This window comes from Meridianimaribacter sp. CL38 (assembly GCF_004328055.1).
Classification (GTDB): domain Bacteria; phylum Bacteroidota; class Bacteroidia; order Flavobacteriales; family Flavobacteriaceae; genus Gaetbulibacter_B; species Gaetbulibacter_B jejuensis.
In genome coordinates, this window is the sequence record NZ_QKWS01000003.1 from 403,701 (window position 1) to 461,371 (window position 57,671).

Annotated in this window: 57 protein-coding genes (2 of these 57 cut by a window edge); 26 read left to right on the forward strand and 31 right to left on the reverse strand. The window is 32.9% G+C overall.

Annotated elements, in window-relative coordinates; translation table 11 throughout:
• Together dnaJ and DMZ43_RS09695 are read right to left on the reverse strand one after the other, a co-directional pair.
• Nucleotides 1-1,028 carry the 5' portion of a molecular chaperone DnaJ gene (gene dnaJ, locus DMZ43_RS09690; RefSeq protein WP_129761610.1) on the reverse strand. The gene continues 97 nt to the left of window position 1, outside the view, so 1,028 of the gene's 1,125 nt are visible here — the first part of the coding sequence; the start codon lies at nt 1,026-1,028; its stop codon lies beyond the left edge, outside the window.
• A gap of 5 nt (nt 1,029-1,033) precedes the next feature.
• Nucleotides 1,034-1,573 (reverse strand): nucleotide exchange factor GrpE, encoded by a 540-nt coding sequence (locus DMZ43_RS09695; protein ID WP_131507814.1) that lies wholly within the window; start codon nt 1,571-1,573, stop codon nt 1,034-1,036.
• Between the two features lie 158 nt (nt 1,574-1,731).
• Here DMZ43_RS09695 and DMZ43_RS09700 point away from each other — a divergent pair, with 158 nt between their 5' ends.
• A complete protein-coding gene (locus tag DMZ43_RS09700) occupies nt 1,732-2,376 on the forward strand; it encodes a YceI family protein (protein ID WP_129761608.1) in 645 nt (214 codons plus the stop codon).
• A gap of 58 nt (nt 2,377-2,434) precedes the next feature.
• On the opposite strand, the gene DMZ43_RS09705 is transcribed toward DMZ43_RS09700, so the two are convergent.
• The 4 genes from DMZ43_RS09705 to DMZ43_RS09720 form a co-directional block, all read right to left on the reverse strand.
• Complete coding sequence (locus tag DMZ43_RS09705) at nt 2,435-3,340, reverse strand: TIGR01777 family oxidoreductase (protein ID WP_131507816.1); 906 nt, start codon at nt 3,338-3,340, stop codon at nt 2,435-2,437.
• A gap of 80 nt (nt 3,341-3,420) precedes the next feature.
• Entirely contained in the window at nt 3,421-4,089 is a 669-nt protein-coding gene (gene mnmD / locus DMZ43_RS09710) for a tRNA (5-methylaminomethyl-2-thiouridine)(34)-methyltransferase MnmD (RefSeq protein ID WP_131507818.1), read from the reverse strand.
• Nucleotides 4,090-4,091: 2 nt separating this feature from the next.
• Nucleotides 4,092-4,529 carry a hypothetical protein gene (locus tag DMZ43_RS09715; protein ID WP_129761605.1) on the reverse strand — a complete coding sequence of 146 codons (438 nt, stop codon included), beginning with the start codon at nt 4,527-4,529 and terminating at the stop codon, nt 4,092-4,094.
• Complete coding sequence (locus DMZ43_RS09720) at nt 4,530-5,033, reverse strand: DUF4920 domain-containing protein (protein ID WP_129761604.1); 504 nt, start codon at nt 5,031-5,033, stop codon at nt 4,530-4,532. It abuts the gene before it with no gap.
• A 269-nt stretch (nt 5,034-5,302) separates the two neighbouring features.
• Here DMZ43_RS09720 and DMZ43_RS09725 point away from each other — a divergent pair, with 269 nt between their 5' ends.
• Nucleotides 5,303-6,367, forward strand: coding sequence for a branched-chain amino acid aminotransferase (locus DMZ43_RS09725; protein WP_187347856.1), 1,065 nt, complete (start codon nt 5,303-5,305; stop codon nt 6,365-6,367).
• A 31-nt stretch (nt 6,368-6,398) separates the two neighbouring features.
• Here the strand turns inward: DMZ43_RS09725 and DMZ43_RS09730 are convergent, their stop codons facing one another.
• Entirely contained in the window at nt 6,399-6,785 is a 387-nt protein-coding gene (locus DMZ43_RS09730) for a nucleoside triphosphate pyrophosphohydrolase family protein (protein WP_131507820.1), read from the reverse strand.
• Between the two features lie 339 nt (nt 6,786-7,124).
• On the opposite strand from DMZ43_RS09730, the gene DMZ43_RS09740 reads away from it, so the two are divergent.
• The 4 genes from DMZ43_RS09740 (at nt 7,125) to DMZ43_RS09755 (ending at nt 11,196) form a co-directional block, all read left to right on the forward strand.
• A complete protein-coding gene (locus tag DMZ43_RS09740) occupies nt 7,125-8,150 on the forward strand; it encodes an SRPBCC family protein (RefSeq protein WP_131507823.1) in 1,026 nt (341 codons plus the stop codon).
• Nucleotides 8,151-8,516, forward strand: a complete 366-nt coding sequence (crcB, locus tag DMZ43_RS09745) for a fluoride efflux transporter CrcB (protein WP_131507825.1) — start codon at nt 8,151-8,153, stop codon at nt 8,514-8,516.
• 100 nt (nt 8,517-8,616) lie between these two features.
• The gene (locus tag DMZ43_RS09750; protein ID WP_131507827.1) at nt 8,617-9,717 is read left to right on the forward strand and encodes a hypothetical protein; all 1,101 of its coding nucleotides are present in this window, start codon (nt 8,617-8,619) and stop codon (nt 9,715-9,717) included.
• 21 nt (nt 9,718-9,738) lie between these two features.
• Nucleotides 9,739-11,196, forward strand: a complete 1,458-nt coding sequence (locus tag DMZ43_RS09755) for a T9SS type A sorting domain-containing protein (RefSeq protein WP_131507829.1) — start codon at nt 9,739-9,741, stop codon at nt 11,194-11,196.
• Between the two features lie 33 nt (nt 11,197-11,229).
• Here the strand turns inward: DMZ43_RS09755 and DMZ43_RS09760 are convergent, their stop codons facing one another.
• Nucleotides 11,230-11,829, reverse strand: coding sequence for a DUF1684 domain-containing protein (locus DMZ43_RS09760; RefSeq protein ID WP_131507831.1), 600 nt, complete (start codon nt 11,827-11,829; stop codon nt 11,230-11,232).
• Between the two features lie 233 nt (nt 11,830-12,062).
• On the opposite strand from DMZ43_RS09760, the gene DMZ43_RS09765 reads away from it, so the two are divergent.
• Complete coding sequence (locus DMZ43_RS09765; protein WP_131507833.1) at nt 12,063-13,295, forward strand: MFS transporter; 1,233 nt, start codon at nt 12,063-12,065, stop codon at nt 13,293-13,295.
• Nucleotides 13,296-13,322: 27 nt separating this feature from the next.
• On the forward strand, nt 13,323-14,288 hold the full coding sequence (locus tag DMZ43_RS09770; RefSeq protein WP_131507834.1) for a YpdA family putative bacillithiol disulfide reductase: 966 nt from the start codon (nt 13,323-13,325) through the stop codon (nt 14,286-14,288).
• Between the two features lie 11 nt (nt 14,289-14,299).
• Here the strand turns inward: DMZ43_RS09770 and DMZ43_RS09775 are convergent, their stop codons facing one another.
• Nucleotides 14,300-14,743, reverse strand: a complete 444-nt coding sequence (locus DMZ43_RS09775) for an Lrp/AsnC family transcriptional regulator (protein ID WP_129761596.1) — start codon at nt 14,741-14,743, stop codon at nt 14,300-14,302.
• A 118-nt stretch (nt 14,744-14,861) separates the two neighbouring features.
• Between DMZ43_RS09775 and DMZ43_RS09780 the strand changes: the two genes are divergently transcribed.
• A complete protein-coding gene (locus DMZ43_RS09780; protein WP_131507836.1) occupies nt 14,862-15,257 on the forward strand; it encodes a hypothetical protein in 396 nt (131 codons plus the stop codon).
• Nucleotides 15,258-15,310: 53 nt separating this feature from the next.
• Here DMZ43_RS09780 and DMZ43_RS09785 read toward each other — a convergent pair whose 3' ends face one another.
• The 3 genes from DMZ43_RS09785 to DMZ43_RS09795 all read right to left on the reverse strand — a co-directional run bounded on the left by DMZ43_RS09785 (nt 15,311) and on the right by DMZ43_RS09795 (nt 20,194).
• Entirely contained in the window at nt 15,311-15,721 is a 411-nt protein-coding gene (locus DMZ43_RS09785) for a hypothetical protein (RefSeq protein WP_131507838.1), read from the reverse strand.
• Between the two features lie 244 nt (nt 15,722-15,965).
• A complete protein-coding gene (locus DMZ43_RS09790) occupies nt 15,966-16,658 on the reverse strand; it encodes a type I restriction enzyme HsdR N-terminal domain-containing protein (RefSeq protein WP_131507840.1) in 693 nt (230 codons plus the stop codon).
• A gap of 92 nt (nt 16,659-16,750) precedes the next feature.
• Nucleotides 16,751-20,194 (reverse strand): methylmalonyl-CoA mutase family protein, encoded by a 3,444-nt coding sequence (locus DMZ43_RS09795; protein ID WP_131507842.1) that lies wholly within the window; start codon nt 20,192-20,194, stop codon nt 16,751-16,753.
• 541 nt (nt 20,195-20,735) lie between these two features.
• On the opposite strand from DMZ43_RS09795, the gene DMZ43_RS09800 reads away from it, so the two are divergent.
• Entirely contained in the window at nt 20,736-21,836 is a 1,101-nt protein-coding gene (locus tag DMZ43_RS09800) for an OmpA family protein (protein WP_131507844.1), read from the forward strand.
• A gap of 31 nt (nt 21,837-21,867) precedes the next feature.
• Here DMZ43_RS09800 and DMZ43_RS09805 read toward each other — a convergent pair whose 3' ends face one another.
• Complete coding sequence (locus DMZ43_RS09805) at nt 21,868-22,998, reverse strand: TlpA disulfide reductase family protein (RefSeq protein ID WP_131507846.1); 1,131 nt, start codon at nt 22,996-22,998, stop codon at nt 21,868-21,870.
• A gap of 172 nt (nt 22,999-23,170) precedes the next feature.
• Between DMZ43_RS09805 and DMZ43_RS09810 the strand changes: the two genes are divergently transcribed.
• A complete protein-coding gene (locus DMZ43_RS09810) occupies nt 23,171-23,878 on the forward strand; it encodes a DUF4197 domain-containing protein (RefSeq protein WP_131507848.1) in 708 nt (235 codons plus the stop codon).
• Between the two features lie 16 nt (nt 23,879-23,894).
• Here DMZ43_RS09810 and DMZ43_RS09815 read toward each other — a convergent pair whose 3' ends face one another.
• Nucleotides 23,895-24,401 (reverse strand): hypothetical protein, encoded by a 507-nt coding sequence (locus tag DMZ43_RS09815; protein ID WP_131507850.1) that lies wholly within the window; start codon nt 24,399-24,401, stop codon nt 23,895-23,897.
• Nucleotides 24,402-24,657: 256 nt separating this feature from the next.
• Here DMZ43_RS09815 and DMZ43_RS09820 point away from each other — a divergent pair, with 256 nt between their 5' ends.
• The 4 genes from DMZ43_RS09820 to DMZ43_RS09835 all read left to right on the forward strand — a co-directional run bounded on the left by DMZ43_RS09820 (nt 24,658) and on the right by DMZ43_RS09835 (nt 29,191).
• Nucleotides 24,658-24,834, forward strand: coding sequence for a Lacal_2735 family protein (locus DMZ43_RS09820; RefSeq protein ID WP_129761583.1), 177 nt, complete (start codon nt 24,658-24,660; stop codon nt 24,832-24,834).
• 202 nt (nt 24,835-25,036) lie between these two features.
• Nucleotides 25,037-27,436, forward strand: coding sequence for a TonB-dependent receptor domain-containing protein (locus DMZ43_RS09825; protein ID WP_131507852.1), 2,400 nt, complete (start codon nt 25,037-25,039; stop codon nt 27,434-27,436).
• 10 nt (nt 27,437-27,446) lie between these two features.
• On the forward strand, nt 27,447-28,805 hold the full coding sequence (locus tag DMZ43_RS09830; protein WP_131507854.1) for a hypothetical protein: 1,359 nt from the start codon (nt 27,447-27,449) through the stop codon (nt 28,803-28,805).
• A 158-nt stretch (nt 28,806-28,963) separates the two neighbouring features.
• The gene (locus DMZ43_RS09835) at nt 28,964-29,191 is read left to right on the forward strand and encodes a Lacal_2735 family protein (RefSeq protein WP_131507856.1); all 228 of its coding nucleotides are present in this window, start codon (nt 28,964-28,966) and stop codon (nt 29,189-29,191) included.
• Here the strand turns inward: DMZ43_RS09835 and DMZ43_RS09840 are convergent.
• The 5 genes from DMZ43_RS09840 to DMZ43_RS09860 form a co-directional block, all read right to left on the reverse strand.
• Nucleotides 29,160-29,951: an ABC transporter substrate-binding protein gene (locus tag DMZ43_RS09840; RefSeq protein ID WP_131508014.1), complete on the reverse strand. Its 792-nt coding sequence runs from the start codon at nt 29,949-29,951 to the stop codon at nt 29,160-29,162. The two genes, DMZ43_RS09835 and DMZ43_RS09840, sit on opposite strands and share 32 nt — an antisense overlap.
• Complete coding sequence (pyrF, locus tag DMZ43_RS09845; RefSeq protein ID WP_131507858.1) at nt 29,951-30,763, reverse strand: orotidine-5'-phosphate decarboxylase; 813 nt, start codon at nt 30,761-30,763, stop codon at nt 29,951-29,953. Before pyrF ends, DMZ43_RS09840 begins: the two co-directional genes overlap by 1 nt.
• A 7-nt stretch (nt 30,764-30,770) precedes the next feature.
• Nucleotides 30,771-31,442 carry a signal peptidase I gene (gene lepB, locus DMZ43_RS09850; protein WP_131507860.1) on the reverse strand — a complete coding sequence of 224 codons (672 nt, stop codon included), beginning with the start codon at nt 31,440-31,442 and terminating at the stop codon, nt 30,771-30,773.
• A gap of 30 nt (nt 31,443-31,472) precedes the next feature.
• Nucleotides 31,473-32,549, reverse strand: coding sequence for a peptide chain release factor 1 (gene prfA, locus DMZ43_RS09855; RefSeq protein WP_131507862.1), 1,077 nt, complete (start codon nt 32,547-32,549; stop codon nt 31,473-31,475).
• A gap of 77 nt (nt 32,550-32,626) precedes the next feature.
• Complete coding sequence (locus DMZ43_RS09860) at nt 32,627-33,325, reverse strand: hypothetical protein (RefSeq protein ID WP_131507864.1); 699 nt, start codon at nt 33,323-33,325, stop codon at nt 32,627-32,629.
• Between the two features lie 498 nt (nt 33,326-33,823).
• On the opposite strand from DMZ43_RS09860, the gene DMZ43_RS09870 reads away from it, so the two are divergent.
• Nucleotides 33,824-34,486, forward strand: coding sequence for an ABC transporter ATP-binding protein (locus tag DMZ43_RS09870; protein ID WP_131507868.1), 663 nt, complete (start codon nt 33,824-33,826; stop codon nt 34,484-34,486).
• Here the strand turns inward: DMZ43_RS09870 and DMZ43_RS09875 are convergent.
• From DMZ43_RS09875 to DMZ43_RS09890, 5 genes are all read right to left on the reverse strand, one after another.
• Nucleotides 34,483-35,439, reverse strand: a complete 957-nt coding sequence (locus DMZ43_RS09875; RefSeq protein ID WP_129761573.1) for a DUF3078 domain-containing protein — start codon at nt 35,437-35,439, stop codon at nt 34,483-34,485. The genes DMZ43_RS09870 and DMZ43_RS09875 overlap by 4 nt on opposite strands.
• Nucleotides 35,440-35,471: 32 nt before the next feature.
• Nucleotides 35,472-36,650 (reverse strand): AIR synthase related protein, encoded by a 1,179-nt coding sequence (locus tag DMZ43_RS09880; protein ID WP_131507870.1) that lies wholly within the window; start codon nt 36,648-36,650, stop codon nt 35,472-35,474.
• A gap of 36 nt (nt 36,651-36,686) precedes the next feature.
• Nucleotides 36,687-37,325 (reverse strand): Curli production assembly/transport component CsgG, encoded by a 639-nt coding sequence (locus tag DMZ43_RS09885; protein WP_238155807.1) that lies wholly within the window; start codon nt 37,323-37,325, stop codon nt 36,687-36,689.
• 283 nt (nt 37,326-37,608) lie between these two features.
• Nucleotides 37,609-37,752 (reverse strand): hypothetical protein, encoded by a 144-nt coding sequence (locus tag DMZ43_RS14860; RefSeq protein ID WP_161566749.1) that lies wholly within the window; start codon nt 37,750-37,752, stop codon nt 37,609-37,611.
• A gap of 180 nt (nt 37,753-37,932) precedes the next feature.
• The gene (locus tag DMZ43_RS09890; RefSeq protein ID WP_131507872.1) at nt 37,933-40,119 is read right to left on the reverse strand and encodes a glutamine synthetase III; all 2,187 of its coding nucleotides are present in this window, start codon (nt 40,117-40,119) and stop codon (nt 37,933-37,935) included.
• 250 nt (nt 40,120-40,369) lie between these two features.
• Between DMZ43_RS09890 and DMZ43_RS09895 the strand changes: the two genes are divergently transcribed.
• On the forward strand, nt 40,370-41,386 hold the full coding sequence (locus tag DMZ43_RS09895) for a glutamine synthetase beta-grasp domain-containing protein (RefSeq protein WP_131507874.1): 1,017 nt from the start codon (nt 40,370-40,372) through the stop codon (nt 41,384-41,386).
• Between the two features lie 70 nt (nt 41,387-41,456).
• Here the strand turns inward: DMZ43_RS09895 and DMZ43_RS09900 are convergent, their stop codons facing one another.
• The gene (locus DMZ43_RS09900) at nt 41,457-42,407 is read right to left on the reverse strand and encodes a calcium/sodium antiporter (protein ID WP_131507876.1); all 951 of its coding nucleotides are present in this window, start codon (nt 42,405-42,407) and stop codon (nt 41,457-41,459) included.
• Between the two features lie 140 nt (nt 42,408-42,547).
• On the opposite strand from DMZ43_RS09900, the gene DMZ43_RS09905 reads away from it, so the two are divergent.
• Together DMZ43_RS09905 and DMZ43_RS09910 are read left to right on the forward strand one after the other, a co-directional pair.
• Nucleotides 42,548-42,907 (forward strand): BlaI/MecI/CopY family transcriptional regulator, encoded by a 360-nt coding sequence (locus tag DMZ43_RS09905; protein ID WP_129761568.1) that lies wholly within the window; start codon nt 42,548-42,550, stop codon nt 42,905-42,907.
• A gap of 2 nt (nt 42,908-42,909) precedes the next feature.
• On the forward strand, nt 42,910-44,766 hold the full coding sequence (locus DMZ43_RS09910) for a M56 family metallopeptidase (protein WP_131507878.1): 1,857 nt from the start codon (nt 42,910-42,912) through the stop codon (nt 44,764-44,766).
• 49 nt (nt 44,767-44,815) lie between these two features.
• Here the strand turns inward: DMZ43_RS09910 and DMZ43_RS09915 are convergent, their stop codons facing one another.
• Nucleotides 44,816-46,771, reverse strand: a complete 1,956-nt coding sequence (locus tag DMZ43_RS09915; protein WP_131507880.1) for an endonuclease — start codon at nt 46,769-46,771, stop codon at nt 44,816-44,818.
• Between the two features lie 550 nt (nt 46,772-47,321).
• Between DMZ43_RS09915 and DMZ43_RS09920 the strand changes: the two genes are divergently transcribed.
• Entirely contained in the window at nt 47,322-47,474 is a 153-nt protein-coding gene (locus tag DMZ43_RS09920; RefSeq protein ID WP_131507882.1) for an SsrA-binding protein, read from the forward strand.
• Here the strand turns inward: DMZ43_RS09920 and DMZ43_RS09925 are convergent, their stop codons facing one another.
• From DMZ43_RS09925 to DMZ43_RS09935, 3 genes are read right to left on the reverse strand one after another with little or no spacing between them, the layout of a single operon-like run.
• A complete protein-coding gene (locus DMZ43_RS09925) occupies nt 47,475-49,988 on the reverse strand; it encodes a CS1-pili formation C-terminal domain-containing protein (RefSeq protein WP_131507884.1) in 2,514 nt (837 codons plus the stop codon). It abuts the gene before it with no gap.
• Entirely contained in the window at nt 49,972-50,889 is a 918-nt protein-coding gene (locus DMZ43_RS09930) for a FecR family protein (RefSeq protein ID WP_131507885.1), read from the reverse strand. Before DMZ43_RS09930 ends, DMZ43_RS09925 begins: the two co-directional genes overlap by 17 nt.
• Before the next feature lie 45 nt (nt 50,890-50,934).
• Nucleotides 50,935-51,459, reverse strand: coding sequence for an RNA polymerase sigma factor (locus DMZ43_RS09935; protein ID WP_131507887.1), 525 nt, complete (start codon nt 51,457-51,459; stop codon nt 50,935-50,937).
• A gap of 97 nt (nt 51,460-51,556) precedes the next feature.
• Between DMZ43_RS09935 and DMZ43_RS09940 the strand changes: the two genes are divergently transcribed.
• The 6 genes from DMZ43_RS09940 to DMZ43_RS09965 all read left to right on the forward strand — a co-directional run bounded on the left by DMZ43_RS09940 (nt 51,557) and on the right by DMZ43_RS09965 (nt 55,732).
• Nucleotides 51,557-52,633 (forward strand): hypothetical protein, encoded by a 1,077-nt coding sequence (locus DMZ43_RS09940; protein WP_131507889.1) that lies wholly within the window; start codon nt 51,557-51,559, stop codon nt 52,631-52,633.
• A 179-nt stretch (nt 52,634-52,812) separates the two neighbouring features.
• Nucleotides 52,813-53,187, forward strand: a complete 375-nt coding sequence (locus DMZ43_RS09945) for a hypothetical protein (protein WP_131507891.1) — start codon at nt 52,813-52,815, stop codon at nt 53,185-53,187.
• 16 nt (nt 53,188-53,203) lie between these two features.
• Nucleotides 53,204-53,959: a T9SS type A sorting domain-containing protein gene (locus tag DMZ43_RS09950; protein ID WP_131507893.1), complete on the forward strand. Its 756-nt coding sequence runs from the start codon at nt 53,204-53,206 to the stop codon at nt 53,957-53,959.
• Between the two features lie 4 nt (nt 53,960-53,963).
• Nucleotides 53,964-54,812 carry a DUF5777 family beta-barrel protein gene (locus DMZ43_RS09955; protein ID WP_131507895.1) on the forward strand — a complete coding sequence of 283 codons (849 nt, stop codon included), beginning with the start codon at nt 53,964-53,966 and terminating at the stop codon, nt 54,810-54,812.
• Nucleotides 54,813-54,821: 9 nt separating this feature from the next.
• Nucleotides 54,822-55,184: a hypothetical protein gene (locus DMZ43_RS09960; RefSeq protein WP_131507897.1), complete on the forward strand. Its 363-nt coding sequence runs from the start codon at nt 54,822-54,824 to the stop codon at nt 55,182-55,184.
• Nucleotides 55,185-55,189: 5 nt separating this feature from the next.
• Entirely contained in the window at nt 55,190-55,732 is a 543-nt protein-coding gene (locus tag DMZ43_RS09965) for a YceI family protein (RefSeq protein ID WP_131507899.1), read from the forward strand.
• Here DMZ43_RS09965 and DMZ43_RS09970 read toward each other — a convergent pair.
• Together DMZ43_RS09970 and DMZ43_RS09975 are read right to left on the reverse strand one after the other, a co-directional pair.
• The gene (locus DMZ43_RS09970) at nt 55,729-56,553 is read right to left on the reverse strand and encodes an endonuclease/exonuclease/phosphatase family protein (protein ID WP_187347858.1); all 825 of its coding nucleotides are present in this window, start codon (nt 56,551-56,553) and stop codon (nt 55,729-55,731) included. The genes DMZ43_RS09965 and DMZ43_RS09970 overlap by 4 nt on opposite strands.
• 126 nt (nt 56,554-56,679) lie before the next feature.
• On the reverse strand, nt 56,680-57,671 hold the 3' portion of the coding sequence (locus DMZ43_RS09975) for a DUF4886 domain-containing protein (protein WP_131507901.1). 760 nt of this gene lie beyond the right edge of the window; the window shows 992 of its 1,752 coding nt (coding positions 761-1,752); its start codon lies off the right edge, out of view; it ends in the stop codon at nt 56,680-56,682.

Genomic DNA, 57,671 nt, shown 5'->3' on the forward strand with positions numbered 1-57,671 from the left:
TCTTTTTGCTGTTTATTAAGCGTTTTTGGAGTCCATACATTCACATGAACTAGCAAATCCCCTTTACCATAACCGTTAATACTTGGTATTCCTTTTCCGCGTAAGCGAAGGATTTTACCTGATTGTACACCAGCTTCTATTTTTATTCTTACTTTACCAGTAACGGTATCAATCTCAGTAGAGGTTCCTAAAACCGCATCAGGAAGACTTACATATAAATCGTAATGCAAATTGTCACCTTCACGTTTTAAGGTTGGGTGCTCTTCTTCTTGTATAGCAACCAACAAATCACCAGAGATACCATTACCTGGAGCATCGTTACCTTTTCCTGTAACTTTAAGTTGCATACCATCTACCACACCAGCAGGAATTTTTACTGAAACGGTTTCTTCTGCAACTTTTAAACCTTGTGCATCAGCATCAGCAGGTTTTTTATCAATAGTTTGACCAGCTCCTCCACAGGTTTGACATGGTGCAGAGGTTTGCATTCTACCTAAAATGGTATTGGTTATTCTGGTAACCTGACCTGTTCCATTACAAGTACCACAAGTTTTATAGGTTGTTCCTGGTGCTTGAATTTTACGCTTTACTTTGATTTTTTTCTCAACACCATTAGCAATCTCTTCTAGTGTTAAAGTCACTCTAATTCTTAAGTTACTTCCTTTTACACGTCTTTGGCCTCCACCAAATCCGCCTCCAAAACCAGAGAAACCACCTCCACCAAAAGCACCTCCAAAAATATCACCAAACTGACTGAATATGTCATCCATATTCATGCCTCCACCACCAAAGCCTCCAGCGCCTTCAAATGCTTGGTGACCAAATTGGTCATAACGTGCTTTCTTGTCAGCGTTACTTAAAACCTCATAAGCTTCGGCTGCTTCTTTAAATTTAGCTTCAGCATCTTTATCATCCGGATTTTTATCAGGATGGTATTTTAATGCCATTTTACGGTAAGCTTTTTTTATTTCTGCTGCAGTAGCCTGTTTACTGACTCCTAATACTTCGTAATAATCTCTTTTTGCCATATCTTTTATTGTCCAATAACCACTTTAGGAAAACGTATTACCTTATCTCCTAGCTTATATCCTTTTTCAACAACGTCTATAATTTTTCCTTTTAAATCGTCGCTTGGAGCAGGAATTTGGGTAATAGCTTCATGGTCATCTGCATTAAACATATCTCCTTGTTCTACTACAATAGCGCTCAACCCTTTTTGCTCTAGAGTTTTTAATAATTTTTGGTAGATGAGCAATACGCCTTTTCTTAAATCTTCTGCTTCCTTATCTTCTTCAATATGCGTTAAAGCTCTTTCAAAATCGTCTAAAACAGGCAACATTGCCAACATTACATCCTGACTTGCAGTTTTAAATAAATCTAGACGCTCTTTGGCAGTACGCTTTTTGTAGTTTTCAAATTCAGCAAAAAGACGCATAAACTTATCTTTTTCTTTTGCTAAATCTTCATTTAGTTTTTCTTCTATGCTAAGTTCTTCTACCTGAGCTGTATCAGTAGTTACTTCTTCTTGTATTTGTTCTTTTTCAGCTTGTTCGCTTTTATCTTTTTTACTCATTGTTAAGTGCGCTTTATTCTTCGAATAATAGTTGGCAAAAGTACTGCCATTATTATTAAAATGTCAAAATGTCACTAAATATTTTTTTACGCTTTTTTAACAAAAGTGTCTTTTTAAATATTTAAATTTGTTCTTTAACACAAAAACTTAAACTTTATATGAAAACTAATTTTTTAAATATTTTATTTGTAGCGTTTTTAGGACTTGCAGTTGTTGGTTGTAAAGATAAGGCTAAAGAAGCTGAAACTACAGATGCTGAAACAGTAGCTGAAACTACTGCAGAAGCCACTAAATACTCAGTGGATGCTGCTGCTTCAACTATAACTTGGAAAGGTTACAAACCTACAGGAAGCCATGACGGAACTATTGCTGTTGAAAGCGGTGTAGTTACTGTAAAAGATGGAGCTATTGAAAGTGGTACGTTTTTAATTGACATGAATTCTATTACTGTTACTGATATTCCTGCTGAGGAAGAAATGAACGGTAAATTAGTTGGTCATTTAAAAAATGCTGATTTCTTTGACGTAGAAAAATACCCTTCTGCTGGTTTTGAAGTAACTGGTTTTGAAAATGGAAACTTATCTGGAAACTTAAAGTTAAAAGAGAAAACAAATAATATTACTATTCCTGTAACGGTTACTGAAAGTGGAGATTCTGTTACTATCACTAGTGAAACATTTACTATTGACCGTTCTAAATGGGACGTAAAATACGGTTCAAAATCGTTCTTTGATAATTTAGGTGATAAGTTCATCAACGATGATATTGAATTAAAAATTACTGTTAAGGCTAACAAGTCTTAATTAAATTTCAAGATAAAATTTGAAGCCACTCTTTTTGGAGTGGCTTTTTTTATATGTTTTATTTTAATAAATCTTCAAGTGTTGGTTGTAAATGATGATGCTTAAAATGGAATCCTTCACCTTCTATTTTCTTACTACTCACTCTTTGACTTTCAAAAAGCAGTATATGCATCTCTCCTAATAAAAGTTTCATAATGGATTTTGGAATATTAGGTAATAACAAAGGTCTCTTTTTTTGTTTTGCAATAGCTTTAATCAACTCATTATTGGTAACAGGGTTTGGAGCTACGCCATTATAAACACCTTCAAGTTTTTCGGTAAATGTATACACAAAAAGTCTAGCCAAATCCTTTACATGAATCCAAGATTGCCATTGTGTGCCTTCGCCAAAAGCTGCTCCAGCTCCAAACTTTACAGGTTTAACCATTTCTGGTAACGCACCTTCCTTAGCATCTAAAACCAAGCCTATTCTAACTTTGGTTACTTTTATGTTTAACGCTTTAAAAGTATCAACTTTATCTTCCCAAGCATTGACCACCTTTCCTAAGAATGTTGGTGAAACTTCATCAAAAGTTTCTTCATAATAATTGGTTAAAGAATCAGGATAAACACCAATAGCACTTGCCGAAATAATTTGTTTTACACTAATATTTTCATTTGCAAGGGTTGATTTCAACAACTCTAAGGACTGAATTCTACTGTCTAAAATTTGTTGTTTGTAGCTTGGTGTCCAACGTTTAGAAATTGAGGCTCCTGCTAAATTAATTATAGCATCTACACCCACAAAACACTCACTATCAATTTCATTGTTTTTAGGATTCCAATAAAATCCTTTATAGTTACTTGCTGTACTTATTTTATTTTTAGAAGTTGTTAAATAATGAACTTCAATACCTTTTTTATGGCATTGCTTCACTATTGCTTTTCCTATCAAACCTGTTGCGCCTGTAATTAAGACTCTCATTTACAATTTTTAATAAAATTACGAAATAGTTTACCCTTAGACTTGGTATTTAATTAAGGTTTAACAGATTTAACTAAACTTTAAACTTCTAACTTAGTAGCTCTAAGCATTTCTCGTTTTCCTGGTGGTCCAGGAAGTTTTTCAACACTAAACCCTACAGCTTGCATTGCGCGTCTTACACTTCCTTTTGCGGAATAGGTAACTAATACACCTTTGGGTTTTAATGCCTTATACATTAATTCAAAAATAACTTCTGTCCAAAGTTCTGGTTGCACTCTTGCTCCAAAAGCATCAAAGTATATGAGATCATATTCTGCTACAGCATCAATTTCTTTAAAAAACTTCTGTTGTTTGGTTAATGAGAATTTAGGCGTAATATGGTGTAATATTTCCCAATCGCATTGGTGTAGTTTAGAGAATAAAGTGTTGTTAGTTTTTAACTGTTCGGTATAATTTAGAGCATCAACTTCTTCTTGTGTTACAGGATAAGCCTCTACTCCTGTGTAATTGATATGAAGGTTGCTTTTTTCACTTTCTAAAAGTGTAATAAATGCATTTAGTCCTGTACCAAAACCTATTTCAAGGATAGAAATTGGTTTATGGCTATCTAAAAAACAAAAAAGACCATGCAGTATAAAAACATGCATAGCCTCTTGTATAGCACCATGAACAGAATGGTATTGTTCGTTCCAATCTTCAATTTGAATGGTTTTAGAACCGTCTGCTGTGGTAATAATTTTTCGCTTCAAAACTAGTTGATAAGCAACTTTTTTATTCTAGGTATTGGACCTGTACAACTGGTTTGGTGACATGCCACACACAAATTTACAGCGTTGTTAAACCTTTCTTTGATATCTACTGTAGATTCGTCATTGAATATTTCCTTTTCTGTTGCTATAAACAACTTTGAAAAGCTTTCAAAAGTTTCATTTCTATCAGATGCTTTGGTCATTTCAGCAGAATGGATTTTAAGAAAATCCATTGGAAATTGTGTTGGTGTTTTACCCTCCAAAATATCTTGCTTTACCTTCATGTTATGTTCATACATTTGATTCATGAGGATAGCCATTTCAGACGGTTCGTACATATCATACACAATCTCCTCTTTTTGCTCAGTGGTTTCTTTTTTATCAGACTCACCACACCCAAAAAGCACAAAAGTCAAAGCTATGCAAGCAAATAGTCTCATTTACTCTTCTTTTAACAATACACCATCAGCTAAAAAAGCATATTCTTTTTTAGGCTCAGTTATTGCTTCAATTTCTTCAGTTGTTTTTCCTCCATCTTCAGCAATATGGCGTAATTGATCTACTGAAGTTTCAGTAACAAAAGCTTGTCCGTTTATGATTACTTCTTTACCTGCAATATTTTTAGGCACAAAAAAAGCATAGTCTTTAAACTTCACCATAACTTGGCTATCGTCTTCTAGTTTTAATTTCATCCAACAACCTTTAGCTTGACATACTTCTTCAACAGTAGCAATCATTTTAGAAGGAATACTATCTCCTACACTCATGTCTTTATAATGCTTTGCCATAGATTTAGCAGCAACGGCATCATCAGCAACTATTTCTTTTCCAAAAGAAGCATAAGTCACTTCTTCTTTTACAGTATCATTTGCAGGTTCTTTCTTTTCACTTTTACACGCTGCAAAAGCAACTAACACAACCAAAAGGGCAGCTATTTTTCTCATAATTTTAATAAATTTTAATAACGCCACTAAGATACTTGTTTTTTTTGTTAGAATGTTTCTAAACTTTTTAATTTAAAGTATAATACAGAGAGCATTACGTAATAATCACTTATAAAAGTTAAAAACACAATCACTTTTATAAAATCAAAAGTGTATAAAAATCAATACTTTTTAGCCAATTGAAAAAGTTTAAACGAGTTCTTAATCCAATACTAAATTAAATACCATTATATTTTCATAATTTTGCAAAATATACTCAAAACATATCCATGGAAAATATAATCAACAATATCCCTGTAACTAAGTGTGAAAAAAGCAAGATAAGTGATGTAGATTTTAACAATTTAGCATTTGGTAGTGTGTTTTCAGATCATATGTTGGTTTGCGATTATAAAAATGGCGCTTGGGAAACTCCTACAATTGTGCCTTACCAACCTATTACTTTGGACCCTTCTGCTAAAATATTTCATTACGGACAGTCTATTTTTGAAGGCATGAAAGCCTATAAAGACACTAATGAAGACGTGTGGTTATTTCGTCCAATGGACAATTGTAAGCGTTTAAATATTTCAGCAAAACGCTTGGCAATCCCTGAATTACCAGAAGCGTATTTTATGGAAGGCTTAAAAGCACTTTTAAAACTGGATAGCAATTGGATTCCTACAAACTCTGGCGGTTCTTTGTACATAAGACCTTTTATTTTTGCTTCTGGAAATGGTTTTCATGCGTCGCCTGCCAATGCTTATAAGTTTATTATCGCAACTGCACCTTCTGGCGCTTATTTTTCTGGTAAAGTTAAAGTGGCTATTGAAGAAAAATACTCGCGCTCAGCTAATGGTGGTGTAGGATATGCTAAAGCTGGTGGTAACTATGCAGGTCAATTTTACCCAACACAGTTAGCAATTCAAAAAGGATATAATCAAGTTATTTGGACTGACGATAACACTCACGAATATATTGAAGAAGCTGGCGCAATGAATATTTTTGTTAGAATTAACGACACGTTAATGACTGCACCTACTAGCGATAGAATTTTAGATGGGATTACTCGTAAGAGTATTATTGAAATTGCAAAAGCCGAAGGTATAAATGTTGAAGTCAAAAAAATATCGGTGAACGAAGTTGTTGAAGCTGCCAAAAATGGATCACTTAAAGAAATGTTTGGCTCTGGTACTGCTGCTGTTGTATCTCCAATAGCTGCTTTTGGATATAAAGGAACTGATTACGACCTGCCAGAACTAGAAAACAGCTACGCTTCATTATTGAAAAAACGAATTACAGACATACAATATAACAGAACTGACGACCCTTTTGGTTGGAGAGTTAAGGTTTAAAAAAAAGAGAAGCAACATTGCTTCTCTTTTTTTATTTATCTAAAATAGATGCGATATCAGGTTTAAAATAATTAGGGCCTTTCAATACTTTACCATCTTCTCTATAAATAGGCTCTCCATCTTCACCAAGCTTACTCATATTACTGCGTTGTATTTCTTCAAAAACTTCTTCTATTTTATATTGCAAACCGTGTTCAATAATGGTTCCGCATAAAATATAAAGTAAATCACCAAGCGCATCTGCAACCTCAACTAAATCATTGTTATTTGCTGCTTCTAGATACTCTTCATTTTCTTCTCTCATCAGTTTATAACGCAACATATTTTTTTCTAAACCTAAATCGGCTTTTGGGGTTTCTCTATGTCCTATTTTAAATGCTGAGTGAAAAGCTTTTACAGCTTCAATTTTATCTTTCATTAGTATATTAGTATTATTTTATGCTTTTTTTAAAAATTTTTGAAATATAAATATTTAATTTTACATAAATTTAATTTTATGTTTACTAAAGGGCAATGGGTTTTTGGAATTTTATTTGCAATAGCATTTATTATTGTATTAATTTTTACCTACAAAAAAGACCTTAAGCTACATAAACGTTATTACAAAGGTGTTATTTGGGTGCTAATAGCTTTTATTTCTTTCATCTTTTTTATCTCCACAATTAAATTTGTATTCATGTAGTTTCTTGATGCTATATCGATTAATAATAGTATCGCTTTTTTAATTATCTTTGGTAAAACAACTTTAAAACCAAAGATGAAAGCTTTAAAATATATATTCTTTTTACTTCTTATACTCATTATAGGTATTGCTATTTACATTGCTGTACAGCCTAATTCTTTTGAAGTTAAAAGAGAACGTACAATCAATGCGCCTGCTGCTGTTATTTACAATAATGTTATTGATTTTAAAAACTGGGAAGCATGGTCGTCTTGGGTTGAAAAAGATCCAGAAACAGTAATTACTCTTAGCGAACAAACCAAAGGTGTTGGAGGTGCGTACTCGTGGGTAGATTCTCATGGAGAAGGTAACATGAAAACCTTAGCAACTAAACCTAATGTTTCTATTGATCAAGAACTACAGTTTGGGGATTTTGACCCTTCAAAGATACAATGGGAATTTACTCCTACCGAAGACGGTAAAACCAACGTAGTATGGAAAATGAACAGCGAAAATGTTCCGTTTATCTTTAAAGCTTCTGCATTAGCTTCTGGTGGTTTTGACAACATGATTGGTCCAGACTTTGAGCGTGGTTTAGAAAAACTAGATAGCTTAGTTGTTGAGTCTATGAAAGTCTATTCAATTAAAGTAAATGGAGTAACACAGCACAGTGGCGGATTTTACCTATATAATACCACGTCTTGTAAAATTAGCGAGCTAGATACTAAAATGCAGGATATGTTACCTAAAGTTGGTGCTTATGCTATTACACACAATATTACTATGGCTGGACCTCCTTTTGTATATTATCACAAATGGGACGAAGCCAATAATGCTGTAATGTTTTCGTGCTGCATACCTACAACATCTCAAGTAATTACTGCTGATGATAGTGATATTTTAACAGGACAGTTACAACCATTTAAAGCAGTTGAAACAACTCTTACTGGCGATTATGCTAACTTAAAAGAGGCTTGGGACACTACTATGAAATATATCACCGAAAATAATCTTGAATTCACCGATGAAAACGGACCAATGCTTGAAACGTACTTAACCGATCCTACAAGCACACCTAATCCTGCTGATTGGATAACTAAAATATACATTGCTGTAAAATAGATGAAAAACCTACTTCTTGTTTTTGTTGGTGGTGGTTTTGGAAGTGTTTTAAGATACATCCTAAGCAAATACCTTAACAGCACCGAAACTGGAATTCCTTATGGTACATTTGCAGCAAATATTTTAGGGAGTTTACTCATTGGCATTATTTTAGGATTAGCAGTTAAAAACAATACACTGTCTTCAAATCAAACACTGCTTTTAGCCACTGGTTTTTGTGGTGGATTCACCACATTTTCAACCTTTGCTTACGAAAACCATGTTTTTTTAAAATCAGGTGATTTTACAAGTTTTGCACTATATACAATTGCTAGTTTTATAGTTGGATTTTTAGCAGTTTTTGCAGGCATATACCTAACTAAATAATTAACATCCAATCATATAATTAAATATACGACATATATCGTATGTTTTTTCTTACTGACAATTAGGACTTTTGAAATGTTATTAATCAAACCTAATTATCATGAAAAAACTATTTACTGTATTATCAATTTTTGTACTTAGCTACACCCAAGCTCAAAACATTCTTATTGTTGACAACGACCCTGTTATTGACACATCTCCTGCTCATATGTTTAATAACATTACTGATGCTATTTCAGCAGCTAATAATGGAGACATTATTTACGTACAACCGTCTTTAACAAGTTATGGAGCTGTTACTATCAACAAAGAAATTACTCTTTTTGGTTCTGGTTATGCACCGGAACTAAATGATGGTAGAAGAACCGAATTATCAAGTGTAAGAATTGATGCTGATAACATTAAAATTAGTGGGTTTTACATCAGTACTTACATCACTTACAACTCAAGCACATCTACATCTGATAATATTATTATTGAAGATAACTTTGTTAACCAAACTATTTTTGTGGGCTCTACAAATGCTGGCCATACCACTACCAACAACAACTGGATTATAAGAGGTAATGTCATTAATTTTGGTATCACACTTCATGCAGACCCAACAAAATGTATAAACACCGTAATTACCAATAACCACATTACATTATTAAACGGTAATGCAACTGCTAGTTACGCCTTACGATACTTTAACGACACAACCATTTTTAACAATAACGTTGTTAGAATAAACCATACGTGGGGAAACACAAATATTTTCCCAAACATGACTGGTGATGTAACTGCTTTCAATAATATATTTATCTCAAACGGAATAAACACTTTATTTACACCAACTACAGGTAGAACACTAACTCTTAACAACTCTATTAGCTACATGTCAACTGGTGGTACACTTTCACTAGCAATGCCTGGAACAGGTAATTTTGACAACCAAAATCCATTTTTTACCAGTGTAGCATCATCGGCTTTTGATATTGCTCCTGAAGATGATTTCACACTGTCTCCAAGTTCAGTTGGGCTTAACGCTGGTTCTGACGGAAACGACATAGGTATTTTCAATGGCGATTACGATTTTGATATGCGTGGTTACCCAACCGAATTACCATACTTAACAAGCTTTACTATCAGTAACAACTTAATTGAAGCTGGTGAAAACATCAACGTAAACGTAAAGGCAAATGCTAATAAGTCTAATTAATAATCAAAAAATAAACTGATTATGAAACGACTTATTCACATAACTTTTTTGCTTACCGCTTACCTATCGTTTGCTCAAGGTGATATTTCTGAAATAGAATATTACTTTGACACCGATCCAGGTATTGGCAATGGCACAAGTATAGATATTGACCCAGATGCTGAAGTACTTAATCAAAACTTCAGTATTCCTACAACAGGATTATCTGCTGGCAACCACAAGCTATTTGTACGCGCTGTAAAAGATGATGGCAGCACTAGCTATTACTATTCTCAAAGCTTTAGTGTTAAAGCAGCTAATGCAACCTTTAATACAGCAAACATTGATGGTTTTGAATATTATGTTGATACAGATCCTGGTATTGGCAACGGCACACAATTATCTGTAGCTGCTATGGAGACTATTGACCAATCGTTCAATATTTCAACAGCTGCTTTAAGTTCTGGTAGTCATAAATTATTCATTAGAGCAAAAAATAGCGATGGAACTTATGGTGCATATGACAATGTAGCTTTTAGCGTTAACCATAGTCCTGCTGTATTAAACAATTATGATATTACAGCTGCTGAATACTATTTTGGTACTGACCCTGGAACTGGAAATGCAACAGTAATTACAATACCTACAGACGAAACCTTGGATGAGAATTTAGCATTTCTTACAAATACATTACCGCAAGGTAGTCATAGAGCCTTTGTAAGAGTAAAAAATGCAAACGATGTATGGTCTTTATATGACAACATAGTGTTTTCAGTTGTACCACTAGCAGAGATTAATATAGCTGATATTAACAGCATAGAATATTATTTTGACGCTGATCCTGGCATAGGTTTAGGCAATCAAGTAACAATCACAGATACTGAAACCGTAGACCAAAATCTTGCTATTCCTACAACAGGTTTACCTACAGGAAGCCACAGATTATTTATACGTGTTGGTAACACTGCTGGCAACTACAGTGTTTACACACATACAGTATTTTCTGTAAGAACACCTACGTTTTTCAATAACGCATCTATTGTAGCTGCTGAATATTTTATTGACATAGATCCTGGAGAAGGCAACGGAAACCCAATCACAACATCTGGTGATAGTATTGACGAAAATGTTATTGTTGCAACATCTGGTAGTATGGCTCAAGGCGATCATTACGTATATGTGAGAGTACAAAACACAGATGGTACTTGGTCTCTTTACGACAAACAATATTTTGAAGTAAGTGGCACATTGGGTATCGAAACTGAAGAATTATCCAAAATAAGTATCTATCCTAATCCAACTTCCAATGTAGTAAATATAAAACTACCTATTCATATTACTATAGAAAGTATTGAAGTAATTGACATAAACGGAAGACTTATATTTCACTCTCAAGAATCGCTCTCTAAAATCGATTGCAGCTCGTTTTCCAATGGAGTATATCTGTTACAATTAAAAACCAGTAGTGGAGCACTCTCCAAACGAATAATAAAACAATGATCTTAAATAAAAGCGTCGTTTAAAATGGCGCTTTTATTTTTTATATGCCTTCACACCTGCTTGTATGTTGGTATCTAAGTAATTTACTCTAGGCACAATTGGGCAAGAGTAGTTCTCATTGTAAGCACAATAAGGGTTATAAGCTTTGTTAAAATCAACCACAATTGTGTCGCCTTCAGGAATTTTTAAATCAATATAACGTCCGCCTCCATAGGTCGTCTCTCCATTTGTGTTGTCTAAAAAAGGTAAAAACAAATAATCTTGCTGATCTTCGCTAGTAATAGAATCTTCGCCTTGGTATACATTCAACTGATAAGTTTGCCCTTGTAACTCAAACGTCAAAACACCATAAACACGCTCTCTAGATAAACGGTCAGTATTCGTTTTCATATTAAACCACTTAGAGTCTGGTGTACGTTTTAATTGAGCAGTAACTACATAAGCCGAGTCAAACTTAAAAAAATCAAGTCCCTTAAAATTCTTTTTAGCTCTTCCTTTAAGTGGCGAACTTGTTGCATCTCTAAAATCAGCATTCATCTTCTTTTGAAACTCGGTCTCACCAACAATCGGTTCTTTTCCTTGATGACAACCTAAGACTAATACCAACACTAAAAATGTAATAACTTTTCTCATCGGGTTAATTTTTTCAATTCAAAAATACAACTTAAACTTTTTTTACCTAGCTTTGAAGAGCAATAAAGAAAAAATCATGTTCAACTGTAATACAATTGTAAAGCAAAAATATACCTCTTCTCAACGAAGTCGGGCTTGCTATATATTGTAGTGATAGTTGAATACAATTAATCAATATAGAAAAGTCCGACGCTAGCGTCGGACTTTTTACTTTTATAACAATCAATCAAGCAATGAAATTTATTTATTTTTTAAACAACAAGTTATTACAACCCTACCTAAACACATTTAGTGGGTTGTCTAAAGAAGTATGGTGGTTATCGCTCATTACACTCATTAACAGAGCTGGCACCATGGTTATTCCGTTTTTATCATTATATCTCAATAAAAGCTTAGACTTTAGTCTTTCTGATGTTGGTATGATTATGAGTGCTTTTGGTGCAGGTTCGGTAGTTGGGTCTTGGCTTGGTGGCAAACTCACCGACAAAATTGGGTATTACAAAGTAATGGTAATTAGTTTAGTATTGTCAGGGCTTCTATTCATTGGCTTACAATTTATAAGCACCTACTATGGTATCATGCTAGGCATATTTTTACTCCTTGCAGTAGCCGATATGTTTCGTCCTGCAATGTTTGTAGCATTAAGTGCTTACAGTAAACCTGAAAACAAAACACGCTCAGTAACACTTATTCGTTTGGCTATTAACCTTGGATTTTCTGCTGGTCCTGCCATTGGCGGATTAATTATTGCTACATTGGGTTATGGTGGTTTGTTTTGGGTAGATGGTATTACTTGTATAGCTGCAGGCTTCCTATTACTCAAGGTACTCAACCCTAAAACTGCCAGAGTTCAGGATAACATCGTTTCTCAAAACCCTAAATCGGCTTATAAAGACGGAAAGTACATTATCTTTTTAGTAGCTATGGTATTATTTAGTATTGCCTTTCTCCAGTACTTCTCAACAATGCCACTGTACTACAAAGACGTACATGTATTATCAGAGTTTAAAATAGGATTACTCATGGGAATGAACGGTTTATTAATTGCTGTATTTGAAATGCCTCTAGTAAAATGGCTCGAATCTCCTAAATACACCAAAACAGGTTTAGTAGCCTTTGGAGCTGTATTAACACTTATAAGCTTTATTGTGCTTAATGTTACTGCTTGGGTTGGTGTATTGGTTATTGGGATGTTGTTTATGACCATTGGCGAAATGATTGCCTTCCCATTCTCTAATGCTTTTGCCTTAAAACGCGCAAAACAAGGCAACCAAGGCGAATACATGGCTTTATACAGTATGGCGTTTGCTATAGCACATATCTTTGGGCACAATTCAGGAATGCACATGGTGGAATTGGTAGGCTTTACCAACACATGGTACATTGTGTCTTTAGTGATGGTAGTATGTATTGCCATACTTTTAATGTTAAAGCGTAAAATGAGATTTCAAAAAATAGAAGAATAACCTTAATTTAGTAGCAACACAATATTAATGACACAAACAGATATACTAATTATTGGAGCAGGTCCTATTGGAATTGCCTGCGCTTTGGAATGTGAGAAAAGAGGTTGGAACTATATCGTGCTCGAAAAAGGCGCACTCACCAACTCTTTGTTTAACTACCCTTTAAACATGACCTTTTTCTCCACTTCCGAGCGTTTGGAAATCGATAACATTCCATTTATAAGCAATAACCCAAAACCAAATAGAGACGAGGCCTTGGAATATTACCGTCGTGTAGCAACATCTAACACGCTCAACATAAACCTGTATGAAGAAGTAACAGCCATACAAAAGCAAAACAACCAATTTCAGGTTACCTCTAACAAAACCAGCTACAGTGCAAAAAAAGTAGTGATTGCCACAGGGTTTTACGACATCCCAAAACTTTTAAATGTTCCTGGTGAATCCTTACCTAAGGTATCGCATTACTACAAAGAAGCGCATCCTTTTAGTATGCAAGATGTTATTGTGGTTGGTGCTAGCAATTCTGCAGTTGATGCTGCGCTTGAAATTTGGCGTAAAGGTGGAAGCGTTACTATGGTAGTGCGTAAAGGAGCTATTGGTGAACGTGTAAAATATTGGGTAAGACCTGATATCATTAACAGAATTGAAGAAGGTAGCATTAAAGCCTATTTTAATTCCGAAATCAAAGAAATTACACCAAATCAGGTAATCATTTCCACACCTAAAGGCACTGAAACCATTGCTAACGACTATGTAGTGGCACTCACAGGCTACCAACCTAACTTTCAGTTTTTGGAACAAGCAGGAGTTGTCTTGTCTAATGATGGAAATTTCTTTCCGCAGTACAATCCTGATACCATGGAAAGCAATGTACAAGGACTCTACCTTGCAGGTGTAATTTGTGGCGGAACCGAAACCCACAAATGGTTTATTGAAAACTCAAGAGTACATGCTAAACTAATTGCTGAGCATATGGAAACCAATCTATAACGATAAGGCCATTACTTCAATGGCTTTATCGCTCCATTCTTTACCACTTGCGAAAGCACTATTTGCGTTTTGGTTTCTCCATATATAATCAACTGGTCAATAAAGGTTTCTAAATGCTTTTGGTTTTTAAGCACCACTTCCATTACAATATTTTCGTTTCCTGTAATACGATAGCAGTTCAACACCTCATCATAGGTTTTTACCTTCTCAAAAAAAGGCTTTAGCTTTCCCATAAAAGCGCGTAAGGTAATAATAGCCTTTAATTGATAACCTGCTTCAAAATAAGAAACTGATGTGTAATAGTCTTCAATAATACCTGCATCTTCCATCTTTTTTATACGCTCCGAAACTGCTGGCGAAGTAATACCAACTTGCCTACCAATTTCAGCGTTAGACTGTCTTGCATTGTCCTGCAAACACTTTAAAATCTTCCAGTTTAATCTATCTATACTCATTTAAAGAGAAATTAAAAAATAACTTAATATTTAAAGCAAATATAACATATTGCTTTAATATCAAAAGTAGAATCTCAATTCTTGTGCTTAATTTTGATATAAATTGCTATTATATACTATGTTACCTCATTTACCATCTCATCTATCAGAATTGCCTATATATCAAAAGGCTATGGATATTTTTGTTCTATCTAGAAGCATCTCTACCTACTTAAACCATGATTTGTCGTATTTGCATAAAGATGGTTCAGAAAACGAACACATCTACTTCTCTGGAGACATTGTACAGCAGTCTATTTCTTTAGCACCTGAAATCGCTAAAGCCGAACAAGAACGTCACACAGATAAAAAACACAAACACATGGCATCGGTAAGACAGCTTACCAACCGTTTGTACAGCAACTGTCGTCGTTTAGAAAAATGTAACAGTAACGGTAAAGACTACATCCCATTATTAAGACGCGAACTTAAAACCTTTAAAAAGCTTCAACATACTTGGATGCTGACGTTGTAATATGTAGGTTTAATAAACAATAATAGCTTACTAACTCTATTATATAAAGTAATTTAGTGTCGTATCAACGAGTCTTCAATACCCTCATCATACTTAAGGATAAACTTATCTATTTTACTTTCATCAATAGCACAGTTCTTTAGCACTTCGGCTGCTAAAAGTTTTTTAACTAATAATTTTCTAGAAAAAATATAAGACTTTGAAGTAAACGACTTTTCCTGCTCAACAAAAATAACTTTGGTATACAATCCACCATTATGCCCTACACCTGTCCTTATAAACTTCAAGAAAATAGTTTGCTCACCATCAGTTGTTATAAGCTCTACATTGTTGGCATCTCCATCATAATCCAAGCATTCAACAGTATCAACAAGTACTTTTCCTTTTTTAAATTTGATATTTTGTGCGTTCATAGCACTTACAAAACACATAGAAGTTAGGGCAATTAATAAAATGGTTTTCATAAAAATGTAATAATTTAAATTAATATGGGTTTCACACGCAACAAGTGCTATTGCATGCTTAAGCGACTAATATAATAAATCTTTTTATTTAGGTTCATATTCCTTTTTAAAAACAAACTCAATAGACGAACCTGCTTTAGTTGCTCCAGTGTAGTCAAACAACATCTCATTGTTAGATATGGGCTTAAGGCCTTTGAAAAGATAAAATAGAATGGGTATTGAAACTGTGGTTATTAATCAATTTTTATCTTTTTTTGAATTTAGGTTTTTTAGAATCTATTGGAGTTATAATTATTTCATGTATAGAGTCTAATATTTCTTCTTCAGAAAAATTTAAACCTGCATCTTTCTTTAAAGATCTTTTCAAAAATTTTAAAATATTAATGTCATATAGATATTTACATAAATTTTGAGGTTCGGTGGCTTGATTCATTTTCCAAAACTTTTCTAAATCACCACTCAACATGCACTTTCTTGTTAAATATTCAAAACTTGCTAATGATTTTTTAAAAACATTTAAGTCTCTTATATCATAATAAAACACTTGCTTATACTCTATAGGTTTCCCAAAAATCACTCTATATAATGAAAACTCTCTTCCATTAGTCAATAAAACCCAATCAATACCCTCGTCAGCACCATAGTGCACAGCTTGTCTTATGTGTTTATCAGACAAATCCAATTGCATAGCCTTTACTTCAATTATCATCCTTTGTTTTTTTTCTAATTGAATGACATAATCAGCATAAGTTCCTCTAATTCTAAATTCTGTTTTAATTTCTTCTAATTCAGCATATCCTAAAACTTCAGTTAAAAAGTAATTAATCATTAATCTTGTTCCAGACTCATCTAATTGAGCATATTTCTTTGAAATATATTTTCTTCTGTATGATTTAAAACTGTCCTCAAATTTTTTTCTTTGAATAGCTGTTAACATTTTAGTAAGTAATTAAAATTAGTTAGGTATTAAATATAAAAAAATCCCAAATAAAATTGGGATTTAATTTATATTAATCTATTGTTATTGAGTTACATATTCCGTCTATACTGTCCGCCTACTTCAAATAAGGCTTCAGTAATTTGTCCTAAAGAACACACTTTACAAACATCCATTAAGGCTTCAAAAATGTTTTCGTTATTAATCGCTTTATGCTGAAGCGCTTTTAGCAACGCCTTGGTATCATTACTCTTATGTAAATTCTCAAGGGTTTGTATTTGGTATTGCTTCTCCTCTTCTGTAGCTCTTATAACTTCAGCAGGTTGTACCGTTGGCGACCCTTTACTACTCAAAAAGGTGTTTACTCCAATAATTGGAAAATCACCATTGTGCTTTAAAGTCTCATAATACAAGCTTTCCTCCTGAATTTTACTACGTTGATACATGGTTTCCATAGCGCCAAGTACACCACCACGCTCTGTAATTCTATCAAACTCTAATAATACTGCTTCTTCTACCAAATCAGTAAGCTCTTCTATAATAAACGACCCTTGTATTGGGTTTTCGTTTTTAGCAAGTCCTAACTCCTTATTAATAATCAACTGAATAGCCATTGCTCTACGCACACTCTCTTCGGTTGGCGTAGTAATTGCTTCGTCATAAGCATTTGTATGCAACGAGTTACAGTTATCATAAATAGCATACAATGCTTGAAGTGTCGTACGAATATCGTTAAAGTCAATTTCTTGGGCATGCAAACTACGACCCGAAGTTTGTATATGGTATTTCAACATCTGTGCTCTTGGGTTGGCACCATACTTATGCTTTAAGGCTTTTGCCCAAATTTTACGTGCCACACGACCAATAACAGCATATTCAGGATCGATACCATTAGAGAAAAAGAACGATAAGTTTGGTCCAAACTTATTAATATCCATACCTCTACTTAAGTAATATTCCACGTAAGTGAAACCATTGGATAATGTCAATGCCAATTGCGTAATAGGGTTGGCTCCTGCTTCTGCAATATGATACCCAGAAATAGACACCGAATAGAAGTTACGCACATTATTTTCAATAAAATACTCTTGTACATCTCCCATTAAACGCAGTGCAAATTCCGTAGAGAAAATACACGTATTTTGCGCTTGATCTTCTTTTAAAATATCAGCTTGTACAGTACCACGAACTTGTGCAATGGTACGTGTTTTTATATCATGGTAAACATCCTGTGGCAATACTTGATCACCAGTAACGCCTAATAAAAACAAGCCTAAACCATCATTTCCTTCTGGTAGCTCACCATTATATTTAGGACGCTCTACACCTTTTTCCTTGTATATTTTGGCAATCTTTGCTTCAACCTCTTTTTCTAGACCGTTTTCTTTGATGTAAAGCTCACATTGTTGGTCTATGGCAGCATTCATAAAGAACCCTAACAACATTGGCGCAGGACCATTAATAGTCATACTTACCGAAGTCATCACATCTGCTAGGTTAAAACCAGAATAGAGTTTTTTAGCATCGTCTAAACAGCATATAGATACACCAGCGTTTCCTATTTTACCATAAATATCAGGACGTAAGTCTGGATCGTTACCGTAAAGCGTTACACTATCAAAAGCTGTTGATAGTCGTTTTGCTGGCATACCTTGACTCACATAATGAAAACGTTTGTTGGTACGCTCTGGACCGCCTTCTCCTGCAAACATACGCGCAGGATCTTCTCCTGTTCGTTTAAAAGGATACAATCCTGATGTATACGGAAACTCTCCAGGTACATTCTCTTGAAGTGACCATCGTAAAATATCGCCCCAAGCTTGATACTTTGGCAAAGCGACTTTTGGAATTTGTGTATGTGATAAAGACTCGGTATGCGTGTCTATTTTAATTTCTTTGTCTCTTACTTTAAATGTGTAAACAGGATTCTTGTATTTGTTGACCTTCTCATTCCAACCTATTACAACTTCCCAGTTGTAAGGATCTAAATTCATTTTCACACGGTCAAACTCTTTGATTAATAGATCTAAAAATTCTTTATCGTTATCACTCTTAACCAATTCAAGAATCTCATCCTGATTAATACCTTTGTTATCTAAAAACGCGTATTCCTTTTCGTTTGAAATTCCTGCTACCGAACCAATAGTTTTATAAATACCATATAGTTTTTGAGCTACCTCAACTTGCTCGTTAGCAGTTTTATCATACGCACGATTGTTTTCTGCAATCTCTGATAAGTAACGTGTTCTGTTTGGTGGAATCACAAAGATTTTCTCACTCATTTCTTTTGAAATTTCAAAAGTAGAGTTCAGGTCAGCATCAGTTTTTTCAACGACCTTATCCATTATTGCTTTGTAAAGCGTGTTCATTCCTGGATCGTTAAACTGCGAAGCAATCGTTCCAAAAACAGGTAAATCATCTTGATTGGTATCCCACAATTGATGGTTACGCATGTACTGTTTTTTTACATCGCGAAGCGCATCCAATGCACCACGCTTATCAAATTTGTTAATCGCTACCAAGTCTGCAAAGTCTAACATATCAATTTTTTCCAGCTGTGTTGCTGCACCAAACTCTGGCGTCATCACATACAAGGATACATCGCTATGCTCTAAAATTTCGGTATCACTTTGCCCAATACCAGACGTTTCTAAAATAATGATATCGTAGTGCGCTGCTTTTAATACTTCAACAGCTTCGTTTACATATTTTGACAAGGCTAAATTAGATTGACGCGTTGCCAAACTACGCATGTATACGCGTGGTGAATTAATAGCATTCATACGAATTCTATCACCTAAAAGCGCACCACCTGTTTTACGTTTTGATGGGTCTACCGAAACAATACCAATAGTTTTTTCCGGGAAGTCGATTAAAAAACGACGCACCAACTCATCTACCAAACTAGATTTTCCGGCGCCACCAGTTCCTGTAATTCCTAATACAGGCGTTTTAGACGTTTTATTTTTCTCATGAATTTCGTCTAAAGCTTCTTTAGCAACTTCTGGGAAGTTTTCAGCAGACGAAATAACACGTGCAATAGCTTTTGGGTTTTTCTCTTCTAAAGTCGCTACTTCACCATTTAGTTGGTCACCAATAGCAAAATCTGATTGCTGTACCAAATCGTTAATCATCCCTTGAAGTCCCATTTCACGACCATCATCAGGCGAGTAGATTCTGGAAATACCGTAATCCATTAACTCTTTAATCTCTAAAGGAAGGATTACTCCTCCTCCACCTCCAAAGATTTTAATATGTCCTGCTCCTCGCTCTTTAAGCAAGTCATACATGTATTTAAAATACTCATTATGACCACCTTGATATGATGTTAAACAGATGGCATTGGCATCTTCTTGAATGGCTGTATTTACAACTTCTTCAACACTTCTGTCATGCCCAAGATGAATAACCTCAACACCTGTAGATTGGATAATACGACGCATGATGTTTATTGAGGCATCATGTCCATCAAATAAAGAGGCTGCTGTAACAATACGTACTTTATACTTTGGTTTATATGGCGGAATTTGTTTCATTGACAAAAAATCTAATTATAAGAGGCACAAATTTACGGAATATTCAAAAAAATACTCGATTTATACCAAAATATCTAATACAAAAATTGAGAGTAGGTATATAATCATCAATAGCATCTAGAAAATGAATTAAGAGGCCTTATTAAAGTCTTCGTTCTAAAAAATCATCAAATCACTTATCACATCAAAGCAACAAACCCCTAACTCTATAAATTATAACCTTTTACAATTACACTCCACTTAAAGCTAGAGTCTAGTGCGAATTTTAATACAAAAGCAACCAATTGATTTACAATTGCATAAAAAACATTCTTTAACACTTCCGACTATTTTTTTAATTAAAAACCATAAAAAGCAAACATTTATTAAATTTTATCAAACAATTTAACACTAAATGTGAACAATAATTAATTCAATAGTTATAAAAATAGATAATTAGTGATTTAAAAAAGTGACGCATCAGTTATTTATGGGTCTAATGAATGCGGTCATTAAAAAAACCGTAAAAATTAAACTATAACCATTAACTAATTTTTATTCTATGAAACAAAAATTATTATTAGGCTTATTCCTTTTAGCAGGTATAAGTTTTTCTCAGGCTCAAGGCCTACCGGAAAATCCTGAACCAGGTAAATGCTACGTTAAGTGTATCACTAAGGACGAATTTAAAGAAGTAGAAGAAACACTACAAGTTTATCCTGCTTACACTACATTACAAGTTGTTCCAGCTGTTTACAAAACTGTTGAAGAAACTGTATTGGTTAAAGAAGCATCAAAAAAGTATGTTTACACACCAGCAGTTTATGAAACCGTTGAAGTTCCTTATGTAAAAAAGGAAGGAAGAACTGACTTAAGAGTTGTACCAGCAAGCTTTGGAAAAGACTCTAACACATATGAGGTTTACCCAAAAACTTCAGGATGGGAATACAAAATACTAGAGGATTGCCCTTCAGTTAACAAAGAAGACTGTGTTGCTACTTGTTTTGTGGAGTATCCTGCACAATTTAGAGATGTGCCTTTTACTACTTTAGCTAGTGACGCAACTACTAACGGAATTCCTGTTGATGAGCAATCAACAACTTACAAAAAGCGTGTGATTAAGACTCCTGCAAGAATGGACGAAATTGAAATTCCAGCGGAATACACAACTATTACACGTCAAGTAGTTGAAACTCCAGCTACAACAACTAGCGTAACTGTGCCTGCTAAATACGAAACAGTAACCAGAACAGTTTTAGCTAAAAAAGGTGGTATTACAACTTGGGAAGAAGTTGAATGTGAATTATTAAATCCAACTGTTTTACCAATATTTTATGAACTTGCAAGTGCTCGTTTAACACCTGCATCTAAAAAAGTAATAGACGAAACATTATTACCATTACTAAACGACTCTAACGTAAGCATAGAAATTATGTCTCACACTGACTCTAGAGGTAACGATGACTACAACAGATCTTTATCACAGCAACGTGCAAACTCTGTAGTAAACTATTTAGTATCTAAAGGTGTTTCTAGAAGCCGATTAACAGCAAGAGGTTTTGGAGAGTCTAGACTTACTAACCGTTGTTCTAATGGTGTTGATTGTTCAGAAGCTGAACACCAAAGAAACAGACGTACTGAGTTTAGAGTAATTAACAACTAATTTCTTTTTTATAGAAATAAAAAAAGCTCCTTTAAGGGGCTTTTTTTGTTAACGTATATAACTTATAACTAGTTGTTTTTGCTTCAGCTTTAATCCCATAATTATCTAACAAATCAGATTGCATCAAATCATAAAACTTGTAATGAATGGACCAATCGTGCTCAGCAGTATCAGTAATATCTTGAACCGTTACAACTGGCTTCTCTAAAACCTGTGATAGTTGGTACAACACCTCCTTAAAAGTTACATTATCTGCTTGTATTTGATACTCATCGATTAAATATTTAGCTGTATCTCTTCCCCAATCTATCTGATTAACATCCCAAAACCTGATAGCTTCTATATCAAACACCATAGCCTCACCTTTCACTTCGGAATAGCTTATCTCTAAGTCTAAAGCATCTATAATTTCAGTTATATGATTGCCATAAGGACTATTACTTTTTGATACGTACACTTGAAATTGACCACCTAAATCATCAGGCAATTTCAGTTGACTTTCATGAACTTTTAAATTGTAAGCTATGATAGCTCTGATACTTCCCTTAAACTCAACATACTCTGCGTGTTCTTGTATTTGTAAAAAATAGAAAGATTCATTTTTTAATCTTTCTATTTCAAAGTCTGCATTAGGCTGATATTCAGCGTCTACTTTTTCAACTTTTATATCTTTCTCCTTAAAAAACTTGTCTACATGCTTTTTCTTTGTGTTACTACGTAAAAACCTTGTTAAATCAGATGCTTTAAAATCGGTTGGACTACCTTCCCACAACACACCTCCATCTGCATTCATAAGAATTCCGTGAGGCAATAGCTTTATATTATGAGTTTTAAATGTTTCTCCTTCATAATCCACAAAAACTGCTAAATCAGTTGGACGTTTTTTTAGATATTTTCTAACCAATTCAGGGTTTTCTTGCGAAATAGAAACCACATAAAAATCATTAGGATATTGCTTTTGAAGCACGCCCAAATACTCTTTAGCATACACACATGGTCCACACCAAGTTGCCCAAAAATCAATAAAATACAGTGTATTTTCAGAACTCTTTGCCGATTTTGAGAGTTGAACTCTTTCTGAAACATTTATTTGCCCAAAACAAAAAAATGGTAAGAAAACAAAAGCGAGTAAAAAAGGTTTAAATAAATAATCAATTTTCATAGTAAGTAACAATATAACACTAATGTCATAACAACTATTGTGCTAAAATAGTGTTTTAATTATATTTTTTCATTTTAATTAAATGACTACTAAATATTTGGTGTGTTAATATTTTCAATAATACTTGTATTATAAAAAACTGCTTTTGTAAATTTGACCAAAAATCACACCTATGAAAAAGTCACTTTTTGTTTTACTTGCAATTTTTACTCTTAACTCTTGTGCCGAATTACAAAACGTAATTGACCAACTCCCTCAAGATGGCAGTGTACTTAGTAATGCTGATATCGCATCTGGATTACGCGAAGCGCTAGACCAAGGTATCGACAAACAAGTAAGTAAATTGACTCAAAAAGACGGTTTTTTCAAAAATGAGTTGGTAAAAATTGTATTACCTGAAGAACTTCAAAAAGTAGATAAAGCCCTACGTGATATTGGTTTAGATAATCTTGCTGATGAAGGCTTAAAAGTATTAAACAGAGCTGCTGAAGATGCAGTTAGCGAAGCAACTCCTATTTTTGTGAGTGCAGTTAAAGACATTACCTTTAATGACGCTAAAAACATTTTACTTGGTAATGACGATGCTGCTACTCAATATCTAACAGGTAAAACCCAAACTGCATTGTACGACAAGTTTCACCCTGTAATTAATAATTCGTTTACTAAAGTTGGTGCTGACCAAATTTGGGCAAATCTTATTAATAAATACAACAGTATTCCTTTTACTAATAACGTAAACCCTGATTTAACCGATTATGTTACAGGCGAAGCACTAAAAGGTGTTTACACAATGATTGCTGTTGAGGAAAAAGAAATCAGAAATAAAGTGTCATCACGTACTACTGATTTGCTTAAAAAAGTATTCGCTTTACAAGACTAAGCAATTCTTAAAGCACTTATTTTACCTTTTTATACAAACCATCAAAAGCAACGGTTACTGAATTGTCATTGGTAATAGTTTCCCATAATTGCCTAACAGTTCCGTCGTCATTAGCAGTCCAAGTCACACGATGGTAATAAGGTTGACCAGCTTTGTTTGTAGCAACATCCGATTTTAAAATCATTTGATTTCCTATCCTATTTCCTTTTAAGTGCAAACTCTGTCCTTGGTTATCAATCCAAAGTTGTTCCCATTGTTTGGTTGTAGTGTTATAAAAGTTATTACTAGTACCTGTATACCCTTTTGTTGCACTTGTCCAGTTTTCTCGTAAAATACAATTGTCTTGTATTTTATCTATAACATTTGTACCTGCAGGTGTTCCATCAGGTTTTGTCACTTCCCAATTACCAATCCAAAAATCAAACTCTGTATGCTTTTCGGTACAGCAATTACACGCATTGTTTTGTGCGTTTATATAAACCGGAGAAAAGACAAGTATTAAAAAAAGCAGTAGTTGTTTCATAGTGAGAGTTTTAGTTCTTTTAAATTTATTAAATGATTCTTAATCCAAACCTAATATTAACATAACATTAGTCTTTAGATTAAGCCGCATCTTTGCAGTGTTAGCAAAAGAGAATATCCTTCACTAAAATTAAATTAGAAAAGTTAGTTTGAAAAATCGACCTGCTCCTAGGGTCGATTTTTTTATTAACAATTTTAAACTTTAAGTTGCCGATTAACTTTTTTTTGAATATATTTAATACTCTAAAGCTGTAGGAATGAAAGATTTATCCAAAATAAAAAAGCACCAGCTAAAGTTGCAAATTCGCTACAAGCAACTTATTGAACAAGCCTACAATTTACGTCAAACAGATTCTGCAACCAGTGACATTTCTGAATATAGAGCTATAAAATTACTTGATAAGCTCAATAAGTTGAAATATTTAAACAGATAATTCACTCCCACTTTTTACTACATTTATAAAAACATTAATTTTATAAGAACTCCCTATTTCATACTATCTATAATTAACAAATCAACTAATAAATAGTTAAAAAAATTACAGATCCAAAATTCAATTATTATGTTTAGTTTTTATTTGGATTAATTCTAAATAGACTTAACTTTGCAGCGTTTTAACGCCTCAAACATAATAAATGATTCGTTTTTTTAGCTTTGTTTTCTTTTTATTTTCTGCTCTAGTATACTCACAAACCAGCACTATTACAGGTACAATAACTTTAAAAAATGGCGCTCCAGTAATTAATGCACATGTATATATAAAACAACTCAATAAGTTTAGCACCACAAATGATAATGGAGCTTTTGAATTTAGAAAAGTTCCTTATGGAGTTCATAAAATAGAAGTAACATCAATAGAGATTACTGACACAACATTTACAATTGAAGTAAACACCGAAAATAAAATTGTAAATTATACTGTAGAGTCAAGTAAAGACGTAGAACTTTCAGAAGTTCTAGTTGTTGGTAAATCAAAAGAAAAAATTGTTGAGACGCAAGGATTTGCTGTTGACGTTATTAAAACTAAAGAAGCTGGTATTAGAAACATACAAACAAACGAGCTTCTTAATCAAACCGTAGGTGTTAGAATACGACAAAATGGAGGTTTAGGTTCTGCTGTTAACTACAATATAAATGGATTGTCAGGTAATGCTGTACGCATATTTATTGATGGCATCCCAATTTCCACTTATGGCTCTTCTTTCAATTTAAACAGCATCCCTCCTTCAATGATTGAGAGAATTGAAGTTTACAAAGGTGTTGTTCCTGGGCATTTATCAAATGATGCTCTAGGAGGCGCTATTAATGTTGTACTAAAAGAGGATGCCAAAAACAGCTTTACGGCATCCGCTTCTTACGGTTCATTTAATACCTCTCAATTGAATTTTAATGGGCTTTACCGTTTTAAAAATTCAGGCTTTACTATCAAAGCTTCTGGTTTTTTTAATTATTCAGATAATGATTATGAAGTTTGGGGATCAAATGTATACAACATACAACCCAATGGACAATTACAGTATGTTCGTGCCAAACGTTTTAATGATGCCTTTAGATCTTATGGCGGAATTATTGAAGCAGGTTTTACTGATGTTAAATGGGCTGATAAATTCTTAATTGGTTTTACAGGTTCAGACTCTTACAACGAAATACAACATGGTGCTTTTATGACCATTCCTTACAAAGGTCGTTTTACTGAAGCTGATGCAAGCATCGTAAGCTTAACATATTCTAAAAAAGACATCTTAACTAAAGGCTTAGACTTCAACTTACATGGACTTTATGGAGAACGAAATCGAGTTATCAATGATACCGTAAAATGGAACTATAATTGGTATGGCGAAAAAAGCTTAGACCTGAATGGTCAACCTATTTTAAGACCTCAAGGCGCTCAACAAGGCGAGCCAACTATTGCAAACATTAATCGAAAGGTTTCCTCAATACGAACTGGTCTTTCCTATAGTTTAAATAAAAACCATAAGTTTTTATTAAACCACCTATTCTCAGCTGTAGATAGAAAGGATGATGATGAAATACGCTCTGTTCTAGAAAGAAGGTTTATGGGTACTCGTTATTTACACAAAAATATAACCTCATTGAGTTATGAACTTAATACATTCAACAACAAGCTAAAAGCTTCTGTTTTTGGAAAAAACTATCAACAACATATTGAAAGAACAAACCCAACGGTTGAAACTATTGATGACGAACCAACTTATGTTGAAGATGTTGTAAGTAACAACACTAGCATTCAAGGTTATGGTGTCGCTACATCCTACCAGATATCACCTTTAATTACAGTTTTAGCTTCAGCAGAAAAGGCTGTACGACTCCCAACCGAAAACGAAGTATTTGGTGATGCTGGAGATAACATTATTGAAAACCCAAACATAAGACCTGAAACAAGCAATAATATTAACTTAGGCTTAAAACTTGGGACATTCACCATAAAAAAACACGACTTATCATTAGCTACCAATGTATTTTACAGAAACATTAAAGATAGAATTGGCACACAAGTACAAACATCATTAAATAGCAATGTTCAAGTTTTACCTTTTGAAAATCAAGGTGATGTTATTTCAAAAGGAATAGATGCCGAGTTAAACTATACATACAACAACAATTTAAGAATAGTACTAAACGCTTCAAAATTAGATCTTACTTATAAGAATCAATTTAACGAACGAAAATTACCCAACGAGCCAACATTTACAATTAACACAAACGCTCAGTACCAATTTAAAAACATTCTTCAAGAAAAAGCTGAGCTAAATGTATTTTACAATTTCATGTTTGTTGACACCTTTAATTACTTGCTAGAACCTTACGGAAACAACGCTGGAACAGATTTTTTTGATGTTCCTCAACAATTTATTCATGACGCAGGAGTAAGCTACATGTTTCCAAGTAAAAAGGTAGTATTAAGCTTAGATATGAAAAACATATTCAACAAAAGAGCTTTTGACAATTTTGCAGTTCAAAAACCTGGAAGAGCCTTTTACATAAAATTAAATTATACAATCAATAACCTTTAATATATATACAATGAAAAGAAATAGCTTTAAACTTTTAACTTTTGCAGTAGCATTAAGTACGTTATTTTTCACGACTAGCTGTAGTAGTGACGATGATAATGGTGGCACTCCAGATGGTTCAGGTCAAACTGAAGACAGATGGATTACTGTTGCTGGAGCCATAATGGGAACAGATGATGGAACTCCAGGAGATGGTAATGGAGGTACTTTGGTATACTCTATAAGCAAACAAGATGCACAAGACCCAAATAAAACATTTGATGTTTTTGAAAATGGATATTTAGTTCAATCTGCTAGAACTGCACGTTTACAATCTTCAGTTGATGGTTCTACTTTTTTCAATATTGCTTATGGTGGTAGCAATGGTGGTGAGTTCCAAAAATATGTTGTTGGTGGCGGACAAGACTTTAGCCCTATTGGTGGTACTGTAAATATTTCACAATATGCAGGGACAAACCCAAGATGGGCAAAACTTTTTGATGGAGATCAAACAGGTGTTGCTGTTAATGTTACTTCACCACAAGTAAATTCAGACAATGATGGTAACTACCTATACACAAGAGGTACTGCAACTGTATTATCTTTAGATCTAGTTAATGCTTTAATCTCAGAAACTAAATCGTATGAAATTCCTCTTGCTGCGGAAGAAGAAGCTTTAGGTCATTACATTTTTAGATTAGATTCACCAGTATTAAATGCAGCAGGCGACAAATTGATTATTGGTACTTGGATGCGTAAAACTAATCCTGAAACAGGAAATAGCGAATCAGATTATGAACGTTTAGGCTCTAAGTCAATTGTTGTTGATTATCCTTCTTTAGACAACCCAACAATTATTACTTCTACTGTAGGTTATGGAGATACTAGTGGATACAGAAGTTTTAATGCTTTTGTTGCTGAAGATGGAAACGTTTACCAAGCGACTCAAAGAGATTCTGGAGGTTCTCACATTTTAAAAATAAACCAAAACAATGAGTATGATAACACATTTGTATTCAGTCTTGACACTGCTTTAGGCGTAACTGGATCATATATTCAAAACTGGAGATATGCTGGAAATGGAATTGCTTTTGTTCATTATACTCATGATGGAGCACAAACATCATCACTTTCAAATCAACAACAAAGCTATTTAGCTCGTGTAGATTTGAACTCTGCAACCGCTCAACAAGTAGATTTACCTTACCATGTAGACTTATACGCTTTTCAATATCAAGGCTTTGTAGTTGATGGTAATGATGTGTATGTAACAGTTGCTCCTGTAGGTCAAGATGGAAACATCTACATCATCAATAGCATTACTGGTGAAGTAACTGAAGGTGCAAAACTAATTAACAAACCAGGAAATCACTTTATTGGTGCTTTCTAAAATTATTGCTTTTTAGTCTTAAAAAAATCCGTAGGTGAATTTCTCTACGGATTTTTTTATTCAATAATTTTTCGCTCTTAATTTATATTTCACAATTATTTAACCTTTACCACTAGTCTAAAAGCTTCATTGACTCGTATTTATATAAAAACAAGTTTATGAACACACATTTTTGTAAAGTAGGAAGAATTAGACCAAACCTTGGGAAGGTTTTGAATCTAAAAGAATTAGAAAGTACGTATTTAAACTTTATTGAGGAAGCGTATAACGTTACCCAAACCGACTCTGGTTTGAGCGACTTTTTATACCATGAAGCTTCTAAACTCAAGAAAAGAATATTGAGCTTAAAACGTTCTAATCCAAATACTCTTGATGCAGCTTTTTAAAGTAATCAAAAGCTTTAATGAGTCTTGAACCATACCACGAAAACAGTTCACCATCTACCAAAATCACTTTAATATTTGGGTACGATGCTTGGATAACTATGGCATCACTTTCCTTAAAAGGATAAGGCTCTGTAGATAAAAAAACATATTCTGCATCCTTAAACTTTTCATCTTTCAAATCCACTTCAGGATAACGCTGTAACGCGCCAAAAACATTCTTAAAATTATTTATTGAAAGCATATAATCAATAAACGTTTGTTGTGCAGCTACCATCCAAGGGTTTTTCCAGATTAAATAAGCTACTTTAGGCTTGGGCTTATTACTTATGCCTCTTAAAAAATCTGCTTTTTTTGCAGTTATCGTTTTAACCAATTCTTGTGCTTTTTGTTCTACAGCAAACAATTCACCATACATTGTAATTAGCGCTAAGCAATCATCAATAGTGTAAATATCGCTTATGTGCACTTGAGCAACTTTAGAACAGTCCTCAACAATATCTTGGGTATTTTCTTCCTTGTTACAAAGAATTATATCTGGTTGAAGCGCTTCTATTTTATCAATATGAACTTGTTTTGTTCCTCCTACTACAGCAACATTAGTCCTTACATGCTGAGGATGCACGCAAAACTTAGTAACACCTACAAGAGATGCTTCCAACCCTAAATCGCAAATTAACTCTGTAAGACTTGGCACCAAAGAAACTATTCGCTTTGGTGTTGTATTAAACTGAAGTGCTCTATTGAGTTGGTCTTCATACATCACGATAAGATACTCTCCATTTGCTCTTGAAGTTCTTTAGCTTTTGCAGCAGAAGCCTGGGCAAAATCCTCTCCATTAGACGCATATATAATCCCTCGTGAAGAGTTTATAAGCAAACCTACATTATTGGTCATTCCGTAGTCACAAACCTCTTGCAAGCTTCCGCCTTGAGCACCAACTCCTGGCACTAAAAGAAAACTCTCAGGAATAATCTTGCGTATTTCAGCTAAATATTCAGCTTTTGTAGCACCAACAACATACATTAAGTTTTGTGAATTATTCCAAGTTTTTGAAGTTTCTAAAACGTGTTTGTACAACTCAACCTCATCAACCTTTTGGGTTTGAAAATCAAAAGCACCTGCATTAGAAGTTAACGCCAAAAGTATAGTGTGTTTATTTTCAAAAGCTAAAAATGGTTCTACAGAATCCTTTCCCATGTAAGGTGCTACGGTTACACTATCAAAAGCAAGGTCTTCAAAAAAAGCCTTAGCATACATGGTACTTGTGTTACCAATATCACCACGTTTTGCATCAGCAATAGTAAAGATTTCAGGATGCTTTACATTAAGATACATTATGGTTTTTTCAAGCGCTTTCCAACCTTTAAGTCCATAAGCCTCATAAAATGCTGTATTAGGTTTATAGGCAACACACAAATGGTGTGTAGCATCAATAATGGCTTTATTGAATGCAAAAATAGGATCTTCCTCTTGTAGTAAGTGTTGTGGTATTTTGTTTAAATCAACATCTAATCCTATACATAAAAAGGATTTCTTTTTTTTGATTTGCTCAGTGAGTTGGTGTGTTGTCATTATGCTATTACTGGTAAATATAAATTATTGTTCCTAAAATATTCTCTTCAGAAATTAATCCAAGATATCTAGAATCATACGAATTTGAACGATTATCTCCTATTGCAAAATATTTGTTCTCAGGTATATGTATTGGCCCAAAATTATCAGAATTCCATTTCTTGCCATACTCCAAACTCACTAACTCATCAATAGCATCAACACTCATGACTTCTGGATTAAGCTTCAAATTTAGTTCTTCTACTTTATTGTCATCAATAAAAACAGAAATTGAATCCGAATAAATTGAATAATAAAACTGATTACTTTCAATATGCGGAGAAATTTGAGAATCAAAATAATTTCTTTCAAACTTATACAATCTCCTTAAATCAAGACCCTTATCAATATTGATATTATTCACAAACAAAGTTCCTTTTTTTATCTCTAAAACATCATTAGGCAAACCAACTAGCCTCATAGCAACCTCATAATTCGATGTATCACTTTTTACTTCAAAACAGATAAAATCTAATCTTTCAGGTTTAACAAAACTTGACCAAACAAATTTAGCTCCTTGTTTTAAATTAGGTTCGTTAGCAAGGGTTGGATAATTATAAAACCTAAGTATATCAAACATCCAAAGAAAAGTTTTCAATACTGCTAGGACAATAAAAACTATTACTATTTTTTTCTTCATAAAAAAAGCCTCAAAAAAAGAGGCTTGTTGTTATATGGTTTCGTCACTAGCTTTCAACTTTTCAGTGTTTTCAGCCAGCATTAATTCGTCTATTATTTTTTGGATATCTCCATTAACGATGTTCTGTAAATCGTAAAGTGTTAAACCAATTCTGTGGTCAGTAACACGTCCTTGTGGATAGTTGTAAGTTCTAATTTTAGCACTTCTATCTCCAGATGTTACCATACTACCACGTTTTGCCGCATCTTCTTCTTGCTTTTTCGCAAGCTCTAAGTCATACAAACGCGAACGTAATACTTTAAAGGCTTTTTCCTTGTTTTTGTGCTGTGACTTTTGGTCTTGACACTGAGCCACCAAACCTGTTGGGATATGCGTTAAACGTACAGCTGAATAGGTAGTGTTTACCGATTGTCCTCCTGGTCCTGACGAACAGAAATAATCAATACGCACATCTTTTGGGTCTATTTCCACATCAAATTCTTCGGCTTCTGGGAATACCATAACCGTTGCAGCGCTTGTGTGTACTCTACCTTGTGTTTCGGTTTGCGGTACACGTTGTACACGATGTACACCTGCTTCAAATTTTAAAGTTCCGTAAACATCTTCACCAGACACTTCAAACTGGATTTCCTTAAACCCACCATTTGTTCCTTCGCTAAAATCAACAGTACTTACATTCCACCCTTTTCCTTCGCAGTATTTAGTATACATTCTAAATAAATCTCCTGCAAAAATACTAGCCTCATCTCCTCCAGTTCCTGCACGTAATTCAACCACTGCATTTTTAGTATCTTCAGGATCTTTTGGTATTAGTAAGAATTTAATTTCGTCTTCTAAAACAGGTATTCTTGCTTTAGCTTCATCATACTGCATTTTAGCCATTTCAACCATTTCTTGGTCACTTCCATCAGCAATGATTTCTTCAGCTTCAGCGATATTATTTACAAGCTCTTGGTACTCATCACGCTTATCAACAAGCACTTTAAGATCTTTGTATTCTTTATTGAGAGCAACATAGCGTTTTTGGTCTGAAATAATATCAGGTTGAATGATTAGGTCACTAACCTCATCAAAACGCTGTTTTACTATTTGTAATTTATCTAACATTTATCTTCTTAAAATTGTGCCGCAAAAATACGATAATTTATGAATTTAAAATGTTTAAATCTGCTCGATATACATTGCTAGATAACTCTATCCTTTTCACTCACGCTTTTTGCTATATATTTTTTTGAATATATTATAGTAAAACAAAGTCCCATAGTATAGAAAAAACGCTCAAAGTAAGACAAATTATCATAACCAAGATAGTACCCAAAGGATGAAAATATGTCTGAAAAAAGGAACAAAGCTAAAAGAAACGCAAAATACTTAGCACCTTTAAAATCAGTACTATTATACCTAAAAGCTATAATCAGAACAATCATTAAACATAAACCATGAATATAAAACAATAAGCTTAGACCTGCTTCTAGATTTTGTTCAATAGAATCAATAAGTAATTTAATTATACCGAATCCTAAAAAAGACACAAATATATAAGACAACCAATCTAAGCGGGTTATTTTGACATTTCTCTGAAGCGGAATTACATGCCACATTAACACAACATAAAAGAGAAGTTTAAATATGTTAACTAAAAAAGAAAACACAATGTTTTCATAATATATAAGTGAAATATTGGCTAATAATGCCAATACAAATGCCAGAGATAGTTTAAAATTTAAGTAGCATTTGTTATACAAAAACACTACAAATAAAAGAAACACAACAATACAATTAGTTTCATCAAAATATTTTAATCCGAATTTATATATAGATAAAAAATTGAATAAAATTAAGATGATGGTAGTTATAAATACTCCTAAATTTGTTTTAAGCATTATAAAAATAGTATGAAAAAATTACTGTAACCTTTCTTACTTAAAAGAAACTTTAAACATACAACACTTACTCTTTTATCCAAGTGTTTTTTAATAAAAAAATTTCTTTAAATTGAATTTACAATGATTTATGAATCCTTAAATTTTAATATGTACTATTAGCTACGACTACCGCTTCAAAATATTTTTATTAAAAATACGTTTTCTTAGTATTATGCAGCAATTTGGAGCTATACTTGCTTTTTATAGACCTTATTTTATTTGGTCTTTTCTTGTTAATATTGGCATTACTATATTTAACCCACACATTGTTCCTGCTGTAATTACTAAACTCTTCCTTACTGTGTTTTTGTGGTATTTAGTTACCGAAACTAATGCTAGACGAAAGCTTATTTTCTACAAAAACTTAGGTATCTCATCTTTTAAACTTTTCTCGTCCCTTTTTATAATAGACATATCTATAATGATTGTTTATATTATACTCATTAAAGAGTTTATATGACGTTAGAGGTAGATAATGTTGAGCTTTATTTTAAAAACAAATGCATTTTAAACGGTATTTACTTAAAAGCCGAAACTGGAAAAGTCACAGGTGTACTTGGTAGTAATGGTTCTGGAAAAAGTTGCTTGTTAAACATTATTTTTGGCTCGTTACAATCAAAATATAAACTTATAAGAATTGACGGAAAGCCAATTACATCTGCTTTATATAAAACAAAACTCGCAAGCTTTTTACCTCAATTTAATTATACTCCAGATCGTGCCAAATTAAAAACTGCTTTCAAACTTTTAAAGATAGACTGGAATGATTTCGTAGCAGAATTTGAATCGTTTTCATCTTACAAAGACAAAAGGTTCAATAGACTTTCAGGTGGAGAACGTCGTGTAATTGAAACTTACCTAACACTAAAAGGAAAAAACAAAATTGCTTTATTGGACGAACCGTTTTCGCACTTATCGCCTTTACACATTCAAAAAATTATAGGCTTAATTTCTGAAGAAAAGCACGAAAAGATAATTATCATAACAGATCACATGTTTAAAAATGTAATTAACACAAGTGACAACTTGTATCTAATAAAAAACAGATGCAGCAAGCCTATTAACGATCTCAAAGAACTTGAGACCTACAACTATGTTAATACAGGAAATCTAAATTAAAAGTCTACAACAACGCCAACACCTAAAAGTTGTTTCCATTGTACTCTAGCTCCTTTTTCAACAAACTCGTCTTCTACTTCGGTTGGTTCAATGATTTTTACATCATTATCGTATTTTAAATGAGACCCTAAAGTTGCTCTCACATAATTGTTTACTTTAAAATCGAAGACAACTTCCCAATCGACATCTACATTTCCAAAACTATTGAGATAGTCAGTGTAGAAACTCACTAAATTCACTATTGATATATTTTCCAGTAACGTCGTTTCGTAGGCGTTAGTTATTAAAACTCCCATTTCGGTTCGTACTCGTTGACCAGGAATAAGTACATTACCTTCGTCATCAAATTCAGCAGGTGTAACACCAAAAGAACCAGCATTAGCTAAATCTTCATCCAGAACAAATGTTGATTTAAAGGTTAATGGCGATAAATACAAATTAAGCTTCTCCATGTTCTTGCCATACTCTGCACCAACACCAAAAAACAAATAACCAGGTGCCATAAACTGAGAAATAGGATTATTTCTGTCAGGATAGTTATAACCATTGGTAATTTGCGTTTTAAAGTTAAACCTTGCAGAATAAAACCAGTTATTTAGGGTATCTTTTCTATAGCCTAAATTTGACGCTAACTCAATAACATCTTCTGTTTTTCTTACTTTTTGACTCTCTTGCTTATTAATTCCGTAACGTACAGAACCAATACTCTTCCAAACAAAATTTTTATGTCTATAAGTTAAATTAGAAGTTACACCTACAAGCGCAGAAATTGAGTTACTACCACCAGCACTCCAGTTTACAAATGCCACTTCACTTAAATCTAAACCTGCCCTATTTACCAATTCCCATTTGGGAGCAATCTCTTTAATTTTCTTCTTGAAAAACAATGAATCTGGTTGTGAGTATGAAAATTGAAATACTAATAAAAAAATAAGGTAAAAAAGGTTTTTCATTATATCATAGGGTTTAAGCGGATGTGAAAAATTTAGTAATTAAAGGTTCCGTATTCACTCTCAATAGTTAGTTTTTTAGTTGAAGACGCTTCAACTCTTCCAATAATTTGAGCGTTTACGTTAAATGATTTTGAAATTGTAATAATGTCTTGTGCAACTTCAGGAGACACATATAACTCCATTCTATGCCCACAATTAAACACTTGGTACATTTCTTTCCAGTCTGTATTTGATTGCTCTTGAATTAACTTAAACAACGGAGGAATTTCAAACATATTATCCTTAATTATGTGAAGGCTGTCTACAAAATGAAGGATTTTAGTTTGTGCTCCACCAGAGCAATGTACCATTCCGTGAATAGCATCACTATTGTATTTTGACAAAATATTCTTAATAATTGGAGCGTAAGTACGTGTTGGCGACAGCACTAATTTACCTGCATCAATAGGCGAATTTTCAACAGCATCAGTTAACTTCACATTACCAGAATACACTAAGTCTTTAGGCACAGAGGCATCAAAACTTTCAGGATATTTTTCAGCTAAATAACTATTAAAAACATCATGTCTAGCCGATGTTAATCCATTACTTCCCATTCCGCCATTGTACTCTTTTTCATAAGTTGCTTGACCAAAAGACTCTAAACCAACAATAACATCACCTGCTTTAATATTAGCATTATCAATGACATCTTCACGTTTCATTCGAGCAGTAACAGTAGAATCTACAATAATGGTTCTTACCAAATCACCAACATCAGCAGTTTCTCCACCTGTAGAATGAATGGTTACTCCAAAGTTTTTTAATTCAGAGATCAGCTCTTCAGTTCCATTAATAATAGCCGAAATAACTTCTCCTGGAATTAAATTTTTATTTCTCCCTATAGTTGAAGACAGCATAATATTATCAGTAGCACCAACACATAGCAAGTCATCAATATTCATGATAAGTGCATCTTGCGCGATACCTTTCCATACTGAAACATCTCCTGTTTCTTTCCAATACATATAAGCTAAAGACGATTTTGTACCAGCTCCATCTGCATGCATAATCAGGCAATGGTCCTCATCGTTTGTTAAATAGTCTGGTACAATTTTACAGAATGCTTTAGGAAACAAGCCTTTATCAATATTCTTGATAGCGTTATGCACGTCTTCTTTAGAAGCTGAAACGCCTCTTTGCGCATATCTTTTACTTATATTTTGACTCATGGATTTGTTTTGAGCCACAAAAATAAGGATTGTAATTTATTTTTTACCCCAATTTTGTTTCTCAATTATAGAATTGGTGTTAATAACTGTTGGTAATTTGGCTAAAATCTTTTCTCTTTTCTTAGTTCCACCTAAATAAAAGTTAATTCCGAACCCAATTCTCCAGTATACATCATCAGCATCACCAAACTCAAAACCGTCAAGTTCATCGGTAAAAACATGATTATAGTCAGCGTAAATTTTTAGCCCCAAACCCTCAATAACTATATATTCTACGCCAAGTCCTGCTTGTGCCTTCATATCTGTACGTTCAAAATAATTAGCCGTATTATAACCTGCTCCTGCAAACACATAAGGTGTGAATTTTTCATAAGGTAGTATTGTGTACTCTAAGTTCAAATCGAAAGACATAAACCCTTCATTAAAAATATCTTTATATGCAAGATTGAACTTGTTGTACCCGAAATTGATATTTAAATGAGGAAAGATATAACGTTTATAACCAACATGAAAAAACACTTCAAATAACGGATCGGTAAAATAATCTCCATTCATTACTGAAGTTCCTCCTGCAATATCAATAACATTATCACTTCTATAGTCATAAAATTTTAGCTTTTTAAAAGCTTTACTGTTATCAAGGTTTTCGTTTTCCTGACCAAAAGATATAGTCACGTAGAAAGTTAGGAATATTAAGACAAGCGTCTTAATACATTTGAATTTTGCTATCATCAATTTAGTATTAATTAAACGTTCTTTAATTAATAACAAAAGAGATTTAAAGTTCTAATTATGAGGCAATAAGAAGCGCAATATAACAAAATAAAATTCAAAGAATCAACTTATTAGGTATTTCTGAAACAAAAAAAGACAGATGATTTTAAAATCACCTGTCTTTTTCCTATTAAATGAGTGTGAAACCCATTTAATAAAACAGTTAAGTATTTACGAAAGAATATTATGACTCTTTCGTTATTTTCATTTCTGTCTTAACAACACTTGTGTCATGTGTTAATTCGTCATTCTCTACATTAGAATCATCTTGAGAAAATAATAATGTAGCAAACATCAAAGCAGCCACACTTAATAGTAACTTCTTCATTTTACAAATAATTGATTAATAGCGTCACAAACTTACTAAATTAAGTAGCTGACCTGACTATGTTTAACCAAATAATCGATTATTAGTAAAATTTAGCGTTGAAATGCTATCCTACTCATTTTCATGTACGTATACCTACTTATCAATTTTTACAGAAAAGAGCCACAAATACAGTATTTACTACTTAGTAAAAAGTAGCTCTCTGTATTTTGTAAGTGGCCAAAGCTCATCATCAACAAGTAATTCTAACTTATCACAATGGTATCTTATATCATCAAATAATGGTTTAACTTTATTACAGTAAGCATGTGCTTTCTTTTCTATATCTTCAATTTTATTTGAGGTTTTACGTTCTTCTGTCATTTTTGTAACATTAGAATTTATAGATGCAATGTGCCCAGAAATTTCTTCGATTAAATTCAACTGTTCTTGAGCTAGCTTTTTATAGCTTGTTCCATAAATTTCTTTTAACCCTTTTACATTATCAATCAAGATATTTTGATAACGAACAGCTGTAGGAACTACATGATTTCGAGCTATATCTCCTAATACACGACCTTCAATTTGAATACGCATAATGTATTCTTCCATTTCAATTTCATATCGTGCTTCAGATTCTACTTTATTCATAATACCCAACTCCTCAAAAAGGTCGATTGCCTTTTTGGTTACTTTAGCTTTTAATGCTTCAGGAGTGGTTTTATTATTACTTAAACCTCTTTTCTTAGCTTCTTTTTCCCATTCGTCACTGTAGCCATTACCTTCAAATAATATGTTTTTTGATTTTTTAATATACTCTCTAAGAATATTAAATACAGCCTCGTCTTTTTTAAGGTTTTTCTTATCTATAAGCGCATCTACTTCTTTTTTAAACTCTATTAACTGTTTTGCCATAATAGCATTGAGCGTGGTCATTGGATTTGCACAATTCGCTTTAGAACCTACAGCTCTAAACTCAAACTTATTACCTGTAAAAGCAAAAGATGAAGTTCTATTTCTATCAGTATTATCCAATAAAATCTCAGGAATTTTCCCAACCACATTAAGTTTAAGGTCCGTTTTTTCTTCTGGAGACAGTTTACCATCGGTTACATTTTCTAGTTCACTAAGTACTTTAGTTAATTGTTCCCCAATAAATACCGAAATAATTGCTGGTGGAGCTTCGTTTGCTCCTAACCTATGATCGTTACTTGCCGAAGCTATTGCTGCTCTTAACAACTCCTCATTATCATTAACCGCTTTTATAGTATTGATAAAGAAGGTTAAAAACTGAAGATTACTCATTGGTGTTTTTCCTGGACTTAATAAGTTAACTCCTGTATCGGTTCCTAAACTCCAGTTGTTATGTTTACCTGATCCATTAACTCCTGCAAAAGGTTTCTCGTGCAGCAACACCTTAAAATTATGACGTTCGGCAATCTTACCCATTACATCCATTAATAATGAATTATGGTCTACTGCAAGGTTAGCTTCATCATATATTGGTGCCAACTCAAACTGATTTGGTGCCACCTCATTATGTCTAGTTTTTACAGGAATTCCCAACAACATACACTCGTGTTCTAAATCGCGCATATACGCCATAGCTCTATTAGGTATTGTACCAAAATAATGATCGTCTAATTGCTGTCCTTTGGCCGAAGAGTGACCTAATAAAGTTCTTCCTGTTAAAACAATATCTGGTCTAGAAGCTGCCAAACCACTATCTATTAAAAAGTATTCCTGCTCCCAACCTAAAGACGCATTTACTTTTTTCACATTTTTATCAAAATACTTACACACATCTACAGCTGCATTATCAACTGCTTGAAGCGCTCTAAGCAATGGTGTTTTATAATCTAGAGCTTCACCTGTATATGCTACAAAAACTGTTGGAATACATAATGTAGTACCATAAATAAATGCTGGCGAAGTTGGATCCCAAGCGGTGTAACCTCTTGCTTCAAAAGTATTTCTTATTCCTCCATTAGGGAAACTAGATGCATCTGGTTCTTGCTGTACAAGTTGACCTCCTCCAAATTTTTCAATAGCTTGACCTCCTCCTAATGGCTCAAAAAAGGCATCGTGTTTCTCGGCTGTAGTTCCTGTTAAAGGCTGAAACCAATGTGTATAATGCGTTGCTCCTTTAGAAATTGCCCACTCTTTCATTCCTGTTGAAATATGGTCAGCAACAACCCTATCTATTTTTGTCCCTTTATTTATAGCATCCATAACGCTCATGTAAGCTTCTTTTGTAAGGTATTGTCGCATTGAAACCTCATTAAACACATTAGCTCCAAAGATTTCAGAACGTCTTTCTGTTTCTTTAATCTCTAAAGGTTTTCTTGTTAATGATTCTTTTATCGCATGAAATCTTAATGTGGACATAACGTATGTTTTTGTTTGTTAATAAAGTACAAACTTATAGTTATGATGAATTTTAAAAAAGCGAATTAACATTAGATTATTAACAATTTAACAATTAAGACGCTTTAAAATGATTATTTATTAAAATCACCCCTTAAATTTAAGGGTGTAAATAAAAAAATATCACTTGTTAATAAATTAACCCCTCAAAAATGACACTTAAAAACAAAAAAATTATATTTGTAGCTTAATTACAAAAACTATTTACACAATGGCAAAATCTAAACTTGAGTACATATGGCTGGATGGTTACTATCCTACTCAAAACATGAGAAGTAAAACAAAGATTGAAGAAGACTTTAGCGGTAAACTAGAAGACTGTCCTATTTGGTCTTTTGACGGAAGTTCAACACGACAAGCAGAAGGTGGATCTTCTGACTGCTTATTAAAGCCTGTTGCAATTTTTCCTGATCCTGAAAGAAAAAATGGATACTTAGTAATGACTGAAGTTTTAAATGCAGATGGTACTCCTCACGAATCTAACGGAAGAGCTACAATTGATGACGATGATAATGACTTTTGGTTTGGATTTGAGCAAGAATATTTCATTATGGACACTAAAACACAATTACCTTTAGGTTTCCCTGTAGGAGGTTACCCTGCGCCTCAAGGATTGTATTATTGTTCAGTTGGTGGAAAAAACACTCATGGTAGACAGCTTGTTGAAGAGCACGCTGATTTATGTATTGCTGCTGGTTTAAACTTTGAAGGTATCAACCAAGAAGTTGCTTGTGGTCAATGGGAATTCCAGTTATTTGCCAAAGGTGCTAAATTAGCTGGTGATGAATTATGGGTTGCACGTTATCTTTTAGATAGATTAACTGAAAAATATGGTTACTATATAGAATACCACCCAAAACCATTAGGAAAAGATATGGATTGGAATGGATCTGGTATGCATGCCAATTTCTCTAATACCACTTTAAGAACTTGTGGTAGCAAGGAAACTTATGAAAAAATATGTGAAGCTTTCAGACCTGTTGTTAAAGAACACATTGAAGTTTATGGTGAATTTAACGACCAACGTTTAACAGGAAAGCACGAAACTGCAGCTATAACTGATTTTAGTTATGGAGTTTCAGATAGAGGAGCTTCAATTAGAATACCTATTATCACTGTTGAAAAAGGTTGGAAAGGTTGGTTAGAAGATAGACGTCCTGCTTCTAATGCTGATCCATACAAAATTGCTGGTAGAATTGTAAAAACAGTTAAGTCAGCAAATGTTTAATTAGACATTATCTTGTTTTGTTCATAAAAACAATCACAAAAGCTTACATTAATTTGTAAGCTTTTGTTTTTTATACCACTGCGTAATAGATAAATATCAAATACGCACCAAACAACAAAAAACCTTTTAAACGTCCTAGTTCGTAACGTTTAGGCAAAAACACTAATGGAATTAATACAGCAGCAAAACCTATCATCCAAAAGATATTGGTCGATAAAATTTCTGGAGTATTTGGATTTACTGCTATTGGCTTTATAATAGCTGTAAGCCCTAAAACCGATGCAATGTTGAAAATATTTGAACCTATTAGGTTTCCTAAAGAAATTGCTTTTTCCTTTTTAAGTGCTGCGATAACTGATGCTGCTAGCTCAGGAACACTTGTACCAATTGCAATAACAGTAACCGAAATAGCATACTCGCTTACTCCAACCGCTGAAGCTAAATCTTTTGCGCCTTTTACCAACCACTCACTACCAAAATACAATGCAGCAGCTCCTATTAATAACCAAAGTATAATTTTAAAATTCGATGTTTCTTTAAGCGAATCGTCGACCTCATCTAAATTAACTTTAGTTTTTCTTCTAGAATCTTTAATAAGCACAACAAGGAATATTGTAAGCATAACAATAAAAAGCACACCTTCCATCAAGCTTAAGTAATCATCATTTTTCAGAAAAACATAAAGCAACACAGACATTAGCATCATCATTGGCCAATTCAATCTGTAAAAGTCTTTATCTACTAATAACGGAGAAATAATTGCGGTTATACCCAAAACCAAACCAATATTGGCAATATTTGAACCAATAACATTTCCTAAAGAAATATCTGAAGAACCATCTAAAGCAGCTTGTAAACTCACTAATAGCTCTGGAGCTGAAGTTGCAAAAGACACTACCGTCATACCTATTACAAGCTTGGATAATTTTAATTTAAATGAAAGTGCAACCGATGAGCGTACTAAAAACTCACCTCCTACCACTAAAAGCAACAACCCTAAAATAACCCAAATTACACTCATAAAAACTATTTTTTGGCGAAGATACTATTTAGTTTCAATCTGTGCTAAAAACTAAAAATTTCGTTAAAAAACTATATTTGTAGTTGTATAACTAGAAAAATAGTTATAAGTTTGAGTATTCAATCAAATTAAAGTCCATTATGCAAAAATTGACCAATAAGGAAGAAGAGATTATGCATGTACTCTGGAAACTTGAAAAAGCTTTCGTTAAAGATGTACTTGCTGAAATAAAAGACGACAAACCTCACTACAACACACTATCAACCATAATTAGAAACCTTGAAGAAAAAGGTTATGTAAGTTATAATGCTTATGGTAAAACGCATCAATACTACCCTATTATTTCTAAGGAAGCCTACAAGAAACGTTTTATGAACACAGCAATTGAAAACTATTTCAACAACTCATACAAAAATGTTGTATCGTTTTTTGCTAAAGAAGAAAAGATAAGCGTTGATGAGCTTAAAGAGATTATTGCTTTAATTGAAAACAAGAGCTAGTTATGGAATATCTTTTAAAATCATCAGCCATTATTATACTTTTTTATTTGTGTTATAAGCTATTCTTACAACGCGAAACCTTCTTTACATCTAACCGTTGGTTTTTAATTACAGGGTTATTTACAGCAATCGCTATTCCATTTATTGTTATTCCTGTTTATGTTGAATACACTCCTGTAGCTCAAAATTTTATTGCTGTTGGAAAAATTGTTGAAACGCAACAAACCGAACAACCTTTTAACTACATGCAACTACTCCCATTAGCTTACAGCATTGGAGTTGTAGTATTGTTACTAAAGTTTGGAATAGAATTATTCTCTTTATTCTCTTTATTAAAAAAGAACAGCCTTGAAAAAATTGAAAATCATTATTACATAAAAACAAGTAAAAGCATCGCTCCTTTTTCATTTTTCAACTATATCGTTTACAACCCTTCTCATTTTAACCCTGAAGAGCTTAATCATATTATTAATCATGAAAAAGTGCATTCAAAACAATTTCATTCAATTGACATAATAATTACCCATCTTGCTACTATACTTTTTTGGTTCAATCCTTTTATATGGTTGTACAAAAAAGCGCTACAGCAAAACCTAGAGTTTATTGCAGACCAAGAAGCTCAGCATGTTTCATCATGTGAAAAAAGCTATCAAATGCTATTGGTAAAAGCAAGCACAAACAGCAATCAATTGGCATTAGCCAACAATTTTTATACTTCATTAATCAAAAAACGAATAGTTATGTTACACAAATCAAAATCGAACAAATTAAGAGCTTGGAAATATATATTAATACTTCCTGCTTTAGCTTTATTTTTAATGAGCTTCAACACTAAAACTGTTTATATCGAAAAAGTAATTCCTATTGAAACACCAATAATTGATTACGCTACAGTTGAAGGTTTAGACGCTACTGAACAACCTAAAGTTGCTACAACACAAAAACAAACAAAAGCAATAACTGCGACTGCTAAAGAGACATCAACCAAGAAAGTAGCTGCTGTAAAATCAAAAACCACTAAAAGTACAACATCTATCTTAGCAGATACTGAAATGTTTTTAATTACTAAAGATTTCACTGATGTTGATTTTGACAATTTAAAATCTAAGCTGGAAAGCAATGGTGCTTCGGTAAAATTTAAAGGCATAAAACGCAACAAAAGCAATGAAATAACTGCCATTAAAATTGATATTGAATACAAAAATTCAAATGCTAATTATCATGTAAAAGGAGACGAACCAATAGCAGATATTAAAATTGCACTTGACGAAGACGGTAAAAGTGTTGCAATTGGTCATGTAGAAAGCAGCTTAAAAAACATCCATTTTGTATCTGATGATGGTAAAGTAAAATTCAGCCAAAACAATGGTAACAATGTAGTTTTCATTTCAAAAGATGATGATAACGTACATGTTGACAAAAAAGTTATTGTAAAACAAAACGTTAAAACAACCACCAACGGAAAAAGTAATACTGTTATTGAAATTAAAACCGATGATGACAATGTTCAAGTTATAGAATTAAACGAAGACACAGATAACGAAGAAAATGTTTTTGTTGTTAAAAAAGATAAGGACAATGTTTGGGTAACAAAAGGTGTAAAAACTATTGTATTAACTGATGAAGATGGTAAAGATGTTGAAATTATAGCTTCTGAAAACGGAAACAATACTTTTGCTTATAGCAATGGCAATCCTTTATTTATTTTAGACGGAAAGGAAGTTTCAAGAAAGGAATTGAAAGACATTGATCCAAAAACAATAAAAGAGGTTGAAGTTCTTAAAGGCGAAAAAGCAGTAGAAAAATATGGAGACAAAGCCAAAGATGGTGTTGTCATTATCATTACAAAGAAAAACTAGACACCCTTATACAAACAAAAAAGCCCAAACTTAAGTTTGGGCTTTTTTGTTATTCCACTATAATTTTCTTGACAATTGTTAGTTCCTCTGAGACTATGTTAAGCAAATACATACCAGGAGAAACGTTAATATTCAAATATGAATTCCCTCCTGAAATATTTTCAGTATAAACCTTACGACCATCAACAGCAAACACCTCAACACTTGCAGGATTATTAATTCCTGAAATATGAACACCTCTGCTTGTTGGATTAGGATACACCTTTATTTGAGCAACATCTACATCGTCAATTCCAAGTTCTTGATTCCAAACTTGCCCTACCATATTTCCCCAAATGTATTCCACTAAATCTGGTTGATCTATAAATGGATTTCTATTAAATTGCCATTGATACACCACATTGTTTCTGTTCATTTCAAAATCGTCAGGCGGATCATTTCTATGCCAATCTAAAAGCGTAGCTAAGTCCCCAAATTGTCCTGTCAACCCTTCTGGAAAACCATTTACAATTTCTAAACCATTATATCTAACAGCCATGTAAAATACGCTTCTTGCAACATCTCCTTTAAAACCTCCTAAAGTTCCTGAAGGTCCATTATACTCTCCATAAAATTGGTTTCCTCTACTACTATTTTCTGGACCATCAACCGCTCGTAGTGCATGAGCATCAGAGTTTCCATGACGAAGAGAGTCTGCAGTGGTATTCCAAAATATATCAATTCCGTCACTAATTTCATCTTCTTCAATACTATCAAACCCTCCTCTAGACCTAGGAAAAGTATGCTCTCTATTCCAAGTTCCTACATTATTAGAAGTGGTTTGAAAATCTAATTTCGCTCTTCCTTGTTCCAAATACACTAACCAAACCTGGTTACTGTTTTCAGGGTTTTGGTCGGCTTCTTTTAAAATATCAATTACATCAGTATACGTTTGAGCTCTAACCACACCTTCTTCAGCAATAATATCTTGTAACGCTTGTCTTAACGCTGTATCAGACAACTCATCTAAACTATTGTAATATCCACTAGGCTGTGTACTTTCTACAACACCATAGGTTGGGTTTATTGGAGTCCCAAAAGGAGCAACAGTAAAATCATTATCAATAACTCTAATTTTTATAAAATTATTAAATGGAATATAAGGAGGCTCTAGACCTGAAAATCGAATTAAGAGTTCTTCATCACCTTCATCAATAGCATCGTCAATAATAGTTATCGAAGTGGTTACAGCGTTTTGTCCGTTTGGAATAGTAACAGTTGTGGTTCCTGTAAAATCTGAAGTATCAAAAGTTCCATTGTTTAAAGTAAAGTCAAACTGAAAATCTGCAGTAACGTTTTCTTGCGCTGTAAAAGTAATATCAAACGTGTCACCTTCACCATACTGCGTTAGCGCAGTTGAAATACTAATCGCATTAAACACAACTCCTCCACCTTCATTTAAAGCTCTTGGAGTTGGTGTTGTTGCTGTATACGAGCCATCGTCATTTCTTTGAATAGAATTTGTATTGTTTGATGCGCCTTCACTAATCTGTTCTGTTAAACCTAAAAGCGCCATTAAATTAGTATCGTCACTATCATTAGTATCATAAGCCAACGCATCAATTAAATTAGTTTGAGTTGCTAGAGTACCTTCAGGAAAATCGGTATCGTCTCCTAAATAAATCGCAACTGCATCAGCTCCATTTTGAATAACATTAGGTGAAATTAAGAACTGAGGAAAAGGAGTTACAGTACTACTACCTATTAACAATAAACCATTAACATCAGTAACTGCACCATCTAAATCAATAGTCATATAACTAGAATCTCCTCCAGAAGAAGAACCATTAAAAAACACCAAAACATAACCGTCTAAAGAAAAGTTTGGTGTATCAGACTTTAACTCAACAAACTCTTGGTCATCTATTCCTGGTGTATCACAGTCCAACTCATTAATCACAACTTGACTAAATAATGTTGTACATGCAAAAAAAAGTAAAATGACTGCTAGTAATTTTTTTTTCATATTAGGGAGTTTTTGCAAATGTACGCATCAATTTAACTAGAATACATTTTGGGGTTTACCAAATCATTAATTTTAACATAAAATGAGCTAAAAACTACATCTATCTTTATTGGTTCGTATTTATATTTTAACTAACTCAAAAAGATGAAAAGCTAAAAAAACAGCCTTTTTATAACCAAAATCCCCTTGGTTTTATTTTTCACCTTCAAAAAAGCCCTACAATTATTACAATTTAAAACAAAAAACTATTTAAAAATTACAATATAAAACTTCATTTAAGACAAGTCACATATAAATTGAAACACATATGATTTTTTTACTTATCAATTAGAAGTTAATTTCATCGATTTTCATTAAAACACTTGGAGGATAGATTTCTAAAAATATATATTGAAAACTCAATCGAAAAAACAAAGAATTTTTAACAACCAAAAACCAAGAAATTATGATGACAATTGCTAAAATTTTAATTGATATTATTTTCAGTTAAGTACAACCCTAACAAAAATATAAAACTTAGTTCTAGAATAAGTTTTACTATTTTTGCTAAATGAAAAAGCAAGTCTTCAAAACCTTGGCAACAGTTAACAAAGCTTTACTACCAAGCTTCACTAAGCGAAAACTCGACATTACCAAAGCAAGTAAACTCCAATTAGCAATTATTGCTTGGAGAGCTTATGTTACAAAAAATGCTTTGGATTAATTAAAAATACACTCTAAAAACTGCATTGGGAGTTATACCCAACGAGTGTTGAATAGATTGTGTTACCGAATTATTTTCCAAACTGTAAAACTTATTGATTTGGTTTTCTTTGTTGAGAACATTCCATACTGAAAGTCCTAAATGAGAATTTACTTTTTCAGAAATCTTCAAATTATATATAGCAGAAACATCTACTCTTAAATAGTCTTGTAGGTTACTGTTGTTTGATGCTTCGTAATTAATTTCACCATCACTTATTGGATTTAATACCATAGGATTTGTTGTTGGTTTACCTGAATGCCAATTTAAGCCTGCTGAAACCTTAAATCTATTTGAAGAGTACGTTGTGCCAAAAGTAATTGCATGCCTAATATTATAATTACTAGGAAAAACTGTTTCTTGTAAAGATTTGAATTCATAATTGTTATCCATAAAGGAGTAACTCAACCAAGCACTTACTTTATCAAATCCTTTTCTAAGTAAAACATCAAGACCTTTTACCTCATAGCTTCCTGAAGTCCTAGAAAGTTCATATTGATTTTGAAACCCTTGACTGCGTGAAGTTATTCCATCAACATTCTTATAATATCCTTCTAAACTTAATAACCATCCTTTTTTTGAAAAACTAACTCCTGTAGAAACTTGTTTACTTGTAATTACAGGAATATTGTCATCGTTAGAAAGTTGCCATCTACGTTTTTCAATTCCAAAAAAATCGTTCTGAACATTTATTACCTGAGACGTGTTTTGGTGTTTAAACTCTCCAAGAATTTCAAACGTAAAATCCTCAAGAAAACGCTGACTAAAACTGAGTCTTGGTTCCCAAATTGTTTTTTTAAACTTGTCAATATAATTAAACCTTACTCCTGCATTTATATTCGTATTTCTATTAGTTGAAGTATAACCAAATTGCGAAAACACACCGTGAGTTCTAACAACCTCTGAGACCAATAGTTTGTATAGCGGATTATCAACATCATCTAGATTAGTTACTTCAGTTTCTACAAAATGGTATCCGCTCAATAACTGCATTTTTGGGTTTAGCTTGTAATTTGAGATTAACTTTAAGCTCGTTTCAGACACCACGTTCTCTTGTAAATATCTTTGCGAATCTAGTATATTTACATTTACGGCTTTTAATTTGTAATCTGTTTCATAAATCTCAAGAGCGGTTTTAAGCTTAGTATTCCACTCTCTATCATATCGTATTGCACCAGCAATACTGTTTTGGGTTAAGCTACTTTCCCTTGAGTCTTCAACACCATTTACCATAGCATTTTCATTAAATAGCAACCTGTTTGATACTGTTATAAAATTGAGCCTTAGTTCATCTTTTTCACTTATTTTATAAATCCATCGAAGCGATGCGTCATAAAAGTCAAATTCTTTATCAGAATTAATAATATCTCCCATATTTGTTTCCACCTCAGTATTTTGAGAAATACGATCAAAAAACTCATTGTAAGTTGGTGTTTTCACAAAATCACTAATTGATTTTCTAGCAGCAAATTGAAAAGACGATTTTTTTCCTATTGGTACATCGGCAAATCCATTAACATCAGTAAGATTAGCTCCTAAGCTTCCTTTAAACTTTGTATTCAGTTCTTTTTCGGTTTTCATATCAATAGTACCCGAAACTCCATCGGTTAAAGCTACATCAGTTCCATTTTTAACCAAACTAACGCTTTGTGTAATTTGGGGGTTATACATAGAAATAAGCCCGAAAAAGTGACCAGATTGGTACATTTTTATATTATCCCAAAGCAACAAATTTTGGTCATGTGCTCCACCTCTAATACTTATATTTGATACTGTTTCATTAATACTCTGAATACCAGGAAACGCTTGTACTGACTGCAAAACATCAGTATCTATAACACCTGGTAAAATATCAAACTCGTTAAAGTTTATTTGATATGTTCCGTTGTTAAGTTTTTTAATACCATGAGTAATAAAGTTTGAAATAATTACTTCTGAAAGTGATTCAAAATTTGGGATTAACTCAACAGTTTCACAAGTATTGGAAAGAAACTCTTTAATTGGCTTTTGTAGTGTTTTATAACCCAGATACCTAACGGTTATAGTTTTTGCTTTTAAAGGTAGCTCCAACTCAAAAAAACCATTATTATCACTAACAGTTAAAACAGATTCGCTCTGTATTGTTGCATTACCTAAAGGCTGCCCTTCTTTGTTTTTTAAATATCCACAAATGATAATAGATTGTTTTGCCGTTACTAAAACAAACTGATTATTAGTAATTGAAAAGACTAATTGTGTATTATTCTCAAGGTATTGTAATGCTTCTTGTAAAGATACATTTTGAGGTGGTGGAGCAATAAAAATATTGTCCACTAAATCTTGGGCATAATTGAATTGTACGTTATAGCTCTGTTGTAAATTTTGAATTATTTGAGCAAGGGATTGTTGTTCTTTACTATCTTGAGCATTTATGGTAAGAACAGTAAAAAATAGAAACCAAAATAGTAAAAACCCTTTTTTAATTCTTCTTTGCATGAATTACAACAAGGTTATCAGAACTCAGTTCAAAGGTCATATCCATTGGTTGAGTAATGGATAATAATGCACTTTCTAAATCATTATGCATAAAGCCTCCTGTAAATATACGATTAACATTTACATCTTTAAACGTAACCTCAATATTATACTGTCTCTCTAACTCTGCCAAAACTTCTTTAAAAGGCACTGAAACAAACTCACTAATATTTTCTGTCCATTTTGGTTTTATTGAAGCAGTAGTCGTTTCAGTAAACATATTATTAAGGATTCTATAACTATCTCCTGCTTGTAAAAGTCTTGATATGGTATCTGAAACAACCTTAACTTTACCTTCAAAACAAACCACTTCAAAGTAGTTACTACGTTGTTTAACATTAAACTCTGTTCCAACAACAGTTACTAGTCCTTCTTGAGTTTTTACATCAAACTGACCTCCTTTTGAAACTTTAAAATAAGCTTCACCATCCAATTCAACCAACCTATTTTCCTTCCAATCTTTTTTATTGAATGAGATAGTCGAATACGCATTTAAACTAACCAAAGAAGCATCAGGCAATTCAATGGTAGTCTTTTCACTAGCTAATGTTTCTATTTGAGTATTTGGATTAAAAACAAATAGAAAATAAATACCGAAAGCAATGACTAATACACTAGCTATTCGCATTAAGTATTTTCTAGTATTAAGCTTGTAAACAGGTTTTTTATTTTGAACTTCTAAGGCTTTGGCTTTAAACATTTCAAAAGAATCTACTTTTGAAAAATTTGATGCTTTAAAAGCTTTTGCAGAAGTTATTATCTCGTTATAAAAATCAGCATCTTCTAATTTTGAAAAAGCTTCATGCTCTTCATCTGTCAGTTCATTTCTTAACCATTTATGCAATAGGTAGTCTTTATCCATTAACCATCATTTTATATATAACAACTTAACCTTAATTAATCCTGATTATTTAATTTTAAAATCGTCCAATCCTTCTTTCAATTTGTCAAATGCTGAATAAATTCTATACTCAACAACTTTTTTGGTAACGTCTAACATTTCAGCTATTTCAGCATGTTTTTTACCTTCAACTTTACTTAGCAAAAAAGCGACTCGTTGCTCTTCGGTTAAACTCTCCAGTACAGCTTGGTAACGCTCAAAATACTGTTCCTTCTCAAGTAAAAATTCGGGGGTTTCGTTTGTATATTTCTTAGGTGTTTCTTTTTCAAATTTCATCACCACTTTTTGATGCTTTATTTCATTCAACATCATGTTATTGGCAACAGTGAATAAAAAAGATTTTGCTTTACTTAATGTTACTTTTTTACAATTATCCCATAATTTCATAAAAGCATCTTGTGCTTTATCACTAGGGTTGTACTGAGCTCCATATTTATAATATAAAAAGTCGTTTAAGTCTTTTGAATACTTATTATAAACACGTTCAAAAACAGTTTCTTCGCAGATATTTTCTTTTAAATCTTTTGACAATTTGAGCACTTTAATTGCCTAAATGTATATAAATATTTTTTAAAGTGTTCAGGAGTTTTTAAAACTGAGTTGTTTAATAATAAACATTGCTTATAAAATGAAATTACAATTAAAAACCTTTTTTCTACCACTACTAGCTTTAGCTATTTTAGCTACATCATGCCGAAAAGAAGAAGTAGTATTTGAGCAAGCTCCAGAAGAAGAAACTCTAGTAGCCGGATCAGTCGTTGCCAATTTAATGCAACGCACTGCTATGAATGATGGCTCTAATGATAATATTATTGATAACGCCAATTGTTTTAATGTTGAACTTCCTGTAACGGTTATTGCCAATGGACAAGAACTTGTAATTAACACTACTGATGATTATGAAGCTATAGAAATCATTTTTGATGATAGCGACGATGATAATGACACTCTTGAAATCATTTTTCCTATTACAATCATTTTTTCTGACTTTAGTCAAACTACAATAAACAACATAAGTGAACTACAAAACTTTGCAAATGACTGTAATGGTGAAAACCAATATGACGATGACATTGAATGTTTAGATTTTCAATACCCTATTACAGCTTCTTTTTTTAATACAAACAATGAAATTATAAACACTGTTACTTTCACGAATGACTTCATGTTGTTTGATTTTATTGATGAAATAGATGAAGATGATTTAATTACTATTGGGTTTCCTATCACTGTTGTTTTACAGGACAACACAGAGATTACGATTAGCAATTTTACTGAACTTGAAACAACAATAAACGCTTATGCTGAAAGTTGCGATGAAGATGATGACAATGATTACAATGATGACGATTGCGACAATTGTTCTCCTGTTGAATTAGTGAATATACTTACAAGTTGCAATAGTTGGATTGTTGATAAACTAGAACGAAATGATAATGATTATGACGATTTATATGATGGTTATACATTTCAGTTTTATGAAGAAGGCACTGTTTATGCTTATTATTTAGGAACTACATACAACGGAACATGGTCAACTAACGGTAGTGAAAACGATATAACAGTAACAATAAACATTACAGGTTTACCATATTGTAATAACGATTGGGTTTTACATGAAATTCAACAATATTCTGGGGAAACCAAAGTAGATCTTAGAGTTGGTGGCGAAGATAGATTGAGGTACGAGAGTACTTGTAATTAAAAATACACTTAGTAATTGTGTTAGCCAAAGGAAAAGATTAATTGAAAAAGAAAAGTTCCACTATTATTTGTTTTTCCTAAAAGCACAACTAAGTTCTTAGATTGATGTTTAAACTGCTTCAACAATGTTGGAGCAGTTTATAAAAAAGCAAAGTCTAGGTTTTAAGCTAATGAGACAACATGAAAAAATGGATCGCCATAGTAATACTCATCATTATTGCTCTTATAGCATATAATTACATCTATCAAGACCATAGAGATATTGGAAATGAAGAAGCTGAATTTGTATTTAAAGCTTCAAATTTTTCAGCCGAATTTTCTATAAACCCCAAAGCATCTGAAAGTAAATACCTAAACAAAACCATTGAAGTGGATGGAACTGTAACTGATTCTGACAAGAACAGCATCACATTAAACAACAATATTTTTTGTCAATTCAATACATCTCTAGACAACATCGAACGAGATAAAAACATAAAAATAAAAGGACGTGTTATAGGCTATGACGATTTACTAAACGAAATCAAATTAGACCAATGTATAATTATTAATTAACCAAAAATAAATTCAAATGAAAAACAATTACACACTCAAAACAATTATTGCCCTAATGTTCTTTACCGCATTTTGTTTTAATACAAATGCTCAAGTGAGGTTAACAGTTGTTAATCCATCAACAGGAGAAGTTACTATGCACAATTATGGAGGAACTACAGTAGACATTAGTAATTACCAATTATGTAATTTCCCAAGTTACAACCAATTAAGCTCTTTAACAGTTACTCAAGGCTCATTAAACTTAGCAGCTGGTGCTGATGTAACCGTAATAACCACAGTAATCAGTAATCCTAATGATGCAGAGTTAGGTTTATACAATTCTGCTAGTTTTGCATCATCCGTTGCTATGCAAGACTATATGCAATGGGGTTCTGCTGGACATCAACGAGAAGTCGTTGCGGTAAATAAAGGAATTTGGACAGCAGGAACTTTTGTTAATGTTGCGCCTCCATTTGAATATACTGGAAATGGTGGGCAAAATGGAGCTCCTTTTTGGGATACTTTATTAGGACTAGAGGATTTTGAAAACATTTCAAGCTTTAGTCTAACACCAAATCCAACAAACACTGTTTTAAACCTTAATTTTTCTCAAAGTGCTTTTTCAGGAGAAGTCGCAATTTACAACCTTTTAGGTAAGCAGGTAAACTCAAAAAACATAAACAATACAAACCTAGCAACATTTGATGTCTCTTCATTAAATAGTGGTATGTATATTATTACAGTTACTTCTGAAAGCAATAAAGAGAGTAAACGTTTCATTAAAAATTAAAAAAGTGCTCCATAGAACTCTTTTAATAGTATTATTCCCATTTCTTGCATTTTCTCAAGATAGTTTGCTAGACGAAATCGATACAGACTCTTTAGAAAATCAAAAAACTATAGCGGTTTTTAAAGGACTCAAAATTGTAAATTTTGAGTCCACAAAACTGGTAGCCAAAAACGAATTCACTTTTGTAGTTGCTCACAGATTTGGAAGTATAGAAAATGGTTTTGACACCTTTTTTGGTCTTGATGATGCTGTCACTAGATTGAATTTTATTTATGGAATTTCAGATGCATTTAACATTAGTGTTTCTCGTAGTTCTTATCAAAAAATTTATGAAAGCGCAATTAAATATCGCTTAGTATCACAACACGACAATGGATTTCCTTTTACTATCGTTGGTTATAATTCTATTCTTGTAAATACCGCTTTAGAAAAGAACAATTTACCTAAGTTAGAGTTCAAACATCGTCTAGGTTATACAGTACAATTATTAGCTTCAAGGAAAATAAACCATAATCTTTCATTAGAGATTGCTCCTACTTTTTTCCATGACAATTTTGTACAATTTGATGAGCAAGACAATTCACAATTTGCTATAGGTTTTGGTGGTCGTTATAAACTTGCAAGCAGGTGGTCTTTAAATGTAGATTATGGTTGGCACCTCAACAGAGCTTCAAATTCTCCTTTTAAGAATCCGCTTTCAATAGGTGTTGATTTAGAAACAGGTGGACATGTGTTTCAAATGCATTTTACCAATGCACAACCAATGAACACTAATGGGTTTTTAGGACAAAGTACAGGCGATTGGAGTGATGGTAATATTTATTTCGGATTTAATTTAAGTAGAGTTTTTTAAGAATTTAAAATGAAAAATTTAACACTAATTATAAGCTGTCTTTTTATAGTCGCTAATAGCTGTACCAACGCTAGTGAAGAAGATTTAATTGATGCTACTCCAATAATAGAGGATATTACCTACTTACATGATGTTAAACCAATAATTGATAACAACTGCATTTCGTGCCACAACAACCCTCCTGTTAATGGCGCTCAAATGTCTTTATTAACCTATCAAGATGTAAAAAATGCGGTTGAAAACAGAGGTTTAATTAGTAGAATTTCATCTGAAGACACTGGATTTTTAATGCCTTTTGGTGGCCCTAGATTACCTCAAAACCTAATAGACATTGTTATACAATGGGAAACCGATGGACTCTTAGAAGAATAAACGTTATGAAAAAAACACTATTAATAATACTGCTTATTAGCTTTCAAAGTTTTTCCCAAGGTAAGTTTTTGACTAAAACAGGTATCCTAAACTTTGAAGCTTCAGTTCCTTCATTTGAAGAAGTTGCAGCAACCAATAACTCAGTAACAGCAATACTTAATACAGAAAATGGTGAGTTTGCAGCTTTAGCTCTAGTAAAAGGATTTAGGTTTCAAAACGCATTAATGGAAGAGCATTTCAATGAAAATTATGCTGAATCCTCAAAATTTCCAAAGGCAACATTTAAAGGTAATTTAGTAGATTTTTCTCTTTCAGAAATTGAAACCGAAATGCAAATTAAAATTGAAGGCGAATTAAGCTTTCATGGAGAAACCAAAAAAATTGAAAATATTTCAGCAACAATTCAAAAAAAAGGAAGCACAATTACTTTAAAAGGAAACTTTAAAGTTTTAGCTTCAGATTTTAACATAAAAATCCCCAAAATAGTTAAGAACAAACTGTCCAATGAAGTCCTTGTAAGCTTTGATTTAAAACTTATTCAGAACTAAAAACTCGCTTCTATTAGTACTGGTAAATGATCTGAAGGGTATTGCATATTCCAATTATCACTCAACACTGCATATTTGTTTATTTTAACGTCAAATGAAACGAAAACATAATCGATTCTTCGCATTACAGGTTGGTCAAAATGAAATCCATTAAATGTTCCCTCTGGACCAAAATCTAATTCTGAAACTATTTTAGAATCTTTTAAAGTTTGCGTAATATAATCAACACTTTCGTGATTAGGCTCCATATTAAAATCGCCAGTTAAAAACACAGGGTGATTTTCTGTATTTAAGCTTTTAATTTTATCTAAAATTAAAACAGCGCTTTTTGAACGTGCTTCCTTACCTACATGATCAAAATGCGTATTAAATACCCAAAATTTCTTCATGGTAGTTTTATGCTGAAACAAGGCATAGGTACATACACGATTACAAACTGCATCCCAACCCATTCCTACTCTATCTGGTGTTTGCGACAACCAAAAAGTTGAAGATTCTAAAACTTCTAAGTCATCCTTCCTATAAAATATTGCTGAATATTCACCTTCATCTTTACCATCATCACGACCAACACCCACAAAACTATAATTGGTCAATAAAGCATCTAAATCCTTCATTTGATTTGGCATTGCTTCTTGTACACCTAAAACATCTGGTTCATAAAACTTGATTTGATTCATCATAAAAGGCTTTCGGTTAGTCCAACTATTTTTACCTTCTTTCGGGTAATCTAACTTTATGTTGTAGCTCATAATTTTCAGCTCTTGAGATGTAGCCGAAAATGAAATTATTATAGCTATAATGGTAAAAAAACGCTTCATAATCATGAAATAAAAATCTTTATATATGTTTAAATCTATGCATAAATAGTTTAGTAAAAAAGCCTCTTTAAATGTATTTGATGTAAACATTTAAAGAGGCTTTTTTCATTGTATAAACTTATGAGTTTATTGTGGAGATATTCTTAAAGCATTAATATAATAAAACTGGTTTCCGTTATTATTAGAATCTCCAGCTGCAACCTTTAAGATAATTTTACCGTTAGCATCAGCTTGTACATTCGATATACAAACTGTATTTGTTGCATTATTTGCAGCGTCTAAGTTTGCTGATTGCTCGTTAGCTCCAACAAGAGTATATTTAGTATCTCTATTATCGCTTACATTATTTCTTGAAGCAAAGAAGCAAAATTCATAAGTATCATTTGATTCAAAACCTGAAAACTCAATAATACTCTCTTCAATTGGGTCATTTGATCCCCAAGCTAAAGCATGAGAATAAAAATTAGATTTTGATACTGAATCGTCCATATTTAAATCAGTAGTTGTAGATCCTGCTCCTGAAGTATTATTAACACCTCTAAATCTAGAAGTTGTAGCAGCCTCAATTCCTGTAAACTGTCCATTAGTGTAAATCATATTTGGTATTGCAACACCTTCTAAAAAGCCTGTATAAGCATTCCATCCATCAGGGTTATCACTAGTAGAAAAGTTAATGAATACTGGTTGAGTTAAAATACCATTTCCACCTGGATCCTGATAATCAGTCAACTCAGTAATTTCATTAGGCGTCAACACTGCTTCGTGTGCTGCTTGTTGAGCCAATTCTATATACAAAGGCAACATACCATCTGGAGAATATGAATTCCCTATAACCGACTCACCAAATAGGGTTTCATACCAAGTACAAGAAGCAATATATTTACCAAAATCGTTTAAGTGATAACCATCGCTTGTAAATCCGTCTCCTAAAAAGCTTGTTCTTGCATTTTGAATTGCAGTTCCAGCAGGTACAACCATTTCTACAGGAATTAAATTTTCGGCTAAAATGTAAGCATCTATAATTCCGTTAAACATTGTCATTTGGTCATTGTTATAGTTTGCAAAACCAGAATGCGTTGAATTTTGTGCATAAGCCCAAGTTTTATGTAAGATATACT

What these genes read in the sequence shown, in the direction of transcription:
- DMZ43_RS09695 (WP_131507814.1), bottom strand. Translation starts at nt 1,573, where the DNA reads ATGAGTAAAAAAGATAAAAGCGAACAAGCTGAAAAAGAACAAATACAA.
- DMZ43_RS09700 (WP_129761608.1), top strand. Translation starts at nt 1,732, where the DNA reads ATGAAAACTAATTTTTTAAATATTTTATTTGTAGCGTTTTTAGGACTT.
- DMZ43_RS09705 (WP_131507816.1), bottom strand. Translation starts at nt 3,340, where the DNA reads ATGAGAGTCTTAATTACAGGCGCAACAGGTTTGATAGGAAAAGCAATA.
- DMZ43_RS09715 (WP_129761605.1), bottom strand. Translation starts at nt 4,529, where the DNA reads ATGAGACTATTTGCTTGCATAGCTTTGACTTTTGTGCTTTTTGGGTGT.
- DMZ43_RS09720 (WP_129761604.1), bottom strand. Translation starts at nt 5,033, where the DNA reads ATGAGAAAAATAGCTGCCCTTTTGGTTGTGTTAGTTGCTTTTGCAGCG.
- DMZ43_RS09725 (WP_187347856.1), top strand. Translation starts at nt 5,303, where the DNA reads ATGGAAAATATAATCAACAATATCCCTGTAACTAAGTGTGAAAAAAGC.
- DMZ43_RS09730 (WP_131507820.1), bottom strand. Translation starts at nt 6,785, where the DNA reads ATGAAAGATAAAATTGAAGCTGTAAAAGCTTTTCACTCAGCATTTAAA.
- DMZ43_RS09740 (WP_131507823.1), top strand. Translation starts at nt 7,125, where the DNA reads ATGAAAGCTTTAAAATATATATTCTTTTTACTTCTTATACTCATTATA.
- crcB (WP_131507825.1), top strand. Translation starts at nt 8,151, where the DNA reads ATGAAAAACCTACTTCTTGTTTTTGTTGGTGGTGGTTTTGGAAGTGTT.
- DMZ43_RS09750 (WP_131507827.1), top strand. Translation starts at nt 8,617, where the DNA reads ATGAAAAAACTATTTACTGTATTATCAATTTTTGTACTTAGCTACACC.
- DMZ43_RS09755 (WP_131507829.1), top strand. Translation starts at nt 9,739, where the DNA reads ATGAAACGACTTATTCACATAACTTTTTTGCTTACCGCTTACCTATCG.
- DMZ43_RS09760 (WP_131507831.1), bottom strand. Translation starts at nt 11,829, where the DNA reads ATGAGAAAAGTTATTACATTTTTAGTGTTGGTATTAGTCTTAGGTTGT.
- DMZ43_RS09765 (WP_131507833.1), top strand. Translation starts at nt 12,063, where the DNA reads ATGAAATTTATTTATTTTTTAAACAACAAGTTATTACAACCCTACCTA.
- DMZ43_RS09770 (WP_131507834.1), top strand. Translation starts at nt 13,323, where the DNA reads ATGACACAAACAGATATACTAATTATTGGAGCAGGTCCTATTGGAATT.
- DMZ43_RS09775 (WP_129761596.1), bottom strand. Translation starts at nt 14,743, where the DNA reads ATGAGTATAGATAGATTAAACTGGAAGATTTTAAAGTGTTTGCAGGAC.
- DMZ43_RS09780 (WP_131507836.1), top strand. Translation starts at nt 14,862, where the DNA reads ATGTTACCTCATTTACCATCTCATCTATCAGAATTGCCTATATATCAA.
- DMZ43_RS09785 (WP_131507838.1), bottom strand. Translation starts at nt 15,721, where the DNA reads ATGAAAACCATTTTATTAATTGCCCTAACTTCTATGTGTTTTGTAAGT.
- DMZ43_RS09790 (WP_131507840.1), bottom strand. Translation starts at nt 16,658, where the DNA reads ATGTTAACAGCTATTCAAAGAAAAAAATTTGAGGACAGTTTTAAATCA.
- DMZ43_RS09795 (WP_131507842.1), bottom strand. Translation starts at nt 20,194, where the DNA reads ATGAAACAAATTCCGCCATATAAACCAAAGTATAAAGTACGTATTGTT.
- DMZ43_RS09800 (WP_131507844.1), top strand. Translation starts at nt 20,736, where the DNA reads ATGAAACAAAAATTATTATTAGGCTTATTCCTTTTAGCAGGTATAAGT.
- DMZ43_RS09805 (WP_131507846.1), bottom strand. Translation starts at nt 22,998, where the DNA reads ATGAAAATTGATTATTTATTTAAACCTTTTTTACTCGCTTTTGTTTTC.
- DMZ43_RS09810 (WP_131507848.1), top strand. Translation starts at nt 23,171, where the DNA reads ATGAAAAAGTCACTTTTTGTTTTACTTGCAATTTTTACTCTTAACTCT.
- DMZ43_RS09815 (WP_131507850.1), bottom strand. Translation starts at nt 24,401, where the DNA reads ATGAAACAACTACTGCTTTTTTTAATACTTGTCTTTTCTCCGGTTTAT.
- DMZ43_RS09820 (WP_129761583.1), top strand. Translation starts at nt 24,658, where the DNA reads ATGAAAGATTTATCCAAAATAAAAAAGCACCAGCTAAAGTTGCAAATT.
- DMZ43_RS09825 (WP_131507852.1), top strand. Translation starts at nt 25,037, where the DNA reads ATGATTCGTTTTTTTAGCTTTGTTTTCTTTTTATTTTCTGCTCTAGTA.
- DMZ43_RS09830 (WP_131507854.1), top strand. Translation starts at nt 27,447, where the DNA reads ATGAAAAGAAATAGCTTTAAACTTTTAACTTTTGCAGTAGCATTAAGT.
- DMZ43_RS09835 (WP_131507856.1), top strand. Translation starts at nt 28,964, where the DNA reads ATGAACACACATTTTTGTAAAGTAGGAAGAATTAGACCAAACCTTGGG.
- DMZ43_RS09840 (WP_131508014.1), bottom strand. Translation starts at nt 29,951, where the DNA reads ATGTATGAAGACCAACTCAATAGAGCACTTCAGTTTAATACAACACCA.
- pyrF (WP_131507858.1), bottom strand. Translation starts at nt 30,763, where the DNA reads ATGACAACACACCAACTCACTGAGCAAATCAAAAAAAAGAAATCCTTT.
- lepB (WP_131507860.1), bottom strand. Translation starts at nt 31,442, where the DNA reads ATGAAGAAAAAAATAGTAATAGTTTTTATTGTCCTAGCAGTATTGAAA.
- prfA (WP_131507862.1), bottom strand. Translation starts at nt 32,549, where the DNA reads ATGTTAGATAAATTACAAATAGTAAAACAGCGTTTTGATGAGGTTAGT.
- DMZ43_RS09860 (WP_131507864.1), bottom strand. Translation starts at nt 33,325, where the DNA reads ATGCTTAAAACAAATTTAGGAGTATTTATAACTACCATCATCTTAATT.
- DMZ43_RS09870 (WP_131507868.1), top strand. Translation starts at nt 33,824, where the DNA reads ATGACGTTAGAGGTAGATAATGTTGAGCTTTATTTTAAAAACAAATGC.
- DMZ43_RS09875 (WP_129761573.1), bottom strand. Translation starts at nt 35,439, where the DNA reads ATGAAAAACCTTTTTTACCTTATTTTTTTATTAGTATTTCAATTTTCA.
- DMZ43_RS09880 (WP_131507870.1), bottom strand. Translation starts at nt 36,650, where the DNA reads ATGAGTCAAAATATAAGTAAAAGATATGCGCAAAGAGGCGTTTCAGCT.
- DMZ43_RS14860 (WP_161566749.1), bottom strand. Translation starts at nt 37,752, where the DNA reads ATGAAGAAGTTACTATTAAGTGTGGCTGCTTTGATGTTTGCTACATTA.
- DMZ43_RS09890 (WP_131507872.1), bottom strand. Translation starts at nt 40,119, where the DNA reads ATGTCCACATTAAGATTTCATGCGATAAAAGAATCATTAACAAGAAAA.
- DMZ43_RS09895 (WP_131507874.1), top strand. Translation starts at nt 40,370, where the DNA reads ATGGCAAAATCTAAACTTGAGTACATATGGCTGGATGGTTACTATCCT.
- DMZ43_RS09900 (WP_131507876.1), bottom strand. Translation starts at nt 42,407, where the DNA reads ATGAGTGTAATTTGGGTTATTTTAGGGTTGTTGCTTTTAGTGGTAGGA.
- DMZ43_RS09905 (WP_129761568.1), top strand. Translation starts at nt 42,548, where the DNA reads ATGCAAAAATTGACCAATAAGGAAGAAGAGATTATGCATGTACTCTGG.
- DMZ43_RS09910 (WP_131507878.1), top strand. Translation starts at nt 42,910, where the DNA reads ATGGAATATCTTTTAAAATCATCAGCCATTATTATACTTTTTTATTTG.
- DMZ43_RS09915 (WP_131507880.1), bottom strand. Translation starts at nt 46,771, where the DNA reads ATGAAAAAAAAATTACTAGCAGTCATTTTACTTTTTTTTGCATGTACA.
- DMZ43_RS09920 (WP_131507882.1), top strand. Translation starts at nt 47,322, where the DNA reads ATGAAAAAGCAAGTCTTCAAAACCTTGGCAACAGTTAACAAAGCTTTA.
- DMZ43_RS09925 (WP_131507884.1), bottom strand. Translation starts at nt 49,988, where the DNA reads ATGCAAAGAAGAATTAAAAAAGGGTTTTTACTATTTTGGTTTCTATTT.
- DMZ43_RS09930 (WP_131507885.1), bottom strand. Translation starts at nt 50,889, where the DNA reads ATGGATAAAGACTACCTATTGCATAAATGGTTAAGAAATGAACTGACA.
- DMZ43_RS09940 (WP_131507889.1), top strand. Translation starts at nt 51,557, where the DNA reads ATGAAATTACAATTAAAAACCTTTTTTCTACCACTACTAGCTTTAGCT.
- DMZ43_RS09945 (WP_131507891.1), top strand. Translation starts at nt 52,813, where the DNA reads ATGAAAAAATGGATCGCCATAGTAATACTCATCATTATTGCTCTTATA.
- DMZ43_RS09950 (WP_131507893.1), top strand. Translation starts at nt 53,204, where the DNA reads ATGAAAAACAATTACACACTCAAAACAATTATTGCCCTAATGTTCTTT.
- DMZ43_RS09960 (WP_131507897.1), top strand. Translation starts at nt 54,822, where the DNA reads ATGAAAAATTTAACACTAATTATAAGCTGTCTTTTTATAGTCGCTAAT.
- DMZ43_RS09965 (WP_131507899.1), top strand. Translation starts at nt 55,190, where the DNA reads ATGAAAAAAACACTATTAATAATACTGCTTATTAGCTTTCAAAGTTTT.
- DMZ43_RS09970 (WP_187347858.1), bottom strand. Translation starts at nt 56,553, where the DNA reads ATGAAGCGTTTTTTTACCATTATAGCTATAATAATTTCATTTTCGGCT.